The organism is Mycobacteroides salmoniphilum (assembly GCF_004924335.1).
Taxonomy (GTDB): Bacteria; Actinomycetota; Actinomycetes; order Mycobacteriales; family Mycobacteriaceae; genus Mycobacterium; species Mycobacterium salmoniphilum.
The window spans coordinates 1,420,387-1,477,577 of the sequence record NZ_CP024633.1; the positions used below are offsets into that span (position 1 = coordinate 1,420,387).

The window sequence follows — 57,191 nt, forward strand, 5'->3', positions numbered from 1 at the left end:
AGCGACAAGTAGCGGAGCATTGTGGGCGTGGAGCTACCCCGACAGCGTCGCCCTCGTTATTCTCGCGGTGCCACCGGCATTGCTGGTGTTCGCGGGCTGGCGTGTGTGGCTGTTGTCGAATCGACCGGTGCGCTGGCATACGGTCGCCATACCCATCCTGGCGGTGGTGACCGTGGTGTTGATGTGCTTTCAGGTGCCAGTGAAGGTACGGTTCGCGGATTCCCGCAGCAACTTTGAGGCTGCGGTCCGCGAGATCGAGGCAGGAACTCCGCTCGAGAAGTACTCCGGTATAAACGTCGGCACTTACGAGGTATCGGGCGTGGATCGCAGGGGTGCCAACATCTATTTCTCGATCGTGGACAGCGGCTTTGTCGACCACAACTATTTCGCCTATATGCCGGAAGGCCCTACGGAGGCCGCGTATCACCTGGCTGGGCTCTGGTATGTCGACTGACCTGGACACGTGCAGCGTGGCGGACCGGCGACTCCTGTGCCAGTCCCCGTGCACGATTAACGCCCGAAGCCCGCGTTACGCAACGCGTCCGCCATCGAGCCCGTCGCCCGGCTTTCCTGCTGGCGCCCGGAATTCTTGCTGCGGTTCTGGTTTGGCCGTCCCTGATTCTTGTCGTCACGTCGGGGAGCGCCGGCGTTGGCTCGCTCGGGGCGCTTGCCTTGCTGCGGCTCGTCATTGAGGCGCAGGGTCAGTCCGATGCGCTGACGCGGGATGTCCACATCGGCGACCTTGACCCGCACCACCTGGCCGGACTTGACCACCTCATGGGGGTCGGACACGTACCGATCAGCCATCGCCGAGACGTGCACGAGGCCATCCTGATGCACGCCGATATCAACAAACGCACCGAAGGCGGCCACGTTGGTCACCACACCCTCGAGCACCATGCCGACCTTCAGATCCGACACCTTTTCGACGCCCGCCGCGAAGGTGGCCGTGGTGAACGCGGGCCGCGGGTCACGTCCCGGCTTCTCCAGCTCGCCGAGAATGTCTGTCACGGTGGGAATTCCGAACCGATCATCGGCGAAGTCCGCGGGCTTGAGCGAGCGCAGCGAACGCTCGTTGCCGATCAGCTCGGCGAGGGTGACGCCCGACCGGTCCAGAATCTTGCGCACCACCGGGTAGGACTCGGGATGTACCCCGGACGCGTCAAGCGGGTCATCGCCTTCACGGATGCGTAGAAATCCGGCGCACTGCTCAAAGGCCTTGGGGCCCAATCGGGGAACTTCCAGCAGTCCCTTGCGGCTACGGAAGGCGCCCACCTTTTCGCGGTGCGCGACGATGGACTCGGCCAGGGATTCTGTCACCCCGGATACCCGTGCGAGCAGCGGCACCGAGGCTGTATTCAAGTCGACACCGACCGCGTTCACGGCGTCCTCGACCACCACATTGAGACTGCGCGCGAGCGTGCCGGGAGTGACGTCGTGCTGGTACTGCCCGACGCCGATCGACTTGGGTTCGATCTTCACCAACTCGGCCAACGGATCCTGCAGGCGGCGCGCGATCGACACTGCACCGCGCAGCGTCACGTCGAGGTCAGGAAGCTCGTGTGCGGCGTAGGCGGAGGCCGAATAGACCGACGCGCCCGCCTCGCTGACCATCGCCTTTGTCGGGGCCTTGGCGCCGGCGGCCTTGATATCGGCGATGAGCTCGGCCGCCAGCGCATCGGTTTCGCGCGACGCGGTTCCGTTGCCGACGGCGATCAGCTCGACACTATGGCGGGCGACGAAGGCTGCGAGAGTGGCCTTGGCCTCATCCCACTTCTTCTGTGGCTGGTGTGGGTAGACCGCGCAGGTGTCGACCACCTTGCCGGTGCCGTCCACCACAGCCACCTTGACACCCGTCCGGAACCCGGGGTCCAGGCCCAACGTGGCGCGGGTACCGGCGGGGGCAGCGAGCAGCAGATCCTTGAGGTTGCGAGCGAAGACTCCGACGGCGTCTTCCTCGGCGCGTTGGCGCAGTTTCAGTCGGGCATCGACGGAGGCCGAGAACATGAGCTTGGCGCGCCAGGCCACCCGGACGGTTCCGGCAAGCCACGGGGTCGCCGGGGTCTTCGCGGTCAGATTGACTCCGAGTGATTGCGCGACCATGGCCTCATACGGCGCGTCCTCACCGCCGTCGAAGTTGAGGGCGAGCACCTGCTCCTTCTCGCCGCGCATGACGGCCAGCACCCGGTGCGAGGGCATGGTCTCCAGGGACTCCGAGAACTCGAAGTAGTCACGGTACTTCTGCGCGGCTTCGCTTTTCGCCGCGTCTTCCGACCACGGGGCGGTCCGTAGGGAGCCGTCGGCCCAGAACTTGGTGCGGGTGGCGCCGACGAGTTCGGCGTCCTCGGCGGCGCGCTCGATGAGGATGTGGCGCGCGCCGTCGAGTGCGGCGTTGGCGTCGGCGACATCCTCGGTGAGGAACTCGGCGGCCACCTCGTCGGGCACCAGATTCGGGTCTGAGAGCAGCCGGTCGGCCAGCGGTTCCAGCCCGGCCTCACGAGCGATCTGTGCCTTGGTGCGCCGCTTGGGCTTGTACGGCAGGTAGATGTCCTCGATACGTGCCTTGGTGTCGGCCGAGAGCAGTGCCGCCTTGAGGTCGTCGGTGAGCTTGCCCTGTTCCTCGATAGAGGACAGCACCGCGGCGCGACGGTCGTCGAGTTCCCGCAGGTACCGCAGCCGCTCTTCGAGAGTGCGAAGCTGGCCGTCGTCCAGGCTGCCGGTGACTTCCTTGCGGTATCGCGCGATGAATGGGACCGTCGCACCCTCGTCGAGCAGCCGAACCGCCGCTGTGACCTGGGCCTCAGCGACTTCCAGTTCCGCAGCGAGGCGAGCATTTACAGATTTCACGGTCACGCTCTGAGTCACGCCGAGGGACCCTACCCAATGCGGGGGGCAGAGTTGGGGAGCGGATCGCGTGAGTTGGGCAATTTATGGCAAAAGGGCTACGTCAGCTGCGCTGATGCTGTTCCAGCAAGGCGGCCGTGAAGCGATACAGGGACAACAGCGAGATGAATCCGAACATGAACAGGATGACGCTGCCGACTGACTCGTTCACGGGATTGAGGAACAACCCGAAGGCGTATGCCCCGATGACCACGATGGGTGCGGCGTCGACCCAGCTGAGTGGACGCTGTTCTGATCGCGCCAGCGCGTCCTTGCCGAGGAAGGGAAGGAGCACGAACGAGATGATGAGCGTGATGAGGAAGCCCCAGATCGCCCAACCGATGGGCAGGGCCGGATCGCCGAAGAACGAGTCCTCCGGGGCGAGCGCCCTGGACTTGCCGACCCATTCATAGATGCCGAACTTCGTGCAGAAACCGTTGGCCAAGAAGGCAATCCAGGCGTGCAGCATGCCATAGAGCACGCAATGCCAGACGACCTGCCATGGTCGTAAGGTGCGTGGGTTCACCACGATCTTCCCGTCGAGTATCACGTTGATGATCACGTAGATCGGCCACAGCAGCGCGACCATGCCGACGGGAACGAGCAGGGGAACGCTGCCGATGTGCGGTCCCATCATCGGAATGTCGCCGTAACGCAGATCGCCCCAGATGAATCCGCCGAAGCTGATGTTGGCCTGCTCGAATGCCCACTCCACGATGGAAGCGATGACGAAGTAGGCCGAGGCGAGTTTCACGCCGAGGTGTTTGAGCATGTGCCCAAATACCGCGATGACCAGCGCCAGCGAGGTGATGGTCTGGGCGGCTACGGGCAGGCCCGCTCCGCCGGTCGAGATGCCCGACCACAGCGTCATGACGACCCACACCACGCAGGCGACACCGAGGGCCACGTCGATGGGACGTGTCTTCCGCTCGTGGTGGTTCGTGCGGTTCTCGGTCTCCGTGCTCATGGGCACCAGTCCCTTCCATCGCTTAGATCGCTCTTAGAATGGAAAATTATTCTAGAACAATTCTCTAGTCAAGAGGCGGTTCAGTATTGTTCGGTGGTGCCCACTGCCTCGAACGCCGGCGTTGCCCGTCGGCGCGCCATCCTCGACGCAGCGCTCACGTCTTTTCTGAAGAGCGGGGTGGCCGGAGCCACTGTCGAGTCGCTGCACCGCGAATCCGGTGCCAGCGTGGGCAGCATCTATCACTTCTTTGGGAGCAAGGAAGGCGTCGCGGCCGAGCTCTACCTGGAAACGCTGCGCGATTACTATGATGCGTATCTTGCTGTGCTGCAGGCAAGTTCAAGTGTGCGCAGCGGGATCGAAGGCGCCGTTCGCTTTCATCTGGAGTGGGTGGCCGCCCATGAGATGCGAGCGCGGTTCCTGTTTCATTGCCGCGAGTTCGAGGTGATCGACGAGTCGCGCGCGACCATCGCCGCGCTAAACGAGGACTTTTATGGCAAGGCGAGCGCGTGGCTGCAACCGCACCTGGAGAAGCGGCGCATCAAACCGTTGCCGCCCAGGCTGTGTCAGGCCGTGTGGATGGGGCCGTGCGTCGAGTACGCCCGGCTGTGGCTGGCCCGGTCGGCCGAGTTCGACATGCTGGCCGCGGCGCCGGTTCTTGGGCGTGCGGCGTGGGATGCAGTGAAGGCGTGATCAGTACTGGCGTCTGAGCGGTTATGCCGGTCGGGGTGGTGCGAGGTTCAGCGCATTCGGGCATAGCTCGCTCTGCAGAATGTCGAGGTACACGTTGGGGGCCGGAGCGGGAGCGACGCCGGAGCCCACGGGGAACTGCGATCCCACCTCTTCGGGCGGGACGCCGTTGCGCAGATCGCGGCATGCTTGATGTCCCGCCTGGATCACGTACGGCTCGGCATCCTTGTGGATGAAGACCCCGGCGTTGCGCAGACTGTCCAGGAACGTGTGGTCGTTCGCGTGGGCGATGCCGGCGCCGAACGGGCCAGCCACTGACATACCGGCGGCAGCGATCCCGATGACGATCCTGGTGCGGAGCTTGTCCATCGTTGTTTCCTTCCAGACACCAGCATTATTGCCAGGGGAACGGGCCCGGCACGGGCGAATTGCGAAGAGGGCGGGTATGCGGAGGCTTTAGTTCAGGCCGCCGCCGATGACCAGGATCTCTCCGGTGATCCACGAAGCGCGGTCCGAGGCCAGGAATGTCACCGCGGGTGCGATGTCCTCGGGTATACCGATCCGGCCAAGGGGAGTCAGGTTCTCGATCTCGGTGCGGAACTCGCGGCTTGAGAAGGCACTGGACTGCATGCCGTCGGTCACGGTCAACCCGGGATTGACCGAGTTCACCCGGATGCCCCGTGGGCCCAGCTCCTTGGAGAGCGTGCCAGTGATCGTGTCCACGGCCCCCTTCGATGCGGTGTACACCAGCGAGTTGGCTGGCGTGAAGCTGGTGACACTTGACCCGATGTTGACGATGCTCGAGCCGCGGTCAAGGACGCCGAGTGCTTCGGTGATCGTGATCGCCAGGCCGAAGACGTTGAGGCTGAACTGGCGTTGAAGTTCGTCCGCGGTCAACGATTCAATCGGGCCCATCTCGTACACCCCGGCGTTGTTGATAAGGATGTCGAGCGTGTCGATCCGAGTGCTGAGCTCGGTGAACAGTCCTTTGACGCTGGCCGGGTCGGAGATGTCAGCCTGGATGGCGAAGGCCCGGCCTCCGGCGTCATGAATCGACTTCACGACGTGGTCGGCGCCACGCTTGCTTGACGAGTAGTGGACTGCCACGTGCGCTCCCGCTGACGCCAGGTCGCGTGCGATGGCCGCGCCGATTCCCTTCGATGCGCCCGTAACAAGCGCCGTCTTGCCTGCCAAAATGCCCATCAAGTGGCCTCTTTCCTTTTCCTGCAACATGTTTCGTGTATGTCTCGTTGCTTCTTCAGCGTAGATTCGCACGTGCTGCTCTGGAAGGGTGCGCTACTCCTACCCGGGCATCCTTGCGGCTGAAGCGATGTGCCTATGGGTGGGTGTATTACACCCTGGTTGGGGTGGGCTGCCGTGAGTATGTTGAGGACATGGATCGGCGAAATGAGTTGGGCGACTTTCTGAAGGCGCGCCGTGCTCTGGTGTCGCCGCGGCAGGTAGGACTGCCGGAAGATGAGCCGCGCCGGGTCTTGGGCTTGCGCCGACAAGAGGTTGCCGCTTTGGCCGGGGTGAGTGCCGACTACTACACCAGGCTTGAACAGGGGCGTGAGCGCCATCCCTCAGATCAGGTGCTGCGGGCGATTTCCCGTGCACTGCAGCTGGATACGCATGCGGCCGAGCACCTGGCAGGCCTTGTCCGGCCGCCTGGGGCGGCACCCGCTGCAGCCGGCCTGTGCGATGCCAGCGAGGGGACCATGAGGATCGTCAACAATGTGGTGCACGCCCCGGCGTTGGTCATCGGCCCGGCGCTGGACATTCTGGCCATGAACGCCCACGCACAGGTCCTTTACGATGACTTCTCACGAGCCGACAACCTGGCTTACATGGTGTTTCTTGATCCCGTTGCCAGCGAGTTCTATGCCGAATGGGACGAGATTGCGCGGGATACCGCCCGAAATCTGCGCGCGATGTCGGTGTCGTTTCGCGACGACCCACGCATCGCAGAAGTTGTGGGTGAGTTGACGATTCAGAGCGATGTATTCACGTTCGTGTGGATGCAGCATGACGTTCGGCCCCGAACAAGCGGGACCAAACGATTCCGCCACAGCCGGGTCGGCGAGATCAACCTTCAGTACGACAGTTTCGCGGTCGGTGGGGCACCCGGACAGCAGCTGCTCATCTACTCGGCTGACCCTGGCAGTGCCGATGCCGATGGGCTTGAGCTGTTGGCCCGGCTTGCGCTGGACCAGCAGCCCGAATAGTAGGAACCATATCCAAATCCATATGAGGCGAACAATTTTCGTCGCCTCTTGAGTTCAGATTGCGCAGGATCGAATCGTGACATCAACACGGCCCATTGGAGCAGGAACGCTTACTCTCGGCGGCGACATCACCGTCAATCGGATCGGCTACGGCACGATGCAGTTGACCGGCCCGGGCGTGTGGGGCCCACCGCGGGATCCGGCATCGGCGGTGCGGCTGCTCAAACGCGTGGTTGAGCTGGGAGTGAATTTCCTGGATACCGCGGATGCATACGGCCCGCAGACCGTCGACGACTTGATCGCCGAGGCGCTGCACCCGTATTCCCGTGATCTCGTGATCGCCACAAAAGTAGGCATCGCGCGTACCGGTCCGGCGGAGTGGGGCTGGATTCCGCTGGGGCGTCCCGAATACTTGCGCCAGCAGACGGAAATGAGCCTGCGGCGCCTGAAGTTGGAGCGCATCGATCTGCTCCAGCTGCATCGAGTCGATCCCGCTGTTCCTTTCGAAGACCAGATCGGTGAACTCAAGCTGCTGCGAGACGAAGGCAAGATCAGGCACATCGGGCTCTCGGAGGTCTCGGTGGACCAGCTGCACGCGGCACGGCAGATCGTGTCCGTCGCATCAGTGCAGAACCTGTTCAACCTCGCCGATCGGTCGGCAGCTGACGTGGTGGACTACGCCACGGCCCACGGCATCGCCTTCATCCCGTACTTCCCATTGGCTACCGGAGGCCTGGAAGGCGTCGGCGGTCCTTTGGATGTCATCGCGCATGCGCACGGCAGCACCCCGGCGCAGATTGCCGTCGCATGGCTACTTCGTCGCTCTCCGATTGTGCTGCCGATCCCGGGAACATCGTCGGAAGCGCACCTCGCGCAGAACGTTGCCGCCGGGGACATCGTGCTCAGTGATGCCGAGCTCGAGGCGCTTTCCGCGGCGGTGCCGCTGCCCGATCACCACAGCGTATAGCGGGGAAACTTGAATGCGGATTGGCATTTTCACTGCGCTCACCGACGAAGGTCTGGAGCCCGGCGAGCTAGCGGTCGAGATCGAGATGCGCGGGTTCGAATCCCTGTTCGTGCCGGAGCACACGCACATCCCGGTGACGATCGAAGCCATCCATGCCGGATGGGATGAGATACCCCGCGACTACTGCCGAAGCCTCGATCCGTTCGTAGCGCTGTCCTTCGCGGCAGCTGCGACGAGGGACCTTCGTATCGGTACCGGCGTGGCGCTGCTGGTCCAGCGAGATCCGATCACGTTCGCCAAAGAAGCTGCGACCCTGGACAGGGCGTCGGGCGGGCGGCTAGAGCTAGGGATCGGCGTCGGATGGCTGCGCGAGGAGATACGAAATCACGGCACCGACCCGCGCACACGGGTGGCATTGCAGAGCGAACGTATCCAAGCGGTCAAGAAGATCTGGACAGAAGAGCAGGCCGAATTCCACGGCAAGTACGTGGCGTTCGACCCGATCCGTTCCTGGCCCAAGCCTGTTCAAAAACCGCATCCGCCGGTGTGGCTAGGGGGCTGGGGCCCGTCCACCCACGAACGGGTGCTCGACCACGCCGACGGTTGGATGGCGCCGACAATGCTTGGGGTGGAAGAGCTTCAGAAGGGGATCGGCGAACTCAATCTGCTGGCAGCGCACAAAGGCAAGTCGCCGGTTCCCGTGATCGCGACCATCCTGGAGCCGCAGCCTGGAGATATCGAACGCCATGCGGACCTCGGGGTGCATCGTGTGCTGTTAGGCCTGCTGCCGGTGGAGTCCCGCGACACTACGTTGCGCAAGCTGGACCGCTTGGCCGCATTGGTGGCGTGAGAACGTCACGTAGGCCGGCTCGCATGTGGTTCCGTCAATAGCCTGATCGGGCGTGACAGTGATGACTACCATGCGAACGGACTCAGCTTTTCGAGCTAGGGCGGTGCACATCGTGGGTGTCGACGCCGCCGATCTCGCAGAGTTGGAGTTCTTCGGAGGCAATCCGGTCAGTGCGCTTGCTCCGCTTGCCGAGCTGCTCTCGCCCCTTGAGGCGGCTCCCGGGCAGGTGCTGATGCGTCAGCGCGAGCCCGCCGACTGGTTCCTGCTCCTCGGCTCGGGTGGCGGCGAGATCCTTCATGCCGGCGAGAACGGGGATTCGGTGGTCGCGCACCTTGTGCCCGGAATGGTCGTCGGTGAGATCGCACTCCTGCGCGGGACCGCCCGGACAGCGACCGTCGTGGCGACCGAACCGCTTCGAGGCTGGGCCGGCGGCAGCGATGCGTTCACCGCGATGCTTGAAATCCCTGGCGTGTCAGAGGCATTGGTGTGGACCGCGCGTCAGCGGCTAGCCACATTCGTTACCCCGATTCCGGTGCGGCTGCTCGACGGTGCCGAGTTCTACCTGCGGCCCATCCTGCCCGGTGACAGGCGGCGGTTGGCGAGGATGTCACGGCGCACGGTGTACCGCCGCTTTCTGGGAGTCCCCAGTAAGCGGATGATCACGTACCTCTTTGAAGTGGACTACCTCGACCATTTCGCGTGGGCCCTCACCGATGAGCCCGACGGCCTTGAGGGTCTCGTCGTGGCCGATGCTCGATTCATCCGGCACCTCGACGAACCAGACAGTGCCGAGCTGGCCTTCACGGTCGGTGACGACTACCAGGGGTGCGGGATCGGAACACTGCTGATGGAGGCGCTATCGGTGTCGGCGCATGCCGACGGTATACGCCGATTCACGGCCTCGGTGCTCTCAGAGAACTACGCGATGCGCACCATTCTGAACCGGTTAGGTGCGCGCTGGGAATCGGATGGGCCGGGCGTGGTCACTACGGTCATCGATGTTCCCCATGTGCGGGAACTCAGTCTTTCTTCGCAGGTATCCCGGCAGATCCACGTCGCGACACGACAGGTGATCCAAACGTTGTGTTGATGATCGGTAAGCGCCCCCGGCAGGAATCGAACCTGCATGGTTCGCTCCATGCCTGGGTGTGATCAGGGCAGTAGCGGGTGAAGCGGATCAGGTTGGGGCATCCAGACTCTGGGCATGGTCGCGGAGCTCGGGGCATCGAATACTCCTGGAACTTCCTTGCTGTCCAATAGTCGTTGCCGCAGTAGCTGGGATAAATGTGTTTCGGTGCCGGAGCTGAGCAGCGACTCGTCGACATACCGGGCGCAGTACTCGACTAGGTCTTCACGTTTGAGGGGCAAGCGGCCATGAAGCCAAGCCAGCGTCGCGCCACGTGCGCCTGCTACCAGGACCTCGGACTGCACAGCCAAGAACTTGGGATCGCAGTGACCAGCATTGCCACTTTGCTGCTCACGCAGCAGGAAAGCAATGTCGCCGGTCAGCTTTGTGCGCCGAGGCGCTAAGCGCGAGCCGCCAATCGCCGGATCAAGAATGAATCGAGCCCAACGAGTGTCGGCCGTCAGCGCATCCATCACGCCGATGACAGCGGCCTTGATGGGAGAATGTAGACCAGTTCCCGATGTTTCGATCGCGGCGACAGCGGCTAGAGCGCATTCTTCGACGATCCAATCGAAGATCCCTATGAGTAAGCGATCCAATCCGTCGAAACACTCATAGAAGTAGCGGGAGCTGAGCCCTGAGGTAGCAATTATCGCAGCAAGCGTTGCTGTTCCACCTGATCTGGTCATCGCATCCAGGCCAGCCTGCAAAAAACGTTGCTGACGATGGAAGTGCCGCTGTTGAGCAGTCTGTCCTCCGTAGGTGCGGGAGAGGTACTTAGCCGTCATCAGACCCGCCTTATGTCTCGAAAACCTGTTCCGGGGAGAATTGCGAATCGTTTCGCTACGTGAGCACAGATGACCTTGTTAGGACGAGAGTTAAATCGATGAATCTCGATGACTGCCAGAGTCATTGGTCACCAAAATCCGGGACATCAGTCCCTTTTGTCGGATTCATGGTTAGTGCTTGGGTTCGACACCGTGCCGCCGCGGTTAATGGGGTTTCCAGCGCGATGATGCGTTGCTCCAGCGTGTAAACGGCATCGAGTGCTGCACGCATGGAGAACGTTGCGAGCGATGAGTAACGATGGATTGCTTCTGTTACACCCAACAGAAATACCATCTGAGCTGCGCCCCCGGCAGGAATCGAACCTGCGACCTAGGGATTAGAAGGCCCTTGCTCTATCCGACTGAGCTACGGAGGCATGTGGCGCTAGCCGGATGGGAGTCTATCGAACCGGTGGCGGTGTGGATCGCATCTCGCCATACCCTTGACTGGTGACGACCACCCCCACCGCCAGGAAGACCGATTCGCCGATCTGGACGATCGTCGTCGGCCTCGCGGTACTGGCGGGCCTGATAGCGGCCACCATCGGCGCACTGTCACTCACGGAGGCCCTGCTCGCGACCGGTCTGCCCAACCCCGGCCCCGTCACCTCCTATGGTCTGCCGTTCGTGCGCGCGGCCGCCGAAATCGCTGCCGTCGTCGCCGTCGGCGCATTCCTGCTCGCGGCCTTTTTCGTCCCACCGCAGTCCAGCGGCGTGCTCGATGTGGACGGTTACCGCTCGCTGCGCCTCGGCACGGCGGCATCGGTCGCACTCGCAGTGCTCTCGGCGGTCATGGTGCCACTGTCGATATCCGACGTCGCTGGTCAGCCGGTGAGTGATTTCGGGCCCGGGGAGCTGTGGACACTCGCAGGTGAGATCGAAACCGTGAATGCCTGGCGCTGGATGGCCTTCATCGCCGCCGGCGTCGCGATCGCCAGCCGGGTGGTGCTGCGCTGGTCGTGGACACCGCTGCTGGTGCTCGGATCCATCGCAACACTGATGCCGCTGGCCCTGGTCGGGCATTCAGCCACCGGCGGCGCACATGACCTGGGCACCAACAGCCTCATCATCCATCTGGTATCCGCGGCACTGTGGGCCGGCGGTCTGGTCGCACTACTGATCCACGCGCTGCGCGGCGGCGGCTATCTCGATGTGGCCGCACGCCGGTTCTCCACGCTGGCGCTGTGGTGCTACGTCGCGATCGGGCTCAGCGGGATCATCAACGCTCTTATCCGTGTGCAGCTTTCAGACTTGTTCACCACCCGCTACGGCTGGCTGCTGGTGGGCAAGGCCACCGCGCTGCTGGTCCTCGGTGTCCTGGGGTATCTGCAACGCCGTTCGGCGATAACGGCATTGGCTGAGGAACCGCAGAACCGTCGGCCGCTGATCCGGCTTGCCGGGGTGGAGGCCGTCATCTTCGCGGTCACCTTCGGTATTGCCGTCGGCCTGGGACGCACCCCGCCACCGCCACCGATCAACCTCAACCCCTCGCCGGTCGAGGTCGCCATCGGGTACACACTCGACGGTCCGCCGACCCCGCAGCGACTGATGTTCGACTGGCGCTTCGACCTCATCTTCGGAACTGCCGCCCTCGTTTTCGCGGTCGCCTACCTGGTGGGTGTCCGTCGACTCAAAGCCCGCGGCGACGCCTGGCCGGTGGGGCGCACCATCGCCTGGCTGTCCGGCTGCGCCTTCCTGCTCATCGCCACATCGTCGGGCGTCGGCAGGTACATGCCCGCCATGTTCAGCATGCACATGGTGGCGCACATGACGCTCTCGATGCTGGTACCTGTACTGCTGGTCCTCGGTGGTCCCATTACGCTGCTGCTACGAGTGCTACCCGCCGCGGGCAAGGATGATCCACCGGGGTTGCGTGAATGGGTACAGATGTTGTTGCACAGCACCTTCTCCCGCTTCCTGACGCATCCGCTGGTGGCGACCTCCTTGTTTATCGGTGGGTTCTATGGCTTGTATCTGAGCGGGCTCTACGACGCTGCCGTCGACGTGCATGCCGCGCATCTGGCGATGAATCTGCACTTCCTGCTCAGTGGATATCTATTCTATTGGGTGGTCATCGGTATCGACCCGTCGCCGCGGCGCCTGCCGCCGGTCGCCAAGCTGGGCATCGTGCTGGTGTCATTGCCCCTGCACGCCTTCTTCGGCGTCATTCTGATGGGCACGAAATCGATTCTGGGCGAAAAGTTCTATAGCAATCTGGCCCTGCCGTGGCGGATCGACCTGGCCGCCGACCAACACATGGGCGGCGCGATCACCTGGGCGACGGGGGAGCTGCCGCTGCTGGTGGTCATGATCGCCCTGGTCATCCAGTGGTCGCGTTCGGATGAGCGGCTCGCCCGCCGACAGGACCGCGCCGCCGATCGTGACGACGACGCCGACCTGGCCGCCTACAACGCCATGCTCGCCAAAATGGCTCAGCTGGACGAGAACTCGCGCTAGTTCGTGGATGGGCCGCTCGCGCGAAGACCGTTCTAAATCGCACCCGCGGCAATGGCGGCAGGCCAGCTGCCGTGTTCGCTGATGTCGATACCGGCCTGTGCGGCGGCACCGTCGCAGCCAAACCCAGTACGCCACACACCGTCATCGCATTGGACCTTGCCCAGCAGCATCGGCTCGGGCAGCTGCGCGAGGAAGGTGCCCAGTGCGGCTGGGGACAGGCGCCAGATTTCGCCGCCGATGCTCACCCCATCCTCTTCGGAACGAGTCAGGCCGGGTTTGGGGGGTGTGGTGAGCAGCGCCGACATCCGGTACTTCGGCGCGGTGCGCACCGGACCGACCCAGCGCGCGCCCAGATCGGTGAGCTGAAACTCCAGCGGGCCACCCTTGAGATGCGCGCCGAACACTGCGAGCTCATGAGACAAGGTGATCGCGGCGGGCCAAACATTTTGTTCTGCAGCATCTCCGGTGACCAGTGCGGCGATATCGAACGCCACCGCGTCATCGAATGCGCGGGCCAGCACCGTCACCCCGAACTGGGCCCCACCGGCGATTCCCGCGGGCACCGCTACCGCGCACATATCGAACAGGTTGCAGAAGTTGGTGTAGGTCCCCATCGTCGCGTTGACGCCAACCGGGTCGGCCTGCACCTGCTCGATCGTCGGATGCAACGGTGCGGTGGGCACCAACAGTGCGTCCGCACCGGCCAGGGCGGCCATGGCCTCCTCGCGCAGACGTTGCACCTCGGCACGGTCGCGCACCAGACGATGTGCAGGGATATCGCGTGCACCCGAAACGATCTGCGCGACAGTAGGATCAAGCGCGGCCTCGGGGTTGGAGTCGATGAACTCGCCGACGGCCGCATAGCGTTCGCTGACCAGCGCACCCTCGTACAGCAGTTTCGCGGCGGCAAGGAACGGCGTCAGATCGACCTCGACGATGGTCGCTCCCGTTGCGCGAAGATGCTCTACGGCCGCGTGAAAGGTGTTGCGCCACAACTCGTCGAGCGCGGGCAGTTCACGCGGCACGGCGATAGTGGGCTGTGGGGGAGCTGCCAGTCGGGTGTTGGCGGGCCATGGGCGGGGTCCTGCCGCGGCACCCATGGCGGCCATCGCCAGATTGGCGGTGGCCAGTGTGCGGGCAAAAATGGTGACACAGTCATAGGATTCGCAGGCAGGGACCACGCCCTGGGTGGAGACCACGCCGACTGTCGGTTTGATCCCAACGATGCCCTGCAGTCCGGCGGGCACCCGCCCGGATCCGGCGGTGTCGGTGCCGATCGCGATATCGGCCTCGCCGGTTGCGACGGCCACCGCGGATCCCGAACTGGAACCGCCGCTGATGTATTCGGGGCGGCGCGAGTCCGATACCGCGCCATACGGGGAGCGCGTGCCCACGAGCCCGGTCGCGAATTGATCGAGGTTGGTCTTGCCCACCACGGTGGCGCCCGCCGCGCGCAAGGCCGCGACCGCCGGTGCGTCGTGGTCGGGAATGTATGCGAACTCCGGGCAGGCAGCGGTGGTGGGCACGCCACCCACGTCCACGTTGTCCTTGACCGCGAGTCGAACTCCGGCCAACGGCCCTGATGAGCCCTGTAATTCGGTGGAGATTTCGTCCTCGGGGCGGTGCGTGATCCAAACCGTCATGTCAAGCAAGGTACGGGTGGTCGGACTCATCGGCCAGTTGTCCCCAATCCGTCATTCATCCACAGCCACCGCTCGAACCCGCCCACATGTCGGGAGCGGTGTCGGTGCCTACCGGGTTACTGGAGCCACCAAGGGCACCGGATCGGCGGTGCTGAGAACAGATACAGAGATAGGAAAGGCACGGACCATGTTTGAAACTCCAGTGACTGTGATCGGATCCGTCGTCGGGGACCTCAAGCGACGCCAGGTCGGCTCCGACGAGATGATCAAGTTCCGCGTCGCCAGTAATGCCCGCCGCAGGCGTGACGACGGTAGTTGGGTGAATTCGAACTCCCTCTTTATCAATGTCACCTGCTGGGGCCGGCTGGTCACCGGGGTGGGCGCCGCGTTAGGGAAGGGTGCGCCGGTGATCGTGCACGGTCATCTGCACACCAGTGAGTTCGAGGACAAGGACGGCAACCGCCGTCAGGTCACGGAGATGAAGGCGATCGCCGTCGGGCCGGATCTGTCGCGGACCATTGCCCGGATTGAGAAGGCCGGGTACACCGGCAAGCCGGAGGATGCTGGTGCAGCAGAGCAACCAGATCCGGGTGCCGAGGAGTCCACAGCCGAGCTCCAGGAAACGAACGAGAGCAGCGAGGAGTCGGGAAACCTGCGCTTGAGTGCGTGATCCCGAGCTGACACCGGCGACCGCGCGGTCGCCTCTCACCTAGGATGGTTCGGGCAGCTCACAAGAATGGTCGTGAGCTGCGGCTAAAGAACTTATGAGGAGAGGCGACAGCGCGGCAATGGCTGAGTACATCTACACGATGATGAAAGTCCGCAAGGCGCATGGCGACAAGGTCATCCTCGATGATGTCACCCTGAATTTCCTGCCCGGCGCCAAGATTGGTGTGGTCGGTCCGAACGGTGCCGGTAAATCCAGCGTCCTGAAGATCATGGCCGGGCTCGACAAGCCGAACAACGGCGAGGCCTTCCTGGCCAATGGAGCCAGCGTCGGCATCCTGATGCAGGAGCCGCAGCTGGACGAGACCAAGACGGTGCGCGAGAACGTCGAGGCCGGCGTGGCCCTTAAGGGCAAGCTCAATCGGTACAACGAGGTCGCCGAGTTGATGGCTACCGACTACTCCGACGAGCTCATGGAAGAGATGGGCAAGCTCCAGGAAGAGCTGGATGCCGCCGATGCCTGGGATATCGACTCGCAGCTGGAGCAGGCCATGGATGCGCTGCGCTGTCCGCCCCCGGAGGAGCCGGTGACGCATCTCTCCGGTGGTGAGCGCCGACGCGTCGCGTTGTGCAAGCTGCTGCTTTCCAAGCCGGATCTGCTGCTGCTCGACGAGCCCACCAACCACCTGGACGCCGAGAGCGTGCTGTGGCTGGAGCAGCACCTGGCCAACTACCCGGGTGCCATCCTGGCCGTGACCCACGACCGGTACTTCCTGGACAACGTGGCCGAGTGGATTCTCGAACTGGACCGCGGCCGCGCCTACCCCTACGAGGGCAACTACTCCACGTACCTGGAGAAGAAGGCCGATCGCATCGCCGTGCAGGGGCGTAAGGACGCCAAGCTGCACAAGCGCTTGCAGGAAGAGCTCGCGTGGGTGCGTTCGGGCGCCAAGGCCCGGCAGGCCAAGAACAAGGCACGGCTCGGGCGCTACGAGGAGATGGCCGCCGAGGCGGAGAAGACTCGGAAGCTGGACTTCGAGGAGATTCAGATCCCCACTGGTCCGCGGCTGGGCAATGTGGTGGTCGAGGTGAGCCATCTCGACAAGGGGTTCGAGGAACGAGCCCTCATCAAGGATCTGTCGTTCACGCTGCCCCGTAACGGCATCGTCGGCGTCATCGGCCCCAACGGCGTTGGTAAGACCACCCTGTTCAAGACCATCGTCGGGTTGGAAAACCCCGACGGTGGCGAGGTCAAGGTGGGCGAGACCGTCAAACTGAGCTATGTCGACCAGAGCCGCGCCGGCATCGACCCCAAGAAGAATGTCTGGGAGGTCGTTTCCGACGGGCTCGACCACATTGTGGTCGGTCAGAATGAAATGCCCTCGCGGGCTTATGTTTCCGCCTTCGGATTCAAGGGTCCGGATCAGCAGAAGCCGGCAGGCGTCCTGTCCGGTGGTGAGCGCAACCGTCTCAACCTGGCGCTCACTCTCAAACAGGGCGGCAACCTGATCCTGCTCGACGAGCCCACCAACGACCTCGACGTCGAAACCCTCAGCTCACTGGAGAATGCTCTCGAGCTTTTCCCCGGCTGTGCGGTGGTCATTTCGCACGACCGGTGGTTCCTGGACCGCACCTGCACGCACATCCTGGCGTGGGAGGGGTCCGACGATAACCCCGCTTCATGGTTCTGGTTTGAAGGCAACTTCCAGGCGTACGAAGACAACAAAGTTGAACGTTTGGGTATCGATGCGGCCAGACCTCACAGAGTTACCCACCGCCGCCTGACTCGCGACTAGGGTGAGATTGCGTGCCGAAACCCGGCATGCAAACTCGGCCAGGAGCGTTCTGCGTGACTGTTAAGACAGGGACCACAACTCCCGAAAACACGCCATCTACCAATGGATCTGGCGTGCCGACCATTGAGGCACTGGAGGCTGCGTTCAGTCATTCCCGATTCCTGGGTGACCAGGAATGGGACGAAGCGCTGGACGCTGACGGCCACGCCTCACCGCCGGCGCCGCCCGTGCGCGAGGCACTCATGCGGGCGCTGCTGCGGCTGGCGGCACAACGCCCGCCACACACGATTTCGATGGCGGTCTACCACAACGGAGACGATGCGGGGCTCGGAACCGCTTTGCAGTTGGTCACCGACTACACGCCGTTGCTCACCGACTCCGTCACCGTGCTGCTGCGACGTTTGGGCGTCGCGATCGTGGATCTGATGGACCCGGTTTTCACGGTCGAACGTTCTGCCGATGGCACTCTGCTGTCGGCGGTACCGGTCGACAACCCGCACAGCGATACCGCCATTGGTGCCGAGTGCTGGATCCACCTGCAGCTGCCGCCGTCCATCGACGCCGAGCGGCTGGCCTTCATCGAGACGCAGCTGCCGCACACGCTCGAAGACGGCAGCCACGTCGCCGCGGACACCGACGCCATGCGTGACGCGGTCATCGAGCTGGCTTCCGACCTGGACGCTTCCGCGGGCACAGCACGGTTCTCGTCCTCTGAACTGACCGAGGTGGCGAACCTGCTGCGCTGGCTTGTGGAAGGCAACTTCACGGTGCTCGGATATCAGCGGTGCACCGTCGCGGACGGGCGGGCCACCGTCGACGAATCGAGTCGGCTCGGCCTGCTCAAGCGGCGCGAAGAGGTACTTCCGCAGCTCACCCACAACGACGAGCTGCTGGTTCTGGCGCAGGCCACCGTGCCGACCTATCTGCGCTATGCGATCTATCCGAACATTGTGGTGATTCGGCAGGACGACGGCAGCGGTCCCGCCATCGAGCATCGCCTTGTTGGCGTGTTCACCGTGGCAGCCATGAACGCCGACGTTCTGGACATCCCGGTGATCTCCGATCGGGTGCACCAGGTGCTTGCGCGCTCGGATGCCAACCAGGACTCGTTGGCCGGGCACATGCTCATCGACATCATGCAGAACCTGCCCCGCGCGGAGCTGTTCGCGGTGGGCGTGGACCAGCTGCAAAACATCGTCACCGCCGTGAGGAACATCGGTGCGCACCCGGGTTCGCTGCTGTTTCTGCGATCCGACGAGCTCGGCAACTTCGTGACCGCCCTGGTGTACCTGCCCCGTGATCGGTACACCACGACCGTTCGACTGGCCATGCAGGACACCCTGGTGCGTGAGCTCGGCGGTACGGGAATCGACTACACCGCACGCGTCAGCGAATCACCCTGGGCATTGGTCCATTTCACGATCCGTATGCCTGAGGACAATCTCTCCACGAGTGTCGATACCTCCGAGGCCAACCGGATTCGTTTGCAGGGACTGCTCACTCAGACCAGCCGCACCTGGAGTGACCGCCTGGTGAGCGCGGTGCGACCAGACTCGCCGATCGATCGCGCCTGCGCCGAGCGTTACTCGGTCATCCTGCCCGAGGTCTTCAAGACGAACGTCGCCCCCGTAGACGCCATCGATGATATCGCGAGAATCGAAGGACTACAAGATAATTCGCTAGACCTTGCCTACGACGCCGCCGAAGAGCCGGCCACCGGTGTGCTCAGCATGTACCTGGGCGGACGCTCGGCATCGCTGAGTCAGGTGCTGCCGGTCTTGCACAGCATGGGTGTGGACGTGATGGAGGAACGTCCCTATCACTTCACCCGTCCCGACGGGCTTGCCGTCTCGCTGTACGCATTCCGCATCGTGGTGCATTCGGCGATCGCGCGCACCTTCGATGCCGAGGGTGTGCAGCACCGCGCGCAGCTCTTCACCGACGCGATCGCCGATGTGTGGAACGGCCGCGTCGAGACCGACCGATTCAACGAGCTGGTGCTACGCGCCGGGCTCACCGCCGGTCAGGTCACCATCCTGCGCGGATATGCCAAATACCTGCGGCAGGCCGGCTTCCCCTACAGCCAGGCACATATCGAGACCGTGCTTGCCGACAATTCCGCCACCGCGCGCGATTTCGTCGAACTGTTCGAGGCTCGTTTCGATCCGGCCATGAGCGACAACACGTTGGCCGACAACAAGGCGGAGCAGGTTCTTGCGGAGATCGATAAGGTCGTCAGCCTCGATACCGACCGCGTGCTGCGTGCCTTCTTCGCACTGATCCAGGCCACCCTGCGCACCAACTACTTTGTGACGGACGAGAACTCGGCCCGGGCCAAGGGGGTGCTCGCCTTCAAGCTCAATCCGCGTGAGATCGAGGAGCTGCCCGAGCCCAGGCCGCGGTTCGAGATCTTCGTGTACTCCCCGCGCGTTGAAGGTGTGCACCTGCGCTTCGGGCCCGTGGCCCGCGGCGGGCTGCGTTGGTCGGATCGCCGCGAGGACTTCCGGACCGAGATCCTGGGGTTGGTCAAGGCGCAGGCCGTGAAGAACGCCGTCATCGTCCCCGTCGGGGCCAAGGGCGGATTCGTCGTCAAGCAGCCGCCGGCGACGACCGGCGATGCCGCCGTCGACCGGGATGCGTTCCGTGCCGAGGGCGTGGAATGCTATCGGCGATTCATCGGCGGTCTGCTTGACCTCACCGACAACTTGGACACTGCCACCAACGCCGTCATCCCGCCGCAGGGGGTGCGCCGCCGTGACGGCGATGACACCTATCTGGTGGTGGCAGCGGACAAGGGCACCGCGACGTTCTCCGATATCGCCAACGATGTCGCCAAGTCCTACGGATTCTGGCTGGGTGACGCGTTCGCCTCCGGCGGCTCCGTCGGGTACGACCACAAAGCCATGGGAATCACTGCCCGCGGTGCCTGGGAGAGCGTCAAACGTCACTTCCTGGAAATGGGGATCGACACCCAGACAGAGGATTTCACCGTCGCCGGGGTCGGCGATATGAGCGGGGACGTGTTCGGCAATGGCATGCTGCTCTCGCAGCACATCAAGCTGGTGGCCGCCTTCGACCACCGGGACATCTTCCTGGACCCCAACCCCGACCCGGCATCGTCGTGGGCAGAGCGCAAGCGGATGTTCGCACTGGAGCGCTCCAGCTGGGCCGACTACAACCCGGCGCTCATCAGCGCCGGGGGCGGCGTGTACAGCAAGGAACAGAAGTCGGTGCCAATCAGCCCCGAGGTGCGTGAGGCTCTCGGTATCGACAGCGATGTCACCGAGATGACACCGCCGCAGCTCATCCGGGCCATCCTGCTGGCCCCGGTCGACCTGTTCTTCAACGGCGGTATCGGCACCTACGTCAAGGCCGAGAGCGAATCGCAGGCCGAGGTGGGGGACAAGGCCAACGACTCGGTCCGCGTCAACGGAAACCAGATGCGCGCCAAGGTGATCGGCGAGGGCGGTAACCTGGGCCTGACCTCGCGTGGGCGCATCGAATTCGAGCTCAACGGTGGCCGGGTCAATACCGACGCACTGGACAACTCCGCCGGGGTGGACTGCTCTGACCACGAGGTCAACATCAAGATTCTGGTCGACTCGCTGGTCAGTGCCGGCAAGGTCGAGGCCTCCGAGCGCACCGCGCTGCTGGAGTCCATGACCGACGATGTTGCCGCACTTGTACTGGCCGACAACGAGTCCCAGAACAATCTCATGGGAACGAGCCGGGCCAACGCGGCCTCACTGCTCAGCGTGCACGCGCGGCAGATCGCCCATCTGGTGGCCGATCGCGGTCTGGACCGGGAGCTGGAGGCATTGCCCTCCGAGAAGGAGATCGAGCGCCGCGCCGCACTCGGGATCGGCTTGACGTCACCGGAGTTGTCGACACTGATGGCGCACGTGAAGCTGGCGCTCAAGGCGGATCTGCTGGCCAGTGATGCCCCCGAGCAAGAGGTCACCCAGCGACGGATGGTGCACTACTTCCCGAATGAGCTGCGTGAGCGCTTCGACGCCGAGATCCGCAAGCATCCGCTGCGTAAAGAGATCTACGCGACCATGCTGGTGAACGCGGTCGTCGACTGCGGCGGAATCACCTATGTGTACCGGCTTTTCGAAGACGCCGGGACGGGTTCGGTGGACGGGCTCAAGACCTATGTGGCGGTGGAGGCCATCTTTGGGCTGCGGTCGCTGTGGGACCGAATCCGGCATGCCGATGTGCCGGTGTCGGTTTCGGACCGACTGACCCTGGACATGCGCCGTCTGCTGGATCGGGCATCGCGGTGGCTGATCAGCTACCGGCCGCAGCCTCTGGCGGTCGGTGCTGAGATCAACCGATTCGGGCAAGGAATCGCCGAGCTGACCCCGAAGCTCACCACCTGGCTGCGCGGTCACGACCTGGAGATCGTCACCAAGCAGACCGAAGACTTGATGGCGCTGGGCGTTCCGGCCGATCTCGCCGGGGACGTCGCCGGCTGCCTGTACGGCTTCAGTCTGCTGGACGTCATCGACATCGCCGACATCGCCGACCGTGACGGCGCGGAGGTCGCGGATCTGTACTTCACCCTGATGGACGACCTGAGGGTGGACGATCTGCTGACCGCCGTCTCTCAGCTGGAACGCAACGACCGCTGGCATTCCCTGGCTCGGTTGGCGATCCGCGATGACATCTACTCCTCGCTGCGGGCGCTCACCATGGATGTGCTTTCCGTCGGCGAGCCGGATGAGACGGGTGAGCAGAAGATCACCGAGTGGGAGTTCACCAATGCTGCCCGTCTGGAGCGGGCTCGTGGCACGCTCGCGGAGATCTTCGCGACGGGCGAACCGGACCTGGCGACGTTGTCGGTGGCAGCGCGCCAGATCAGAGGGATGATCAGGAGCAGCATCACCGGTCCTGCATGATGGTGCGATGAGCGTTAGCGAGAAGCCCGGCTATGTCGCGGCGGTGCCGGTCCGTTGGTCCGATATCGACATGTACCAGCATGTGAACCACGCGACGATGGTGACAATCTTGGAAGAGGCGCGAGTGCCCTTCCTGCGCGACGTTTTTGGCGCAGAGATCACCACGACGGGCCTGCTCATCGCAGATGTCCACGTGAAGTACAAGGGGCAGGTGCGGCTCGCGGACTCACCGCTCCAGGTGACCATGTGGGTGTCGAAGATCAGGGCAGTGGACTTCACGATCAACTACGAGGTGCGCTCGGTCGACGCGGCACCGGACTCCAAGCCCGCGGTGATCGCGGACACACAGTTGGTGACGTTTCATCTTGACAGTCAGACCCTGCTGCGCCTCACCGATGCTCACCGTGAGTACCTGCAGCGGTGGTCGCGACAGTGAGTGAGGCTGCGCTACGGGTGCCCGACGCCTCCGACCGCAAGGACCTGGCGACCTTTCTCACCCGTGTTTCCCGCCTGGACGAGTCGGCGGTGGTGCGGCTGCGCGTCCGAGGCGATGGTCGGGTAGTTGTCTGGACCGCAACGCAATTCGATGTATTGGCCTGCCGCGCGGTGCGCGGTGAGCTGAGGACGCCCGATATCTCCGCGGCCGTCGATGAAGTCCTGCGTGGTCTGCAGGTCCCGGATGCGGAGGGCTACGTGCACACGGGGTTCCCCATGGACTCGGTGTGGCGGGGTGCGCTGCCCTCCGATAGCGGCTTCGAGTATCTCGACGATATCCCGGCCCGGACGGTGCTCGATCTGGCCCAGCGCGGGGGAGAGCTGGCACGCGAACACGGCAGTGCCCACGGTCCGCCCGTGTCACTGCTGGATCAGTCCGTCGTCACCGTCGATGGATCAGACGGCCGGCCGGTCGACGTGCCGATGCGATGCGTATTTGCCTTGACCGCACTGGGATTTGTTCCCACGAGCCCGACCGAGGATGAACCGGTGCGAGTGCGGGCCGTACCGGCGTGGTTGCGGCTCGACGCCCGCTTCGGATCGGTGTATCGCCGCCGGAACGATCTGTCGCTACGGGTCCGTTAGACGATCCAGGCCGCGGTGTTGCGCGGTAGCTTGCCGTTGACGAGGGGCCCGCTGGCCAGGATGACTTCGCCTTCAGGCAAATCCACCAGGTCACTGCTGACGTTCAGGGCGCACGTCAGGCCGCCGCCCTTGACGCGGAAGGCCAGCGCCCCCGGCGGGCTGCCGTACCACTCCAAGCTGGTGCCGTTGAATTCCATTCGGTTCTTGCGTAATTCGATGGCACGCCGATACAGAGACAGCGTGGAGTCGGTGCGTTCCAGCTGACGTTCGACCGTGAAATCGGCCCAGCCATGCGGCATAGGCAGCCAGGTCTGATCGTTGGTGGAGAAGCCATAGGGCGGATCCGTGCCCTCCCAGGGGATGGGCACCCGGCAGCCGTCGCGTCCCCGCTCGGTGTGGCCGGAGCGTTCCCACACCGGATCCTGCAGAGCCTCGTCGGGCAATTGCACATTTGGCAGCCCCAGTTCGGAGCCGTTGTAGATGAACACAGTTCCCGGCAGCGCGAGCATCACCAGGGCCATGGCACGGGCTCGCCACTGGCCGATCGGACCATCGCCGTAGCGCGTCACCTCACGCTCCACGTCGTGGTTGGACAACGTCCAGGTAGGCATCGCTCCTACGGAATTCACGGCGGTGAGCGAGTTTTCGATGGCGGTGCGGATCTTGTCCGCGTCGAACTCGGCCTCTACCAGTTTGAAGTTGAATCCGAGATGCAACTCGTCTGGCCTGACGTATTCGGCGAAGCGGGTGTTGTCGTTCACCCAGATCTCGCCGACGGCAACCACATCGCGGTACTGGTCGAGCACCTTGCGGATCTTGCGGTGGTACTCGTGCACGCCCTCGTTGTTGAAACGCGGGTCCTCATCGTCGATATGCAGCATCGAGGTGTCGGTGTCCTCGAGATCGGGGAGGCCTGGGCGCTTGGCCATGCCATGGGCCACGTCGAGGCGGAATCCGTCGATGCCCCGGTCGAGCCAGAAGCGCAGGGTCTCTGCGAAGTCGTCGAACACTTCCGGGTTGTCCCAGTTGACATCGGGCTGCTCGGGGGCGAACAAATGCAGGTACCACTGGCCGGGGGTGCCGTCGGGTTCGGTTACCCGCGTCCAGGCCGGACCGCCGAACACCGAGGGCCAATTGTTGGGTGGCAGTTCGCCATTGGTGCCCTTGCCGTCGCGGAAGATGTAGCGCGACCGGGCGTCGCTGCCTGGCGCTGCGGCCAGCGCCTCGATAAACCAGGGGTGCTCGGAGCTGGTGTGGTTGGGGACCAGGTCCATGATGACCTTGATGTTGTGCCGGTGAGCAGAGGCGATGAGCCTGTGCATCGCGGTCAACCCGCCGAACAACGGATCGATATCTCGCGGATTCGATACGTCATAGCCGTGGTCGGCCATCGGAGATCTGGTAACAGGATTTAGCCAGATTCCTTGGATACCAAGCAGGTCAAGGTAGCCAAGTTTTGCTGAAATACCGTCGAGGTCGCCGACGCCATCACCGTCGCTGTCGCCGAACGACCGCGGGTAGATCTGATAGAAGACGGCCTGCGACCACCAAGGGTCGTCATGTTGGCCCAAGTCGGCGGCGGTCACGGTTGATCATTCTGCACCACGGCGGCTCCGGTCCCGAATCGCGACCGACTGTCAGAAGGGCGAGTTGATCATCGACTGCGCCGCCATCTCCAGGTAGCTCCACAGCTGGGTGCGATGGTCGTCGTCAAGGGTGTTCCGGTCGATGGAATCGACGGCGGTCCGCATGCAGCGCAGCCACGCATCCCGTTCGATGGGACCGATCCGAAACGGTGCGTGACGCATCCGCAGCCGGGGATGTCCGCGCTGGTCCGAGTAGGTGCGCGGCCCGCCCCAATACTGCTCGAGGAACATCCGGAGGCGGTCCTCGGCGCCGGTGAGGTCTTCCTCGGGATACAGGGGCCGCAGCACCTCGTCCTCGGCGACAAGCTCGTAGAAGCGGGCCACGATCGCGTGGAAAGTGGCGGCGCCACCGACGGCGTCGTAGAAGTTTTCAGGGGTAGGGGCTGCCACGTACGCCATTGTGCCGGTACACGCTTCGGCAGATCAGCCGGGTTGGTTACGGGATGTTCATTGGATTGACCTGCGAACACGGCATAAATTGTCGTGCGAAGACCGCGGAATCGTGGTGCACTGGTTGTGATGGTGCAACACAAGAAGGGCCGCGGGCACCGGCATAACAGTGCCAGCGCTGGGCCGACCCAGAACGGGTCGGCCCGAATACTGCACAGTGTCTCAGGGACAAGGGTCCCTGGGGCCATTCCCCCACAGCACTCCAACGACGCCGGTTCCCTCTGGGGCCGGCGTCGCGTGTTATTGCTGAACTCCACATATGAGCCGCTCACAGCGCTGCCGATGCGTCGCGCCGTGATCATGCTGCTGTGCGGTAAGGCCGATGTGGTGCACGACGACCCGGGTGCTCCCATCATTCATTCCGCCACGACGTCGGTGGCGGTCCCATCGGTGATCAGGCTCAGGGCCTTCGTGCGGGTGCCATACCGGGCACGGGTCCCGATGACGCGCGCCGCGCTGATGCATCGAGACCGGTTCCGCTGTGCGTACTGCGGTGGACGCGCCGACACCATTGACCATGTCATCCCGCGCAGCAAGGGCGGCACGCACTCCTGGGAGAACTGCGTGGCCTGCTGTTCCTCGTGTAATCACCGCAAGGCGGACCGGATGCTGGCGGAGCTGGGCTGGTCGCTTCACACCACACCGATGCCGCCCAAGGGGCAACACTGGCGCCTGCTGTCGTCGGTCAAGGAACTCGACCCGGCATGGGTGCGATATCTAGGGGAGGGCGCGGCGTGAGTTCCCGGCGCGGTCGGCTACGGTTTGCATCGTGAGCTTTCTCAACAGCCCCACATACATCGGGATGCCGGTCTGGGTAGCCCTGATCACGCCGGTCTTCTTCGTACTCGTCGGATTGTGGACGATGCGTAAGAAGGGTCCGCACCCCGCGACCTTCAACATGAATGACGGCTGGACGCACGCGCCGATCCTGTGGGCCGCCGTCGACGAAAACGTTGGCGATGCCCATGGGCATGGCCACGGTCATGGGCATGCCGGCACCGAGGCGATTGGAGGGTCCGCACGTGGCAAGTGGTGAAGTGACCAAGACCGCTCCTGCCGATCTTCCTCGCGGCTGGGCCGAGACCATCAGCGGACGCATCTCGGGTGTTACCGAGCCCGGCGCCCTGTCGGTTGAATACCCGTTCCCCAACTACGAGCTGGCGACCCTCGACGACGCCCTGACCTACGGGTCTCGTCAGTCGAAGGCCCGGTTCTCGGTGTACATCGGCGATCTGGGATCCGATACCGCTACCGGAGCGCGGGACGTGTTCCTCAAGGTGCCGACGCCGGATGAGGCTGTGCTGATCGCTGTGTCGCCCAACCAGCATGTTGTTGAGGTCGTCTACGGCGAGGGGCTCAAGGGGCGCGGCGTCGAGTCGGCCGCCGACCTCGGTGTCGCTGCCGCCGTGGCGTCGTTCAAAGAGGGCAACCTGCTCGACGGGATCATCAGTGCGGTGCGCGTAATAAGCGCCGCCATCGCGCGCCCCTGATCGTTCGTTCTCCTCGCGCGGTTCTCCGCGTATTGCCTTGTGTCGAGTGCATACCTGGTGCAGGTCAACTGGGCTGAATCTCATGCACCTGGTATGCGTTCGGTGAGTTGTCAGACGTGTGTTGCATCCTTCCGTGATGGGGAGCGGGGCTTTTCTCGGAAGTCAAGCGCTTCGTGCAGGTCTACTGACCCGGCACGCACTGATCACCAACTATGTGGCTTGGCATAAGGATGTCTACGTTCCGCGAGGCATCGTGATAACACCGACGATCCGTGCGGAGGCCGCCTGGCTTCGCTCGCGTCGTCGTGGTGTGCTCGCCGGGTTCTTGGCGGCAGCGCTGCTCGGTGCGCAATGGATCGATCCCTCTCGGCCAGCGGAGATTGTTGACGACCACAACCGACGCCGTGAACCGGGTGTAGTCACGCTTCGATCCGTTCTTCCCGCCGACGAGGTGTGCATTGTTCGCGGTATGTGCGTCACGACTCCAGCTCGCACTGCACTCGATCTGGCGGGTCGGTACCCGGACGCTTATGTGGTGCCCGCTGTCGATGCGTTGTGCCGGGCAACCGGGCTTACGACCGCTGAGGTACTAAGCCTCGCAGAGCGCTACAGGGGTCGGCGCGGAATACGCAAGGCAAGGGCGGCGCTCGATTTGGTGGATCCCGGTGCGCAGTCGCCGAAGGAGACCTGGCTCCGATTGCTACTGATTCGGGCTGGACTGCCACGCCCTACCACGCAGATCCTGGTGCACAACGGCGATTTCGTTCCACTCGCATACGTCGACATGGGCTGGGAGGACGTCATGGTCGGCGTCGAATACGACGGAGATCACCACCGCAGTAACCGCCGACAGTACGTGAAGGACATCCAGCGGCCGGAGATGCTCGAAGGTCTGGGCTGGCTGATTGTCAGAGTGGTCGCCGAGGACCACCCCGACGACATCATTCGACGAGTGCGGGAAGCCCTCGCTCGCCGAGTGCATACCGTGCGCAGACGAATCGCGTGAAGGCCTGCGCCTGGTATGCACTCGACGCGAAGGGTGGCCGCGAGCGAAGGATTAACGCGAGGGGGAGGCGCTATTGGGCGTCGAACTCGCGGGCCTTCAATGACCTGACGATCCCGGCGCGTCCCTCGGAAACCAGACGGCGCAGCGCCGACGGGATCTCCTTGGTCAAGAAGCCGTCCGCCGACTCGACGGCGCGCTGCGAGATGTCCCATGAGGGGTACAGGCCGATCACCACGGTCTGGGCCACTTCGCTGGAACGCCGCGCCCACACATTTTCGATGACATCGAAGTAGCGACCCGCGAACGGCGCCAGCAGCTCGGCCTGCCCGGGCTGCACGATTCCCGCGATTACCGAACGCGCGGTGATGTTCGGCAGCGCGTCATCCTCGATGACCTGCTTCCACGCGGCTTCTTTCACCTCGGAGACCGGACGGGCCGCCCGAGCCTGGGCTGCCTGACGCTTACCCGCCGCGGTCGGGTCGCGCTCCAGCTCCGCATCGATGAACACCGAAGCGTCCGGCTCCAGAGCCCCAGAGGCCGCCAGCGCGTTCACGATTCGCCACCGCAGGTCGGTGTCCACCGTCAGGCCCGGCAGGTCCAGCGACGCCGGATCGGAGTCCAGCAGCGCCTGTAACACCACGGTATGTCCTGCCGACAACACCGAGGTGGTGAAGGCGTTCACGAAAGCCAGCTGATGATCTGAGCCCGGTCCGGCAGCACGCGCCAGCTCCAGCAGCCGGTCGGCGAAGGCCGGCCAGCCGTGCTCGCGCGTCCATCCGGGTTCCACGTATGAGCTCAGCGCCGTCTGTGCCTGTAGCAGCAGGCGTTGCGCCACACCGACTTCGGACTCGGCGTGCACGCCGGAGGACACCAGTGCCACGAAATCGCGCGCTCGCAGCTCCGCCTCGCGCGTCATCTCCCAGGCCGCCGACCACGCCAGCGTGCGCGGCAACGGGTCGGCGATATCGGCCACCCGTGACAGCACGGTTTCCAGTGACTCGTCATCGAGCCGCAGAGAGCAGTACGTGAGGTCGTCGTCGTTGACCAGGATCAGCTTGCCGCGGGAGACGCCCTGCAATGAAGGAACATCTGTCGACGGCCCTTCAACGTCCAACTCTTCGCGGTGTACGCGGACCAGCTTGCCGTCTACGTCGTCATAGATCCCGACGGCGAGGCGGTGCACTCGCGTCTCCCCGGCACCCGGGGCCGCGCCGGACTGCTTGACGGCGAAACGTGTGAATTTCCCGTCGCTGTCCACCTCGAAGTCAGGTGACAACGTATTGAGCCCGGTGGTCTTGAGCCACTGTGTGCCCCAGTCCGACAGGTCGCGTCCCGAGGCCTCCTCCAGGGCGCCCAGCAGATCGTCGAACGTCGCGTTGCCGAACGCGTGCGCCGTGAAGTACGCGCGCAGGCCCGACAGGAAGTTCTCCAAACCGACATACGCCACAAGCTGTTTGAGCACGCTGGCGCCCTTGGCGTAGGTGATGCCGTCAAAGTTCACCTCGACCGCCGCCAGGTCCGGGATATCTGCGGCGACCGGGTGGGTCGACGGCAGCTGGTCCTGGCGATACGCCCATGACTTCTCGACATTGGCGAAGGTGGTCCACGCCTCGGTGTACTCGGTGGCCTCCGCCTGGCAGAGCACCGAGGCGAACGTCGCAAAGGACTCGTTGAGCCACAAGTCATCCCACCAGCGCATGGTGACCAGGTCGCCGAACCACATGTGCGCCATCTCGTGCAGCACGGTCTCGGCGCGGCGCTCGTAGGAGTACTTGGTGACCTTGCTCCGAAAGACGTAATCCTCCAGGAACGTCACCGCTCCGGCGTTCTCCATGGCACCCGCGTTGAATTCGGGGACGAACAGCTGATCATATTTTCCGAAGGCGTACGGCGTACCAAAGTTCTTGTGGTAGAAGCCGAATCCCTGTTTTGTCTCGGTGAACAGCCGATCGGCATCCATGAACTCCGACAGCGAGGCGCGGCAGTAGATGCCCAGATCGATGGTGCCGTGGTCATCGGAGTACACGTCGTTCCACCGCGCGTAGGGTCCGGCGATCAGTGCCACCAGGTAGGTGCTCATCTTCGGGGTGGTCGCGAAGGTGTGCACACCGTCGGCCACCGACAGCGGTGCTCCGTTGGAGATCACCTGCCAATGGGCCGGGGCGGTCACCGTGACGTCGAAGGCGGCCTTGAGGTCGGGCTGGTCGAAGCTGGCGAACATCCGCTTGGCATCGGCGGTCTCGAACTGGGAGTAGAGGTACACCTCGTCATCGACCGGATCCACGAAGCGGTGCAAACCCTCACCGGTGTGCGAGTACTCGAAATCGGCCTCCACCACCACGGTGTTGGTGGCAGCCAGCTCCGGCAGCGTGACGCCGTTCTCCTCGTCGTACCCGCTGACGTCGATCTGGACGCCGTTGAGCTCGACGCGCCGCACCGTGCGGGCGGCGATATCGATGACCGTCGTGGCCCCCGGCTGCGCCGTGAAGGTGACGGTGGTCGAGGAGTGGAAGGTTTCTTCGCTGGGACCGCCTTGACCATCGGTGAGGTCGAGGGTGATCGCGTAGTGCTGGACGTCGATCGCTGCGGCTCGGGCCGCGGCCTGGTCACGGGTGAGGTTGGGAAGTGCCACGTACCCAACGTAGCCGGTAGACGGTCATTCGTGCGTGATGGGAACACGGGGGTGGGATCGTGAGTTGGGTTAGACGTCCCCCTTTAGGCCGGCCACATCACATTCGAAAGGCGCGTTATGTCTGCAGACAAGAAGGACCTCGCCGAGTTCTGGTTCGACCCGCTGTGTCCGTGGTGCTGGATCACCTCGTGGTGGATTCTGGAGGTCCAGAAGGTTCGCGATATCGACGTGAAGTTCCGGGTGATGAGCCTGGCCGTCCTCAACGAGGGACGCGAGGACCTGCCGGAGCGCTACCAGGAACTCATGAAGACGGCCTGGGGACCGGTGCGGGTGGCCATCGCCGCCGAGCAGGCCAAGGGTCCGGAGATCCTGGAGCCGCTGTACACCGCGCTGGGTACCCGGATCCACAACCAGGACAACAAGGATCTTCCGGCGGTCATCGCCGAGTCGCTGGCCGAGGTGGGCCTGCCGGCCGAGCTGGCCGACGCCGCCGAGTCCACCGACTACGACGAGGCACTGCGCGTCAGCCACCACGCCGGGATGGACAAGGTGGGCCCGGATGTCGGCACCCCGACGATCCACGTCAACGGTGTGGCGTTCTTCGGCCCGGTGATCTCCAAGATCCCGCGCGGTGAAGAGGCAGGGAAGCTGTGGGATGCGTCGGTGATCTTTGCCTCGTACCCGTACTTCTTCGAGCTCAAGCGCACGCGCACCGAGCCGCCGACGTTCGACTAGTAACGCGGCGGCGGATTACCGAACGTGTACGCCTGATGAGGCGGCAGGTAGCCGTGCGGAATCGGCGGCGGTGCGGGCGGTAGGAGCGGCGGCACCGGAGGGATGGGAGTCGGCGGCAGCAGCTTGGGCCGGAAGAACAACGACCCGGCCTGCTGCCGATTCCGCAACGCGGCTGCGCGCCAGGTGTGCACGGGGTGGCTGGACAGCATGTTGACGAGCCAGACGAAGAAGCCCGTTTCCAGGGTGGCGCGGTTGGCCAGGGTGTCGAACTCGACCCGCTTGAGCAGATACTTGCCGGCCGCCATGACGCCGATGGCCCCCTGAATTCCGGTGGGGCGCATGGCATATCCGTGGTTGTCGGCCGTGTATTCCATGGAGCGCGACAGCGAGGTGCCCAGGAACGGGACGAAATTCATCGCGGTCTGGGCGAACTGCCGCCAATAGGACGCGTGCCCGGCGGCGATGTGACCGACCTCGTGACCGATGATGAAGGCCAGTGCCTCCGGATCGCGCGCCTCGCCGCCGATCTCGAACAAGTCGCTGTAGACGACGACGAACCGGCGGAAGCCGTGGCCGCTCGCGAAGGCGTTGATCTGGCCGTTGCCCAGCACGACGTAGGCGTCGGGCAGCTCCTGCAGGCCGAAGCGCTGTGCTGCCTCGACGACCATCGCGTAGCCCTCGGGGAACTGAGTGGGCGACATCTTGACGCCGTTCACCCGCTGCTGCCCGTAGAGGATGCCTCGACCGAGGAACAAGGTCAGCGGAGTGGCGGCCAGCGCGACGATGATGATGTTCAGCTGGACGTGCTCGGGGTCGGCGAGATATCCGATGATGCCGAAAATCGCGCCGATGTAGAGCAGCACTGTGAACAGGATCACGACGACGAGCAACCCGATCTCCCAGGGATGTCGACGTGGGGGATAGGTGTACTGGGGCAGTCCGACCGGGTACATGCGCGCCACGGTAACCGACCACGGGGCAACCTGGCACAACACGACTGTCACAATTGGGGCATGCGCGTCTATGTGGGAGCCGATCACGCCGGATACGAGTTGAAGCAGAAGATCATCGAGCACCTTCGTGGTCGCGGCCACGAGCCGGTGGATTGCGGTGCCTTTGAGCTGGACCCGCAGGACGACTACCCGGCGTTCTGCATCGACGCGGCGCGCCGCACCGTCGCCGATCCGGGCAGCCTCGGCATCGTGCTGGGCGGTTCGGGTAACGGTGAGCAGATCGCTGCCAACAAGGTCCCGGGTGCCCGCTGTGCTCTGGCGTGGAGCCTGGAGACCGCGGTACTGGCCCGCGAGCACAACAACGCACAGCTGATCGGCATCGGTGGACGCATGCACACCGTGCCCGAGGCGCTCGCCATCGTGGACGCGTTCCTGGCGGCCACCTGGTCGGAGGAGCCGCGGCACCAGCGCCGCATCGACATCCTGGCAGAGTACGAGACCACCCACGTTGCGCCGCCGGTACCGGGCGCCGACGCGTAAACGTCTGTGCCGGAAGGGCATACCCTGCACCGGCTGGCCCGGTTGCACCAGCGCCGGTTTGCCGGATCGCCGGTGTCCGTCAGTAGTCCGCAGGGACGGTTCACCGAAGGCGCGGCCGCGGTCAACGGGCGCATCTTCGTGAAGGCGCATGCCTGGGGTAAGCACCTGTTCCACGATTACGGTCCCGCCGGCGTGGTGCATGTTCACCTGGGGTTGTACGGCACCTTCACCGAACTGCCGGTCCCGATGGGTGTGCCCGTCGGTCAGGTGCGGATGCGTATCGAAGGAGCGCAGTTCGGCACCGACCTGCGCGGCGCGACGGCGTGTGAGCTCATCGACGCCCCGCAGGTGGACGCGATCCTGGCTCGCCTGGGCCCTGATCCACTGCGCCCCCGATCCGACCCGGCGTCCGCATTCGAGCGGATCGCTAAGTCGCACAGGCCAATCGGAGCACTGCTGATGGACCAGAAGATCATCGCCGGCGTGGGCAATGTCTATCGCAGCGAGGTGCTGTTCCGTCAGCGGATCGATCCCTACCGGGAGGGCGCCCGGCTGGATCCGGACGAGCTCACCGCGCTGTGGGGTGACCTGGTGGGCAGAATGCGCGTCGGACTGAGGGTCGGAAAGATCGTCACCGTCGATCCCGAATTCGACCACGGTGACCCGTCGTACGCTGCGGACCGCCCACGCACCTACGTGTATCGCCGGGCGGGTGCGCCGTGTCGGGTGTGCGGCACGCCGATCCTCACTGCACAGATGGACGCACGAAATCTGTTCTGGTGTCCCTCATGTCAAATAGGCTGATGACAACCGCGGTGACGTGTGAGGTTGTTAAGCTTGTCTGAATGGGACGGTGAGTACCGATAACCCGAGAGGTGGGTTCATGACGCGACCTGGCGCGCCATTGGGAAAGCTCTTCGCGCGCGCTGTTCGTGGACTTGGTTCGCACCCGGAACCGGACGATATCGAAACCCGATTGCTGGATGCCGCCATCGAGGTTCTGGCAGAGCGGGGCACCCAGACCGCCACCATTGACGAAGTGGCGCGGCGGGCGAAAGTGGGCCGTGCCACGGTGTTTCGACGCTTTGCGAGTAAGGACCAGTTGTTCGAGAGGGCACTTGCCCAAGAAATGCGAAAATTCCTGGACGAGCTACAGGAGCGTGCGGGCGGTTTTGACGACATTGGCGAACGGGTCGCCGAGGGGTTCGCTGTCTGTATCGAGGTAGTGAATCATCCTCTGCTGCGCGGGGATTCGCTCGTGGCGAGGATGACCACGATAGAAGCAATCACGCAGGGAGATCCGGCGCCGATCGAACTGGCGCGACACTATCTCACCTCTCAGATCGACCAGATGCGGGAGGAAGGGCGCATCCCGCCGGGCGATTCGCAACGGCAGGTCGACGTCTTGATCCACTTGGTGCTGGGCTATCTCGCCGCGCCCACGACAACCATCGACCTTGGCAACACCGAAGAGGTACGTGCGCTGGCGCGCGAGACTTTTGCGCCCATCTTGCTTACGCCCAATGTGCCGCTCAATGCACCGTAGGTGTCCTTAGAAGTCTCCGAAGTCGCCACCGAAGTCGCCACCGCCGCCGCCACTGTCCCAGCCACCGCCGTCCCAGCCGCTACCGCCGCCCTGGTCCCAACCGGAGCCGCCCTGATCCCAGCCCCCACCTTGGTCGGCCCCGCCGGAACCTTGATCCCAGCCGGCTTGCTCCGCTCCGCCGTCGTTCCCGGCATTCACCCCGGCGTCATATCCGTCCGAATAGCCTTGGCCAAAACCGCTTTCGAAGCCGGAGGCGCCGTATCCGACGCCGTGCATGCCGGAGAATAGCGAGTTGAACAGCAGTGCCGAGCCCACACCCCACGCGCCGGCCACGAGCGCGGGCTTCCACCACGGCTCGGAGTACCAGCCGGCGGGAACCGGTCGGCCGGCGACCGTGCCGCCGGGGTAGTAGTTGGGTGTGCGGCCCGACGGATCCGGGGAGGCCTCGATCTCGCGTCCCTCGTAGTTGATGCGTCGGTCCTCACTGACGGAGCCGGCCTTGCTTTGTCCGGTGGTGGCGGGGAGTTCGGGTCCGGGGTCCATGCCCATGGCGAGACGAGCCGCCCGGACGTAGTAGAGCCCCTCGATGGCGCTTTCCTTGGCCAGCGTTGCCTGTGCCGGAGTCCGGGCCTGCTCGATGGCCGAAGATGCGGCCGTGAAACGCTCGGAGGCGTCGGCGAGCGCCTGGCGGGAAGCATCGTCGTTCCCGGTCAGGCCCAGTACCTGTCCGCCGAGGCGTTCGGTGAGGCGACGGGCGTCTGCCTTGGCATCCTCGAGTTGGTCGCCACGACGGCGACTCGATCCCTGTGTGTAGATGATCGCGCCACCGACGATCACGCCGAGGAGAAGCAGGCCCAGGATGATTTCCATGGCACCCACGGTACTGATGTGTGGAGCGGGTGACGGGAATCGAACCCGCGTAGCTAGTTTGGAAGACTAGGGCTCTACCATTGAGCTACACCCGCATGCGTGCGAGGTTGTCCCGCACGCGCTGACGAATGTACAGCGCCGGGGCGGATCAAATCCAATTCATACCGTGGCATGTTGAGGCCGTAAGATCGCTTCGTCTTGCCGGAAGTGTGGACGCAGGTCCGACGGGGTGTAGCGCAGCTTGGTAGCGCATCCGCTTTGGGAGCGGAGGGTCGCAGGTTCAAATCCTGTCACCCCGACAGCACGACAGCACGAAGAACTGCAGGTCAGGACGATCTGCCGCGAACTATGAAGGAGCACTGCACGTGAAGAGCACCGTCGAAAAGCTGAGCCCGACCCGGGTTCGCATCAACGTCGAGGTTCCCTTCGCAGAGCTCGAACCAGATTTCTCCAAGGCGTACAAGGAGCTGGCACAGCAGGTACGCCTGCCCGGCTTCCGTCCCGGCAAGGCCCCCGCCAAGCTGCTCGAGGCGCGCGTCGGCCGGGCCGCCGTGCTGGAGCAGGTCGTCAACTCGGCGCTTCCGGGCCGGTACAGCGAGGCCGTCACCGCTTCCGACGTCAAGCCGCTCGGGCAGCCGGAGATCGAGGTCACCAAGATCGAGGACGGCCAGGAGCTGACCTTCACCGCCGAGGTGGATGTGCGCCCCGAAATCGAGCTGCCCGACCTGAGCACGGTCGCTGTCACTGTCGAGCCCGTCACTGTTGAGGACTCCGAGGTCGACGCCGAGCTGGACGCGCTGCGTGCGCGGTTCGGGACCCTCAAGGGTGTCGAGCGTGCCGCCGAGGACGGCGACTTCGTGTCAATCGATCTGTCGGCCACCGTGGACGGCAAGGAGGTCGAGGAAGCCGCGACCACCGGGCTGTCCCACGAGATCGGCTCCGGGCAGCTGATCGACGGCCTGGACGAGGCCATCATCGGCCTGAAGGCCGGCGAGGAGAAGGTGTTCAACACCACGCTGGCCGCCGGTGAGTTCGCCGGACAGGACGCCGAGGTCACCGTCAAGGTCGGGTCGATCAAGGAGCGCGAGCTTCCCGCCGCCGACGACGACTTCGCCCAGCTGGCAAGCGAGTTCGACACCATCGGCGAGCTCAAGGACAGCCTCACCGAGCAGGTGAAGGGGCGCAAGCGCATCGCTCAGGCCGACGAGATCCGTGATGAGACCATCACTGCGCTGCTCGCCGCGGTCGAGATCCCGGTGCCCGAGAAGATCCTCGAGGAGCAGATCGGCAACAGCCTGCACGAGGCCGTTCACGGTCTGGACCACAACGAGGAGAAGCTCAACGAACTGCTCGAGGAGCAGGGCACCTCGCGTGAAGAGTTCGACAAGGACCTGCGTGACTCCGCGACCAAGTCCATCAAGACCGAGCTGCTGCTCGATGTGATCGCCGACAAGTTCGACATCAACGTCGACCAGCAGGACCTCACCGAGCGTCTGGTCCTCATGTCGCGTCAGTACGGCATCGAGCCGCAGCAGCTGGTGCAGTACCTGACCCAGCAGCAGCAGCTGCCCGGCCTGTACGTCGACGTGCGCCGCGGTAAGGCCATCGCCGAGGTCATCCGTCAGGCGAAGGTGACCGACTCCACCGGTGCCGATGTAGACGTCGACGCCGTGCTGGGGCCGCGTCGTGGCGGGGCCGACGAGGCCGGCGCCGAGCTCGAAGCGGCCGACGACAGCGCCGACAAGGGTAAGAAGAAGAGCAAGGACAAGGACGAGGACAAGTCCGAAAAGTCCGAGAAGAAAGCCAAGAAGAAGAGCAAGGACGAAGCCGGGGAAGCCGCCGACGCCTAGTTGACGCCGTGATGAGCCATTGAGGCGAGGAACATCACGCTCTGAGCGAACTCGCCCGTTGTGGGGAGTGCGCAGCCGCCGATGTTGGTTAATGTCGGCAGTACACGGAATTGGTTCTCAAGCGATATCCCGAAGTGCTAGACGAAGGCAGGTTGCACAGTGACTGAAATGCGTTCGGCGACAGCCGGGCTCAACCTCATCGACTCGGTGTATGAGCGCCTGCTCTCCGAGCGCATCATTTTCCTGGGCCAGCAGGTGGACGACGACATCGCCAACCGGCTATGCGCGCAGATCTTGCTGCTGACCGCGGAGGACCCCACCAAGGACATCCACCTCTACATCAACTCGCCGGGTGGCTCGATCAGCGCCGGCATGGCGATCTTCGACACCATGCAGCTCTCGGAGTGCGATATCGCCACCTACGCGATGGGCATGGCGGCCTCCATGGGCGAGTTCCTGCTGGCAGCTGGCACCAAGGGCAAGCGGCATGCCCTGCAGCACGCCCGCATCCTCATGCACCAGCCGCTGGGTGGTGTGACCGGTAGTGCGTCCGATATCGCCATCCAGGCCGAGCAGTTCCAGGTCATCAAGAAGGAAATGTTCCGCCTCAACGCCGAGTTCACCGGCAAGACGGTCGAACAGATCGAGACCGATTCGGACCGTGACCGCTGGTTCACCGCGCCGGAGGCCCTGGAGTACGGCTTCGTCGACCAGATCATCACCCGCGCAAACCTGAACGGCAGCAAGGGAGCCGCAAAGTGATCAGCAAGCACCTCAACCCCGAATTGGCGCCGCAAGCCCGGTACATCCTGCCCTCGTTCATCGAGCACTCAAGCTTCGGTGTCAAGGAATCCAACCCGTACAACAAGCTGTTCGAGGAGCGCATCATCTTCCTCGGCGTGCAGGTGGACGACGCCTCAGCCAACGACATCATGGCCCAGCTGTTGGTGCTGGAGTCGCTGGATCCCGATCGTGAGATCACCATGTACATCAACTCCCCAGGTGGCTCGTTCACCTCGTTGATGGCGATCTACGACACCATGCAGTACGTCCGCTCCGATATCCGCACGGTGGTACTGGGCCAGGCCGCATCGGCCGCCGCGGTGCTGCTTGCCGCGGGAACCCCCGGCAAGCGGATGGCACTGCCCAACGCCCGCGTGCTCATCCACCAGCCGTCTCTGTCGGGAGTTATCCAGGGTCAGTTCACCGACCTGGAGATCCAGGCCAAGGAGATCGAGCGCATGCGGGTGCTGCAGGAGACGACCTTGTCCCGGCACACCGGTAAGACCGAAGAGGTCATCCGCAAGGACACCGACCGCGACAAGATCTTCACAGCCGAAGAGGCCAAGGAGTACGGGATCATCGACGTCGTCCTGGAGTACCGGAAGCTTTCGGCGACCAGCGCCGCTTCGTAACGGTTGCGACACACCGGTGTCGGTCGCGCGTCATCGGGTGCCGCAGTCGGTGTGAGGCGATATGTTCTCCAGCACGGCGGCGTAAATGCCGTCGGTGCTATTCGGTTTATCGGTCGCGGGGTGTCCGGTATAGCGGGTAGCGTCGGGACGAACAGGTCAGAGGACGTGTTGACACCACGATCCACCACCGCGTGACAGGAAGTAGGACTGGCCACCATGGCACGTATTGGAGACGGCGGCGACCTGCTGAAATGCTCATTCTGCGGAAAGAGCCAGAAGCAGGTCAAGAAGCTCATTGCCGGCCCCGGCGTGTACATCTGCGATGAATGCATCGACCTCTGCAACGAGATCATCGAAGAGGAACTGGCCGACGCCGACGACGTCAAGCTTGATGAGCTGCCCAAGCCCGTCGAGATCCGCGAGTTCCTGGAGAACTACGTCATCGGCCAGGACAACGCGAAGAAGACGCTGGCCGTCGCCGTCTACAACCACTACAAGCGCATCCAGGCCGGAGACAAGGCCCGTGACGCCCGCGGCGAGACCGTTGAGCTGGCCAAATCGAATATCTTGATGCTGGGCCCCACCGGCTGCGGCAAGACCTACCTGGCGCAGACGCTGGCCAAGATGCTGAATGTGCCTTTCGCTATCGCCGATGCCACCGCCCTGACCGAGGCCGGATACGTGGGCGAGGATGTCGAGAACATTCTCCTCAAGCTGATTCAGGCGGCCGACTACGACGTGAAGCGCGCCGAGACCGGCATCATCTACATCGACGAGGTCGACAAGATCGCTCGCAAGAGCGAGAACCCGTCGATCACGCGTGATGTGTCCGGCGAGGGCGTGCAGCAGGCGCTGCTGAAGATCCTGGAAGGCACCCAGGCCTCGGTACCCCCGCAGGGCGGCCGCAAGCACCCGCACCAGGAGTTCATCCAAATCGACACCACGAACGTGCTGTTCATCGTGGCTGGTGCCTTCGCGGGCCTGGAGAAGATCGTGTCGGATCGTGTCGGCAAGCGCGGCCTGGGCTTCGGTGCCGAGGTCAAGTCGAAGGCCGATATCGACACCACCGACCACTTCGCCGAGGTGATGCCGGAGGACCTGATCAAGTTCGGACTCATCCCCGAGTTCATCGGCCGTCTGCCGATCGTGGCCTCGGTCACCAACCTGGACCGCGAATCGCTCATCACGATCCTGTCCGAGCCGAAGAATGCGTTGGTCAAGCAGTACACCCGACTCTTCGAGATGGACGGCGTCGAGCTTGAATTCGAGCAGGACGCGCTTGAGGCCATTGCTGATCAGGCCATCCACCGGGGCACCGGGGCCCGTGGGCTGCGCGCCATCATGGAGGAAGTGCTGCAGCCGGTGATGTACGACATCCCGAGCCGCGACGATGTCGCCAAGGTCGTGGTGACCGGGGAGACCGTCATCGACAACGTGTTGCCGACGATTGTGCCGCGCAAGCCCCCGCGTGCCGAACGGCGCGATAAGAGCGCCTAGTTCGTCGTGATGAGCGCCATGGAGTTGGCGCGGGCTGAGCGCATTGATCTCGCCAATCTGCTGGCCGGGCTTACGCCGGAGCAGTGGGATGCGCCATCCCTGTGCAGTAAATGGCGCGTGCGTGATGTCGTTGCGCACATGATCGGGTACGAAGACCTCAGCCGCGGCGAGTTCTACTCGTGCATCGCCAAGGCCGGCTTCAACCCGAATCGGGCCAACGCCAATCGCGTCGCCGAACTGGCCGACCGTACCCCCGAACAGCTGCTGGAGATGGTCCGTGCCGCGGAAACGCCGGGCGTGCTCACCTCGGGTTTCGGCGGCCGGATCGCACTGCTGGACGGCATAGTCCATCAACAGGACATCCGTCGCCCACTCGGGATCCCGCGCGAGATTCCGGGGGAACGTATGCGCGTCGCCATGGATTTCGCGCGCTGGGCGCCACCGATACGGGGTGCGCTGCGCGCCCGCGGTGTGCGGCTGGTGGCTACCGATCTCGACTGGTCACACGGTCGCGGGCCGAAGGTCACCGGACCCGCCGAGGCGCTGCTGATGGCGATGGCGGCACGGCCGTGCGCTCTGGCGCAGCTCGATGGCTCCGGTAAATCGACCCTGGCGCAACATATTTCGTAACCCCTCGTAAACTGGGTGGATGGCCACCGAGTTCATGAGCCAGCCCACGCTGGAGGGCCCTACGCTGACGTTGCGTCCGTTGGAAGACGACGACATTGAGCCGCTGTACCGTGCCGCCAGTGATCCGCTCATCTGGGAGCAACACCCGAGCTCGGACCGCTACGAGCGGGCGGTCTTCGAGCGGTGGTTCGCGGAAGCTCTTGCCGCGAAATCGCTTGTCATCGTCGACCACTCGACGGGGGAGATGATCGGCTCCTCCCGCTTCTATGAGTGGGACCCAGAAAAGCGCGAGGTCGCGATCGGATACACGTTCATCACTCGCGAATACTGGGGAGGCACGGTGAACGCCGAGCTCAAGACGCTCATGCTGGATTACGCGTTCATCAACGCGGACCTGGTGTGGTTCCACGTGGGCGCGACCAACCTGCGGTCGCAGCGTGCGCTCGCCAAGATCGGCGCTCATGAGCATCACCGTCAGAAGCGCGAGATCAACGGCGCGCTGGAGGACTACGTCTACTTCACCATCACTGCCGCCGACTGGCGGGAGGCCTCCGACTGAGCGCCACGCTCTCCGTGAGCAGAACGTGGCGCCCAGTCGGCGACCGATCAGCGTGTAGTCGGATCCTCGTCGACGGCGGACCGAGCGCTGTCCTGCTCGGCGCGCTGGGCCGCTTCGCGCATCTCGAAGGCGTCCGTAGCGATCTCGCCGAGCTGCCGGGTGACGTCCACCACCGCGTTGGTGATGATCTTGGCGATCTCACCCACATGCTCAGCGGTCGACGACACGACCTCCTGGGCCAGGTCCTTATTGCGTTCGAACTTGCTCACCACGACACCTAACCTACGCGTCTACCAGCTCGCCGCGCTCGTCGACGATAATTACCTCGGCCGGCTTACTTGCGTTCTTCTCCCTGTCGATGTGCACGACGAGCTCGGGCTCACTGCGGAACCAGCCGTTGGGCAGGGACAACCGAGCGATCTTCTTCCAGGTGGACGAGAGCTGGGCGAAGAGGCCGCCCGAGTTGTAGGGCAGGCCGTACTTCTGGCACAGCTCGCGCACCTCGGTGGCCATCTCCGGGTAGCGGTTGGCGGGCAGGTCCGGGAACAGGTGGTGCTCGATCTGGTGGGACAGGTTGCCGCTCATAATGTGAAACAGCCTGCTGCCCTCGATGTTCGCCGAGCCCAGCAGCTGCCGGACGTACCATTCGCCACGCGTCTCGTTGGCGGTCTCCTCCTTGGAGAAGGTCTGGGTGCCGGACGGGAAGTGTCCGCAGAAGATAATCGAGAAGGTCCACACGTTGCGCACGAAGTTGGCTGACATATTGCCCAGGAAGGTGATCGGAAACAGCGGGCCGGTCAGCGCCGGGAAGATCACGTAGTCCTTGAGGACCTGCTTACTGGCCTTACGCCACATGCCCTTGATCAACGGCTTGAGGTCGTACCATCTGCGCTTGCCCTTCACGATGTTCTCGGCCTCAAGCTCGTGCACCATGACGCCCCACTCGAAGAACACCATCAGGGCGGTCGCCCATGCCAGGTTGCCCAGGTAGTAAGGGTTCCACTTCTGTTCGGGTGCCATGCGCAGGATGCCGTAACCCACGTCGCGGTCCATGTCGACGATGTTGGTGTAGGTGTGGTGCATGTAGTTGTGCGAGTGCCGCCACTGGTCGGCGGGGCACACGGTGTCCCATTCGAAGTCGCGTGAGTTGAGGCCCTTTTCGCGCATCCAGTCGTACTGGCCGTGCATGACGTTGTGGCCGATCTCCATGTTGTCGAGGATCTTGGACACGGACAGCGCACCCACCGCGGCGAGCCACACCGGCGGGATGAACCCCAGGTACATCAGGGCACGTCCGGCGGCCTCACAGCCGCGTTGTGTCTTGATGATCGAGTAGATGTACTCGCGATCACGCTCGCCCAGATCGGCGACAACGCGCTCGCGCAATTCATCGAGATCCTTACCCAGCGCCTCGATATCCGATGCACTGATGGTGATTTCGTTGCTGGTCATCGTCTGGTCTCCTTGCTGCTGGGAGGCTGGATTAAAGGTCGATCGAGACATCACCGACGGGTGCGGTGATGCAGAGCTGGACGTGCTGGTCGGGGTCGTCGTTCTCATCGCCGGTGCGCAGGTTCCGGGTGCATCCGGATGTCTTCACCGCTGTGCAGGCGAAGCAGATTCCCATCCGGCAGCCGAATTCGGGTTGCAGTCCGGCGGTCTCGGCCTGTTCGAGGATGGGGCGACCGTCGTTCTCGGCGGTGATGCCGGACGTGGCGAATCGCAGTACGCCCCCGGCCTCACCGGTGGTGCCCGATGTGGTGAGGGTGAACTCCTCGGTGTGCAGACGGTCGGAGCGTCCGCGCTCGGCGTACAGCGTGCGCACCGCCTCGTGCAGCGAGGGGGGTCCACACACGAACGTCTGCGCGTCCGCACTCCAGGGCGCGATCGCATCGAGCTGCTCGGCACTGAAGTGCCGGCCGCCGTCGCGGGTGTACTCCGTGTGCACCGTTACCGAGGGCACCTCGCCCAGAGCGGTGAGCTCGCGTGCGTACGCGTTGTCCGCGGCCGTCGGCGCGTAGTACAGCACGGCGAGCTGGCCCGGGTACCCATTGCCGATGAGTGTTCTCGCCATTGAGAGCACAGGTGTAATCCCACTACCGGCCGCGATCAGAATGGTCCGAATGGGACGCGGCGAGGGGAGGACGAACGTGCCTGCGGCCGGGGTGATGCTGTACACGTCGCCGACCGCGGCGTGCTTGTACAGGTGGTTCGACACCAGCCCTTCGGGCCGGCGGGCGATGGTCAGCTCGATGATGTCGCGGGCGTCGTCGGCGCAGGACGGTGAGAAGCAGCGGACATGCCGCACGCCGTCGATCACGACGCCCAGCTGGACGAACTGACCTGCGCGAAAGCCCTTGAACTGGTGGGTTGTGCGCAAGGTCAAGGTCACCGATCGGGTGGTGCGGCGCTGCACGCGAACGACGCGGGCGCGAGCTTCTTCCCAGGTGATCATCGGGTCGACGAGTTCGAGATACCGGTCGACCGCGTGCGGGGTGAGGGCGGCTGTCAGCAGTCGGCCCAGGGACGACTCGGGGGTGAGGATGCGGCGGGTGGCTTTAGTTAGAAATGTCATTCGAACTCCCTCCGTTAGGTTAACGACTGTATACTGAAATTGTGAACCAACCTGCCCCCTCTCAGTCAAGCCGTAATCACCGTGTCGGTCATCACAGCGATACAGTGACCGCTATGACCAGTCGTCGTGAGCGGGGACCGCATTCGGGTGTCTCCACGCGGCGTGAATCGGTTCGGGGAGAGCAGAAACTGCGCACCCGTACCTCGCTGATCGAGGCGGCTCTCGAACTCTCGCGAACGCAGGCCTTCTCCGGACTCAGCCTGCGCGATGTGGCCCGTGGTGCGGGCATCTCGCCGACGGCCTTCTATCGCCACTTCTCGTCGCTCGATGACCTCGGCGTCGCGTTGGCGGAGGAAGGGATGCGCATCGCGCGGGGCATCGCGCGGGAAATCCGGCGACGTGAACCGGCGTCCTTGGCGGAGTCCATGCGGGTCCTTGCCGAGCAGGTGCAGGAAAACCCTGACCAGCTGCGGTTTGTTGTCACCGAGCGGTACACCGCACCCACCGAGGTGCGTCGGGCAGTGAATATCGAGATGCGGCTGCTCGCGGGGGAGCTGGCGATCGATCTGGCACGCCGCGATCAGATGCGCCTGTGGGATTCTGCCGACCTCACGACGGCGGCCAACCTGATTTTGTCGATCGCCGCCAATGCGGTGGCCGAGCTGGTGCAGCCCGATGCCGAGACCGACGACGTGGTCGAGAGCGCCACCAGCGCGCTGACGATGGCCTTTGTCGGCCTGCAGAACTGGCGCTCCCAGTAGTTGGGAGCGCCCTAGTCGCGACGCTCCGCTTCGCCGAGTCGCTGATGCAGCCGGTCGCGGATCTCGTCCTCCGTGTACGCCTCGCGTTTGCGTTGATCGCGAACGACGAGCACGCCCCCCGCTGCCACCCCGACGGCCCCGGCGAGCCCGAGCCACTTCCACATGTTGGCCATCGGTCCAGGCTACGGTGCGGGGATGAGCCGCTTGCGCGAAGACGATCGAGCCGTATCGATCGATGAGGCGCTCGATGCGACGCGCACCGGTGACATCTGGGTGTTCCGCGGCCACTCGCGCCCCGATCGGCTCATCCAGACGTTGTCGAACAGCCCGGTCAACCACGTCGGCATGACGGTGGCGATCGATGATCTGCCGCCGCTCATGTGGCACGCCGAACTCGGCAACAAACTCACCGACGTGTGGACCGGCGACAACCATCGGGGAGTGCAGCTGCACGATGCGCGCGCGGCGATCGAACGATGGGCGCACGTCTATGGACAGCGGTGTTGGCTGCGGCAGCTGAGCCCGCGGGTGACCCGTGAGCAGGAAAATGCCGCCCTACGCGTCGTGGCCAGGATGGACGGGACGCCGTTCCCGGCCACGGCACGACTGACCGGTCGCTGGATGCGGGGAAGGCTTCCCACGGTCAGTGACCTCACCCGAGGACTTCCCTTCGTGCACAAGAAGGTTCGTGAGGTGGCCGAGCGGGACATCACGAAGCAACGGCAGGCCGGGTTGGAGACGGCGTTCTGCGCCGAGACGGTGGCGATCACCCTTGAGGAGATGGGGCTGCTCATCACCGAGAAGCGTTCGAACTACTTCGACCCGGGATCGTTCTGGAGTGGCGATGGCTTGCCGTTGGCACCGGGGTACTCACTGGGCAGGGAGATCGTGGTCGAGGTGCCGGAGGGTTAGATGACCCGATCCATCCGGGTGTAGACGTTCATGCTGTCCTCGCGCAGAAAGGCGACGAGCGTCATCCCCGACTGTGCCGCCAGGTCCACGGCCAACGAGGACGGTGCCGACACCGCGGCCAGGATGGGAATGCCCGCCATGGTTGCCTTCTGGGCGAGCTCGAAGGAGGCCCGCCCACTGACCAGCAGCACGGTTGCGGTGAGTGGCACACGGTCGTTTTCCAGAGCCCACCCGATGACCTTGTCCACCGCGTTATGCCGGCCAATGTCCTCGCGCACCACCAGCATGGTCCCGTCCACGGTGAACAGTGCCGCGGCATGAAGCCCGCCGGTCGTCGCGAAAACCTTTTGGGCCGAACGAAGTTTGTCGGGCAGCCCCACCAGTGTGCGCGAGTCGACGGTGGACGGGTCGTCGCCGGGGGAGAAGCGGCTGATGGTGCGTACCGCCTCCAGTGAGCCCTTACCGCAGACACCGCAGGAGGAGGTGGTGTAGAAGTTTCTGGTCACCGCCGGGTCGGGTGCGGGCACCCCGGGAGCCAGGGTGACATCCAGAACGTTGTAGGTGTTCAGGCCGTCGGGTCCGTTGCCCTGGCAGTAGCGCACGGTCAGCAGGTCGTCGCGGCGGGAGATGACACCCTCGGTGAGTAGGAACCCTTGGGTGAGTTCGACATCCGAGCCGGGGGTGCGCATGGTGACGGCCACCGCGCGCCCATTCACCCGAATTTCCAGGGGCTCCTCGACGACGAGCGTCTCACTGCGGTCGCCTCGTCCGACACCCTCGATACGCCGGATCTTGCGGTTATCGGTGACCCTACCCACGGGCCACCAATCGAATCACGATTGCCTTCGACACCGGAGTATTGGACCGTTCCGCGACATGGTCAAGGGGGACAAGCGGGTTGGTCTCCGGGTAGTAGGCGGCGGCGTTGCCTCGCGGGGTGGAGTACGGCACCAGGAGAAAGTCCTCGGCTCGGCGCTCCTCAAGTTCCCCGTCGGCGCCCGGGTACTCAGACACCAGATCAACCCGTGCCCCCGCACCCAACCCAAATGCGGCAAGGTCTTCCGGGTTGACGAAAACCACCCGGCGCCCGCCCTTGACGCCTCGGTAACGGTCGTCCAGGCCGTAGATGGTGGTGTTGTACTGGTCGTGGCTGCGCAGCGTCTGCAGCACCAGCCGGCCCGGGGGCACCGGTACCCACTCCAACGGTGCCACCGAGAAGTTGGCCTTGCCTGTGTGGGTAGGGAACTGGCGCTCGTCGCGTGGCGGGTGCGGCAGTGCGAACCCATCCGGCCGGCGGACCTTGGTGTTGTAATCGGCGCATCCGGGTACCACCCGTGAGATGGCGTCGCGGATGGTGTCGTAGTCGTCGACAAACCGCCCCCACGGCACCGGGTGTCCGGGCCCCAGGATGGCGCGTGCCAGTTGGCAGACGATGGCGACCTCACTGCGCAGCACCGTGCTCGGTGGATGCAGGCTGCCGCGTGACAGATGCACCATGGACATTGAATCCTCCACGGAAACAAGCTGTTTGCCCGATTCTTGGATGTCCCTGTCGGTGCGTCCGAGGGTGGGCAGGATGAGTGCGGTGCGCCCGTTCACGAGGTGACTGCGGTTGAGCTTGGTGGAGATCTGCACGGTCAGTGCGCAATTGCGCAGTGCGGCCTCGGTGACGGCGGTGTCGGGAGTGGCGGAGGCGAAATTGCCACCCATGCCGATGAAGACCGATACCTTGCCGTCTCGCATGGCCCGGATCGCGTCCACCGTGTCGAACCCGTGCTTGCGGGGTGTGGTGATACCGAACTCGGAATCCAATGCGGCCAGGAAGGTTTCGGGCATCTGTTCCCAGATGCCCATGGTGCGGTCGCCCTGGACGTTCGAGTGGCCGCGCACGGGGCACACTCCCGCGCCCGGCTTGCCGATCATGCCGCGCATCAGCAGCAGATTCGTCGCCTCGCCGATGGTGGCAACCGCATGCCGGTGCTGGGTGAGTCCCATGGCCCAACAGAAGATGGTGCGCTTCGATTCGGCTAAGAGGGTGGCAACCGTCGTCAGCTGCGACATGTCGATACCCGTTGCCTGCGTGACGGTCTCCCAGTCGACAGTCCGCGTCCGCGCGGCCCATTCCTCATAGCCGGCGCAATGCTCGTCGATGAACTGCCGATCGACGATGCTTCCGGGGTTGGCGTCTTCGGCCTCCAGCAGCAGCCGGCCCAGCCCTGCGAAGAGTGCCATGTCGCCACCGAGACGGATCTGTACGAACTCGTCGGCGATCGCCACGCCGTGGCCGATCACGCCGTTGACCTTCTGGGGGTCTTTGAAGCGGAGCAGCCCGGCCTCGGGGAGTGGGTTGACGGCAATGATCTTGGCGCCGTTGGCTTTCGCCTTCTCCAACACCGACAGCATGCGGGGATGGTTGGTGCCGGGATTCTGGCCGGCGATCAGAATGACGTCGGCGTGCTCGATGTCGGGTACCGACACCGAGCCCTTACCGATTCCGATCGAGTCCGTCAGCGCGGTACCCGATGACTCGTGGCACATGTTGGAACAGTCGGGGAGGTTGTTGGTGCCCAGGCTGCGGACCAGCAGTTGGTAGCAGAATGCGGCCTCGTTACTGGTGCGCCCCGAGGTGTAGAAAACCAGGCGGTCCGGGTCGGCGGCGGCCCTGATCTCGTTGGCGATGAGCTCGTACGCGTCGTCCCAATCAATCGGCCGGTAATGGGACTCGCCCGGGCGCAGCACCATCGGGTGGGTCAGGCGACCTTGCTGGCTGAGCCAGTACTCGGGCAGCTCGCGGAGTTCCTCCACGGAGTGCTGGGCAAAAAATGCCGGGGTGACCGTGCGCTTAGTTGCCTCTTCCGCAACCGCTTTGGCCCCGTTCTCGCAGAACTCGGCGAGTTTGCGGTGACCAGGGGTTTCGGGCCACGCACAGCCGGGGCAGTCAAAACCGTGGCGTTGATTCAGCTTGGCCAGCATCGCGGCGGTGCGCAATGGTCCCATCTGTTCGAAACCGCGTTGCAGGGAAACGCCGACAGCGGTCATGCCCGCGGCAACATCCTTGGCTCCGGTGATGTCGACGTGGGGTTCGCCGTCCTCGCCCGGTTCGTGTTCTGCGCCTTGAACAACCGTCGGTATCCGGTGCCCCGTCATGGTTCTCATTGTGGCCCTGTCGCGGGCGTCCGGGTGGCACAACCCCCGAATGCTGGACCCCGGGTGGCGGTGCGGAGAGGCAACCAAGCAGACGCTTGGCCTGTCCTTGTGATTTGCCTCACGTCTACTGGCGGGTAGTGAGGTAACGGCACAGGCCAGACCGCAGGTGGTGACTCGACAGGTGTCAAGTTTCGTGCCTGCGGGTATGCCCTCGTCAAGGTCAGCGGTGCGAAAGTGCAATAATCGGTACCGAGAGTGACAGAAAACTCTGCTGAATGGTGGCGTACGTACCGCCACCGCCAGAGTTCGTCGTGAAAGGTAGGTCACCGGTGGGCGACGGAGCCGTATCGGAGAAGCTGGAAAAGGTCGTCATCCGGTTTGCTGGAGACTCTGGCGACGGTATGCAGCTCACCGGAGACCGATTCACTTCAGAGGCTGCCGTCTTCGGCAATGACCTCGCAACCCAGCCGAACTACCCCGCCGAGATCCGGGCCCCTCAGGGCACGCTGCCCGGTGTTTCGTCCTTCCAGATCCAGATTGCCGACTACGACATCCTCACCGCGGGCGACCGGCCCGATGTGCTGGTGGCGATGAACCCGGCCGCGCTCAAGGCCAACATTGGCGATCTGCCGCGCGGCGGCATGGTGATCGCCAACTCGGACGAGTTCACCAAGCGCAATCTGGCCAAGGTCGGCTACCAGTCCGATCCGCTGGAGCACGACGACATGTCGGACTATGTGGTTTATCAGGTTCCGATGACCACGTTGGCGCTCGGCGCCGTCGAGCCCGCCGGAGTCTCTAAGAAGGACGGCGCACGCACCAAGAACATGTTCGCCTTGGGGCTGCTGTCCTGGATGTACCACCGCCCACTCGAGGGCACCGAGCAGTTCCTGCGCGAGAAGTTCGCGAAGAAGCCCGACGTGGCCGAGGCCAACATCCTGGCGTTCCGGGCGGGCTGGAACTACGGCGAAACCACTGAGGCCTTCGGAACCACTTACGAGGTGGCCAAGGCATCGCTGCCTGCCGGCGAGTACCGGCAGGTCTCGGGTAACACGGCGCTGGCCTATGGCGTGGTCGCCGCGGGCCAGCTTGCAAAGACCCAGGTGGTGCTCGGCACCTACCCGATCACCCCGGCATCCGACATCCTGCATGAGCTGAGCAAGCTCAAGAACTTCGGTGTGCTGACCTTCCAGGCCGAGGACGAGATCGCCGGAATCGGTGCGGCCCTGGGTGCTTCGTTCGGTGGTGCGCTCGGCGTCACCAGCACCTCCGGCCCCGGTGTGGCTCTCAAGAGCGAGGCGGTGGGTCTGGCGGTGATGACGGAACTGCCGCTGCTGGTGATCGACGTGCAGCGCGGCGGACCGTCGACAGGTCTGCCGACCAAGACCGAGCAGGCGGACTTGCTGCAGGCGCTATACGGCCGTAACGGCGAGTCACCCATCGCGGTGCTGGCCCCGCGTTCGCCCTCGGACTGCTTCGACGTCGCCGTCGAGGCGGTGCGCATCGCGCTTACCTATCGCACCCCGGTGATGATCCTGTCCGATGGAGCGATCGCCAACGGTTCTGAGCCGTGGGCCATCCCGGATATCGCGAGCTACCCGGCGATCGAGCACACCTTCGCCACACCCGACCAGGACTTCGCGCCGTACAACCGCGATCCGGAGACACTGGCCCGGCAGTTCGCCGTTCCGGGTACCCCAGGTTTGGAGCATCGCATCGGTGGTCTGGAGAAGGCCAACGGCTCGGGCAACATCTCGTACGACCCGGCCAACCACGACCTGATGGTGCGGTTGCGCCAGCTCAAGATTGACGGAATCACGGTGCCGGACTTGGAGGTCGACGATCCGACCGGCGACGCGCAGCTGCTGATGATCGGATGGGGCAGCTCCTACGGCCCCATCGGTGAGGCATGCCGTCGTGCCCGCCGTAAGGGACTCAAGGTGGCCCACGCGCACCTGCGCCATCTCAACCCGTTCCCGACGAACCTGGGTGAGGTGCTGCGCAAGTACCCGAAGGTCGTTGCGCCAGAAATGAACCTCGGACAGCTGTCACTGTTGCTGCGCGGCAAGTTCCTGGTGGATGTGCAGTCGGTGACGAAGGTGCAGGGCATGGCCTTCCTCGCCGACGAGGTCGAAGAAATCATCGATGCGGCCCTGGACGGGTCGCTGGCCGAGAAGGAAAATCAGAAGGCTGTTCTCGCGCGTGAATCCGCGGTGGCCGTAGGGGATCGAGCATGACCGACGTACTCAATGGAACTGGCAGCCTCAACGGTTTGGAGCTTGGCCTGACCGCCAATGCTCTGGTACCGACCACCGATGTGGAGCAGAAGTCCAAGGACTTCACCTCCGATCAGGAGGTGCGCTGGTGCCCAGGTTGCGGTGACTACGTCATCCTCAACACCATCCGCGGCTTCCTGCCGGAGCTTGGCCTCAAGCGCGAGAACATCGTGTTCATCAGCGGTATCGGCTGCTCCAGCCGGTTCCCGTACTACCTGGACACCTATGGCATGCACTCGATCCATGGGCGCGCACCGGCCATCGCGACCGGCCTGGCGCTGGCTCGCGAGGACCTTTCGGTGTGGGTAGTGACCGGTGACGGTGACGCGCTGTCCATCGGCGGTAATCACCTGATCCATACGCTGCGCCGCAACGTGAACCTGACAATCCTGTTGTTCAACAACCGGATTTACGGCCTCACCAAGGGGCAGTACTCGCCGACCTCGGAGACCGGCAAGGTCACCAAGTCGACGCCCATGGGGTCGCTGGACTATCCCTTCAACCCGGTGTCGCTGGCGCTGGGCGCTGAGGCCACGTTCGTGGGACGGGCCCTGGACTCGGACAAGAAGGGCCTCTCGGAGGTACTCCGCGCCGCAGCCGCTCACCGTGGTTCGGCGTTGGTGGAGATCTTGCAGGACTGCCCTATCTTCAACGACGGGTCTTTCGACCTGTTGCGCAAGGAAGGTTTCGAACAGCGCGTCATCAATGTGAGCCACGGCCAGCCGATCACCTTCGGCGCCGAGGGCGAACTCTGCGTCATCCGTTCGGGTTTCAGTCTTGAAGTGGCCAAGACCGCGGACGTGAAGGCCGAGGACATCGTGGTGCACGATGCGTATTCGGATGATCCGGCCTACGCCTTCGCGCTGTCGCGGTTGTCCGAGCAGGATCTTGAGTACACCGTGATGGGCGTGTTCCGCAGCGTGCAGCGCGCGACCTACGACGATCTGGCCCGTCAGCAGCTGACCGCCGCCGCGGCCGCTAAGCCGAGTGACACCGCTGCATTGCAGGCGCTGCTGACCGGCCGGGACACCTGGACCGTCAGCTAGGTGCGGGCCGACTGCCGAGGAAATGGCGTCGGCAGCACGCGTTTTGGCTTCTTTGTCGTCCGGACATTCGGCTGCTTCGACGTCTCCTCGCGCGCAATGTGCGGTTGCTCTCGTAGGATGCAGAGACGTTGATGTTCCGGGCAGCCGGTGTGGAACGCAACCTTCGTACCCTAGATGCGAGGTGAGCAGGCCGTGAGGCAGTCGCTGATTGCGATAGCAGCAGTAGTGGCGATGATCGGTGTCTCGTTGGGGGGCGCAGACACGGCGGCAGCCGATCCTTCGGGTGGCAACGCCAACGATGTCATCAACGAGCTCAAGGCCAATGGGTACCGGGTAATCATCACCAGGAGCGGGGGCGGCGACATGAGCAAGTGCACGGTCACCTCGGTGGAGAAGCAGTCCCCGGTGACGGATGTGGGCGCGGGGCGCGATGCACAGAACTATCCGACCACCGTCCCGGTAACCTCGCGCAAGATCGCGGTAGTCGCGCTTCGCTGCTGACCTGATATCACCGAAAAGACTTCTGCCACAAGTGGTTCTGCGCTGCGACCGGAAAGTATAGTCACTGCCGCCCTCGTATCGCGTATGGCACTCGCGCACTGGGTCTTTCGTATCGGAGCGGCGAATTGTTCTGTATGCCAGCGTATTTCGCTCAAGTAGGCAAAGGCGGCATGGGATGGTCGCATATTTTCCCGGTAATGGTGTGGCGCGATTGGTAAATGGCAAATAGTGTTGCAATTGATATCAGAGTGAATATAGTGAACTTGTCAATTCGCCACGCTGCATGTTGTTGAAGTTCCTATTGTTACTTGAGTGATTTGCCGCAATCGTGGTGCGGCTCACAAATTCAGCGTGATCTGACTCACTTATCGCAGGTAGGGCCGACCCTGAGGGAACCTGAGAATTTCCTAAGCGACCTGGGGTTAGTCGCTGAAGATTGGCCCTGTAATCGTTTCGTTATTGGTTTGGGATGTGCGTGTCGCGAGGTGACTTTCGCTGAATCGTTCCGTACGGTCCGACACGTCAACAAATCGGAGCAAAACTCCGAACCGTGAACCCTGTGTGCAAATGGGGCCAGGAACGCTGCGAGGCGGTCTGGCCGCCGGCCACTACGAGCCGGTGAGGCCGCAGCCGCCTCCCTTGTCGCGCCCGACCGAGACGGCGCGATCCGACGAAGATGTCCACCTCGCCTGGAGGTGTGCCTGAACCCGTTGCGGTATCCGCAAGCGGGTGGTGTTCGGTGCTTGCCCGGCGAGAGGAACGACATGAATTACATCCGCAAAACGCTCACCACAGCGGCCATCACCGGCGCGCTTGTCGCGGCTCCGATGGCACTGGCTGGAACAGCGAGTGCGGATCCGGTCAACTGGGATGCCATCGCTAAGTGCGAGTCCGGTGGCAACTGGGGAATCAACACCGGAAACGGCTACTACGGCGGTCTGCAGTTCAACATAGGCACTTGGCGTGCCAACGGCGGCTCCGGCTCACCGCACCTTGCCTCGCGCGAGGAGCAGATCCGGATTGCCGAGAACGTGCTGTCCCGTCAGGGCATCGGCGCATGGCCCGTCTGCGGACGGCGCGGCTAGACCCGCGAACCACGGCTCTACCTCACACAAGCCACCAGGGGTGATGACCTTCCCCTTGGTGGCTTGTTCGGTATCTGTGCGTACCTTTCTTCCATGAACCAACTCGCGGCGGTGGTGCTCACCGGCGGCGCGTCGCGACGCATGGGGCGCGATAAGGCGGCCATCCGCTGGTGTGGGCAGACGCTGGCACAACGCATCATGCGGACGGTGAGCGCACGCTGTGCACCGGTGATCGTCGTGCGCGCACCCGGTCAGGACATCGCGGACCTGCAAGCGGTCATCATCGATGACCGTGAGCCCGGCCAGGGGCCACTGGTGGCGCTCGGGCAGGGTCTGCGGGCCGCCGGGGAAAGGGGTGCGGGCAGAGCCTTCGTCTGCGCCGTCGACATGCCGCTGGTTTGTGTGGCGCTCATCGACGAGCTCGCGACCGGTAGCGGTCGCATCGTCCTGGCCACCGCCGGCGGCCGGGAGCACTACCTCGCCGCCATCTATGACGTAGGCCTATGCGACACCGTTGATGAGTTGACCTCCGCGGGGGAACGCCGACTGGGCGCACTCTTTGAGCGTGTTGGTGCGCAACGAATTTCGATATCCGACCCGACCTGGGTCGTGAACGTGAACACAGAGGCGGATCTGGACGCGTTGCCACCTCTACCCTGACAGGCGTGTCGCATTCTCATAGTCATTCCCACGCGATGCCGACGGGTCCGGCACCTCTGGGATCCAACGCCGCCCGGATTGTGGTGGGCTTGCTCGCCGCGATGGGGGTCGCGGTCCTGATCGGGCTGGTGACGTTGTGGCCCGAGCACCGCACCGTGGACATTCCGCTGCCGTATCAAAACGCCCACGGTGGCGCGGTGACCACGGAGTCGGGCACGGTGCTGTCGACGCGCCTCGGCGAATGCGGCAGCCCGTCCACCGGGCAGGTGCTCACCGCCGATCCCGCGGCGGGGCAGACACCCGAATCGGCCTGTGCGCTTGACCTCATCGCCATCACCTCCGGCCCGAACTCGGGTGCCAAGACTCAGCTGGAGTTCACCTCCGGTGGCGGGCAACCGACTCTCGCTGCCGGAGAACATATCCGGATCACCAGGCAGGTCGACGCGCAGGGCGCCACCACCTACAGCTTCTACGACTACGAACGCACCTGGCCGTTGATCGCTGTCGCCGCGGCGTTCGCGATAGTCATCTGTCTGGTGGCACGCTGGCGTGGACTGCGGGCGCTGGTAGGCATTCTGGTGGCGTTCCTGGTGCTGGCCGTCTTCCTGCTTCCTGCGCTGCGTGACGGCGGGCCCGCGTTACCGCTGGCACTGATCGCGTCGGCCACGATCCTGTTTGTCGTCATCTACCTCGCCCACGGTGTCAGCATGCGCACCAGTGCCGCGCTGCTGGGCACGCTCACGGCGATGCTGTTCGCGGCCGGACTGTCCTGGGCCGTCATCGAGGTGACGCACCTGACCGGCCTGTCCGACGAGCAGAACAATGAAGTCGCCGCATACATGGGGACAGTGTCGATATCCGGATTGCTGCTGGCCGGTTTCATCATCGGATCGCTCGGTGTTCTCAACGATGTGACCGTCACCCAGGCCTCAACGGTGTTCGAACTGGCCGAGCTGGGTGATGGTTCCACGCGTAAGGACGTGTTCCTGGGCGCCATGCGGGTGGGGCGCGATCACATCGCCAGCACGGTCTACACGCTCGTGCTGGCATACGCGGGGAACTCGTTACCGCTCATGCTGTTGTTCAGCGTCGCGAACCGCTCGCTGGGTGACGTGCTGACAAGCGAAGGTGTGGCGATCGAGATCGCCCGATCCGCGGTGGGCGGTATCGCACTGGTGCTCTCGGTTCCCCTGACGACAGCGATCGCTGCGGCCCTGGCGACCCCCGCCAAGCGCGTTTAGCCGAAGGCGGGCGGCCTAACCGAAGGCGCAGAACTCGTTTCCATCCGGGTCGGTCAACACGGTCCAACGGATGTCGGTGTCGGGGCCGCGGAGCGCGCGCGCACCGCCGTGCACCAATTCGGCTGCGTCGGCGCGCACATCCCAGTGCCAGCGGTTCTTCACCACGCGCTGGTCCGCAACCCGAACGAACTTCCAGATCAGCTCTCCCCATCCGGCGCCACCGCGCAGCCACCGCAGGGTGCCGTCGGAGCCGGGTGTCAGTGTGCCGCCGACGAGGCCATGCCACCACCGGGCGATTTCGACCGGTCTGTCGCTGTCGGTGCACACCGCGAAGAGGCGTGCGGGCGTGTCACTTTCGAGGTGGGGATCGAGGAAGGCGCAAAACTCGTTACCCTCAACGTCGGCCATCACGACCCATTCCGGTTCGGCTGTGAGTACCGTCGCGCCCAGCGTGATGAGGTCCTCCGTGGTGCGCGCGTAGACATCGAAGTGCACACGGTTCTTCACGGACTTGGCCTCCGGGACGCGATTGATCCAGATGTCGACATCCTTGCCGCGCCGGATCAGGGCCTCGCCGCCCTCGTCGATATCGATTTCGCCGCCGATGGCCGCGGCCCAGAACTTGGCGACGGGCACAGGCATGAGCGCGTCGATACAGAGGTCCTTGAGACTGGCGCTGGGCGCGGGCTCGGGTTGCGACACAGGCAAATCCTAGGGGTGAACCGTGATGTCGCACGCGTCATATCCGGCAATGCCATGGAGCTGCCTCCAGAACAAGGAGGCGGGAAGCCGTCCCGAAGCCCGCACCAGCAACCCGCCCAATGCCGCGGGTCGCGCAAAGGTCGCGTGCCCGATCTGGCGGCTTCGATTGACCACCACCCGGGTGCGGGACCGTCGCCGGCGCGCATACTCTCGGAATGCGCTTGGCAGAGAAGAGCGTTCGGATATCGCAGCGCCAAGTACCGCGGCATCCTCGAGTGACTGGCATCCGCCCTGGCCCAGGTGTGGGCGCATCGGGTGTGCGGCGTCACCCACCAGGACCACCCGTCCGCCGGTGATCCGGCGCAGACGTCCGCGGTCATAGATATCGCCGCGCAGTACCGATGACTCGTCGCTCTGGCTCAACAAGTCGGGTATGGGTTCTGCCCACTCGCTGAACTTCCTTGCCAAATAGTCGATTTCACCGTTGGATGCGCGTTGCGCCTCGTGGGATCGCTCGCCGGCGAACCAGTAGGTGCGGCCGCCAGGCATGGGCAGGTGGCCGAATTCGATCCCCGGCCCCATGGTCACCCCGGCCAGCTCATCCGGAATCGCAACGTTGGATATCCCGCGCCAGGCGGTATATCCGGAGTATCGGAACGAGAGCGGTCCATTGAGATATTGGGCGGCCAGAGATCCGATGCCGTCCGCTCCGATCACCGCGGCGGCGGTGAGCGACAGGCCGTCGGACAGCTCGACGGAGGTCCCGTGCAGCCCATCTCGAACGTTGCTCACCCGGGCGCCGTAGCGCACGGTTCCCGGCGCGAGCCGGGCCGCCAGAATCGCCAGGAGTTGATTGCGTTCGGTGACTGCGACGGGTTCGCCCACTGCCTTGGTGAGCTGTCCGTTCGGCGGTTCTCGAAGTATTCGTCCGTCGTGCCACCGCACCATGCCTGCTTCCACGCGTGCGCTCACATCACGCACGTCGTCACCGACACCGAGGGCATCGCATGCCGCTAATGCATTGGGCCACAAGGTAATCGCATATCCAGTGGAAGCGCCATCCCGGTCGTCGAGGACGACGGCATCACGCCCGGACTGTTGTAACGCGACTGCGGTGGCCAGGCCGGCGATGCCGGCACCAACCACGACGATGTGGCCGCTCATAGCTTGACGTTATGGGTGGACCCCACAGGGGTAAAGGGTCTGAGGTTGTGATGTTCGGCATTCGTTCACTCGGGGCTGATCTGCTTGGCTAAGGTTTACCAAACCCCAGTTATCTAGGAGGAGACCCATGGCCACACTCGACGAGCTGCTCAACGAGATTCCCACCGACCAGATCGCAGCGAAGCTTGGGGTCGATAGCGAGACCGCCGACAAGGCGATCAAGTCCG

Annotated in this window: 55 protein-coding genes and 3 tRNA genes (2 of these 58 only partly in view); 36 read left to right on the plus strand and 22 right to left on the minus strand. The window is 64.1% G+C overall.

Annotation, left to right across the window (positions count from 1 at the left end):
* Window positions 1-454, plus strand: the 3' portion of a protein-coding gene (locus DSM43276_RS07060; RefSeq protein ID WP_136629001.1) for a hypothetical protein. Its footprint begins 17 nt before the window's first position; 454 of the gene's 471 nt are visible here — the last part of the coding sequence; its start codon lies beyond the left edge, outside the window; it ends in the stop codon at window positions 452-454.
* A gap of 56 nt (window positions 455-510) precedes the next feature.
* Here the strand turns inward: DSM43276_RS07060 and DSM43276_RS07065 are convergent, their stop codons facing one another.
* Window positions 511-2,865 carry a Tex family protein gene (locus tag DSM43276_RS07065; protein WP_078328895.1) on the minus strand — a complete coding sequence of 785 codons (2,355 nt, stop codon included), beginning with the start codon at window positions 2,863-2,865 and terminating at the stop codon, window positions 511-513.
* Between the two features lie 82 nt (window positions 2,866-2,947).
* Complete coding sequence (locus tag DSM43276_RS07070; RefSeq protein WP_078328896.1) at window positions 2,948-3,850, minus strand: hypothetical protein; 903 nt, start codon at window positions 3,848-3,850, stop codon at window positions 2,948-2,950.
* Between the two features lie 96 nt (window positions 3,851-3,946).
* On the opposite strand from DSM43276_RS07070, the gene DSM43276_RS07075 reads away from it, so the two are divergent.
* Complete coding sequence (locus DSM43276_RS07075) at window positions 3,947-4,540, plus strand: TetR/AcrR family transcriptional regulator (protein WP_078328957.1); 594 nt, start codon at window positions 3,947-3,949, stop codon at window positions 4,538-4,540.
* Window positions 4,541-4,561: 21 nt separating this feature from the next.
* On the opposite strand, the gene DSM43276_RS07080 is transcribed toward DSM43276_RS07075, so the two are convergent.
* Both DSM43276_RS07080 and DSM43276_RS07085 read right to left on the minus strand, forming a co-directional pair.
* Complete coding sequence (locus DSM43276_RS07080; protein ID WP_078328897.1) at window positions 4,562-4,906, minus strand: DUF732 domain-containing protein; 345 nt, start codon at window positions 4,904-4,906, stop codon at window positions 4,562-4,564.
* An 87-nt stretch (window positions 4,907-4,993) separates the two neighbouring features.
* Entirely contained in the window at window positions 4,994-5,740 is a 747-nt protein-coding gene (locus tag DSM43276_RS07085) for an SDR family NAD(P)-dependent oxidoreductase (protein ID WP_078328898.1), read from the minus strand.
* Window positions 5,741-5,931: 191 nt separating this feature from the next.
* Between DSM43276_RS07085 and DSM43276_RS07090 the strand changes: the two genes are divergently transcribed.
* The 4 genes from DSM43276_RS07090 to DSM43276_RS07105 all read left to right on the plus strand — a co-directional run bounded on the left by DSM43276_RS07090 (window position 5,932) and on the right by DSM43276_RS07105 (window position 9,669).
* A complete protein-coding gene (locus DSM43276_RS07090) occupies window positions 5,932-6,762 on the plus strand; it encodes a helix-turn-helix domain-containing protein (protein ID WP_078328958.1) in 831 nt (276 codons plus the stop codon).
* 76 nt (window positions 6,763-6,838) lie between these two features.
* The gene (locus tag DSM43276_RS07095) at window positions 6,839-7,729 is read left to right on the plus strand and encodes an aldo/keto reductase (protein ID WP_268807856.1); all 891 of its coding nucleotides are present in this window, start codon (window positions 6,839-6,841) and stop codon (window positions 7,727-7,729) included.
* A gap of 13 nt (window positions 7,730-7,742) precedes the next feature.
* On the plus strand, window positions 7,743-8,579 hold the full coding sequence (locus DSM43276_RS07100; RefSeq protein ID WP_078328900.1) for an LLM class F420-dependent oxidoreductase: 837 nt from the start codon (window positions 7,743-7,745) through the stop codon (window positions 8,577-8,579).
* A gap of 70 nt (window positions 8,580-8,649) precedes the next feature.
* Window positions 8,650-9,669 (plus strand): GNAT family N-acetyltransferase, encoded by a 1,020-nt coding sequence (locus DSM43276_RS07105; RefSeq protein ID WP_078328901.1) that lies wholly within the window; start codon window positions 8,650-8,652, stop codon window positions 9,667-9,669.
* 62 nt (window positions 9,670-9,731) lie between these two features.
* On the opposite strand, the gene DSM43276_RS23535 is transcribed toward DSM43276_RS07105, so the two are convergent.
* The 3 genes from DSM43276_RS23535 to DSM43276_RS07120 all read right to left on the minus strand — a co-directional run bounded on the left by DSM43276_RS23535 (window position 9,732) and on the right by DSM43276_RS07120 (window position 10,909).
* Window positions 9,732-10,493 (minus strand): TetR/AcrR family transcriptional regulator, encoded by a 762-nt coding sequence (locus tag DSM43276_RS23535; RefSeq protein ID WP_078328902.1) that lies wholly within the window; start codon window positions 10,491-10,493, stop codon window positions 9,732-9,734.
* Window positions 10,494-10,614: 121 nt separating this feature from the next.
* Window positions 10,615-10,827 (minus strand): hypothetical protein, encoded by a 213-nt coding sequence (locus DSM43276_RS07115; RefSeq protein WP_136629002.1) that lies wholly within the window; start codon window positions 10,825-10,827, stop codon window positions 10,615-10,617.
* An 8-nt stretch (window positions 10,828-10,835) separates the two neighbouring features.
* Window positions 10,836-10,909: transfer RNA gene (locus tag DSM43276_RS07120), tRNA-Arg, on the minus strand.
* Window positions 10,910-10,982: 73 nt separating this feature from the next.
* Between DSM43276_RS07120 and DSM43276_RS07125 the strand changes: the two genes are divergently transcribed.
* The gene (locus tag DSM43276_RS07125; protein ID WP_078328903.1) at window positions 10,983-12,989 is read left to right on the plus strand and encodes a bifunctional copper resistance protein CopD/cytochrome c oxidase assembly protein; all 2,007 of its coding nucleotides are present in this window, start codon (window positions 10,983-10,985) and stop codon (window positions 12,987-12,989) included.
* A gap of 32 nt (window positions 12,990-13,021) precedes the next feature.
* Here the strand turns inward: DSM43276_RS07125 and atzF are convergent, their stop codons facing one another.
* The gene (gene atzF, locus DSM43276_RS07130; protein WP_078328904.1) at window positions 13,022-14,632 is read right to left on the minus strand and encodes an allophanate hydrolase; all 1,611 of its coding nucleotides are present in this window, start codon (window positions 14,630-14,632) and stop codon (window positions 13,022-13,024) included.
* Between the two features lie 187 nt (window positions 14,633-14,819).
* Between atzF and ssb the strand changes: the two genes are divergently transcribed.
* The 5 genes from ssb to DSM43276_RS07155 all read left to right on the plus strand — a co-directional run bounded on the left by ssb (window position 14,820) and on the right by DSM43276_RS07155 (window position 23,075).
* A complete protein-coding gene (gene ssb / locus DSM43276_RS07135) occupies window positions 14,820-15,302 on the plus strand; it encodes a single-stranded DNA-binding protein (protein ID WP_078328959.1) in 483 nt (160 codons plus the stop codon).
* 118 nt (window positions 15,303-15,420) lie between these two features.
* Complete coding sequence (ettA, locus tag DSM43276_RS07140) at window positions 15,421-17,094, plus strand: energy-dependent translational throttle protein EttA (RefSeq protein WP_078325416.1); 1,674 nt, start codon at window positions 15,421-15,423, stop codon at window positions 17,092-17,094.
* A 227-nt stretch (window positions 17,095-17,321) separates the two neighbouring features.
* Window positions 17,322-21,995, plus strand: a complete 4,674-nt coding sequence (locus DSM43276_RS07145; protein ID WP_078328960.1) for an NAD-glutamate dehydrogenase — start codon at window positions 17,322-17,324, stop codon at window positions 21,993-21,995.
* A gap of 7 nt (window positions 21,996-22,002) precedes the next feature.
* Window positions 22,003-22,431: an acyl-CoA thioesterase gene (locus tag DSM43276_RS07150; RefSeq protein ID WP_078328905.1), complete on the plus strand. Its 429-nt coding sequence runs from the start codon at window positions 22,003-22,005 to the stop codon at window positions 22,429-22,431.
* The gene (locus DSM43276_RS07155; RefSeq protein WP_078328961.1) at window positions 22,428-23,075 is read left to right on the plus strand and encodes a DUF8185 domain-containing protein; all 648 of its coding nucleotides are present in this window, start codon (window positions 22,428-22,430) and stop codon (window positions 23,073-23,075) included. The genes DSM43276_RS07150 and DSM43276_RS07155 overlap by 4 nt, the downstream gene beginning before the upstream one ends.
* On the opposite strand, the gene DSM43276_RS07160 is transcribed toward DSM43276_RS07155, so the two are convergent.
* A complete protein-coding gene (locus DSM43276_RS07160) occupies window positions 23,072-24,661 on the minus strand; it encodes a glycoside hydrolase family 13 protein (protein WP_078328906.1) in 1,590 nt (529 codons plus the stop codon). The genes DSM43276_RS07155 and DSM43276_RS07160 overlap by 4 nt on opposite strands.
* A 51-nt stretch (window positions 24,662-24,712) precedes the next feature.
* Entirely contained in the window at window positions 24,713-25,120 is a 408-nt protein-coding gene (locus DSM43276_RS07165) for a globin (RefSeq protein ID WP_078325418.1), read from the minus strand.
* Between the two features lie 237 nt (window positions 25,121-25,357).
* On the opposite strand from DSM43276_RS07165, the gene DSM43276_RS07170 reads away from it, so the two are divergent.
* From DSM43276_RS07170 to DSM43276_RS07185, 4 genes are all read left to right on the plus strand, one after another.
* Window positions 25,358-25,909, plus strand: a complete 552-nt coding sequence (locus DSM43276_RS07170) for an HNH endonuclease (RefSeq protein ID WP_109555999.1) — start codon at window positions 25,358-25,360, stop codon at window positions 25,907-25,909.
* A 31-nt stretch (window positions 25,910-25,940) separates the two neighbouring features.
* Complete coding sequence (gene ctaJ / locus DSM43276_RS07175) at window positions 25,941-26,207, plus strand: aa3-type cytochrome oxidase subunit CtaJ (RefSeq protein ID WP_078328907.1); 267 nt, start codon at window positions 25,941-25,943, stop codon at window positions 26,205-26,207.
* On the plus strand, window positions 26,194-26,661 hold the full coding sequence (locus tag DSM43276_RS07180) for a DUF5130 domain-containing protein (RefSeq protein ID WP_078328908.1): 468 nt from the start codon (window positions 26,194-26,196) through the stop codon (window positions 26,659-26,661). Before ctaJ ends, DSM43276_RS07180 begins: the two co-directional genes overlap by 14 nt.
* 136 nt (window positions 26,662-26,797) lie before the next feature.
* Window positions 26,798-27,667 (plus strand): endonuclease domain-containing protein, encoded by an 870-nt coding sequence (locus DSM43276_RS07185; protein ID WP_078328909.1) that lies wholly within the window; start codon window positions 26,798-26,800, stop codon window positions 27,665-27,667.
* Window positions 27,668-27,737: 70 nt separating this feature from the next.
* Here DSM43276_RS07185 and pepN read toward each other — a convergent pair whose 3' ends face one another.
* On the minus strand, window positions 27,738-30,299 hold the full coding sequence (gene pepN, locus DSM43276_RS07190) for an aminopeptidase N (protein ID WP_078328910.1): 2,562 nt from the start codon (window positions 30,297-30,299) through the stop codon (window positions 27,738-27,740).
* A gap of 117 nt (window positions 30,300-30,416) precedes the next feature.
* On the opposite strand from pepN, the gene DSM43276_RS07195 reads away from it, so the two are divergent.
* Window positions 30,417-31,034, plus strand: coding sequence for a mycothiol-dependent nitroreductase Rv2466c family protein (locus DSM43276_RS07195; protein ID WP_078328911.1), 618 nt, complete (start codon window positions 30,417-30,419; stop codon window positions 31,032-31,034).
* On the opposite strand, the gene DSM43276_RS07200 is transcribed toward DSM43276_RS07195, so the two are convergent.
* Window positions 31,031-31,987, minus strand: a complete 957-nt coding sequence (locus tag DSM43276_RS07200; RefSeq protein WP_078328963.1) for a M48 family metallopeptidase — start codon at window positions 31,985-31,987, stop codon at window positions 31,031-31,033. The two genes, DSM43276_RS07195 and DSM43276_RS07200, sit on opposite strands and share 4 nt — an antisense overlap.
* 60 nt (window positions 31,988-32,047) lie before the next feature.
* On the opposite strand from DSM43276_RS07200, the gene DSM43276_RS07205 reads away from it, so the two are divergent.
* From DSM43276_RS07205 to DSM43276_RS07215, 3 genes are all read left to right on the plus strand, one after another.
* Window positions 32,048-32,527 carry a ribose-5-phosphate isomerase gene (locus DSM43276_RS07205; protein ID WP_078328912.1) on the plus strand — a complete coding sequence of 160 codons (480 nt, stop codon included), beginning with the start codon at window positions 32,048-32,050 and terminating at the stop codon, window positions 32,525-32,527.
* Between the two features lie 6 nt (window positions 32,528-32,533).
* Entirely contained in the window at window positions 32,534-33,331 is a 798-nt protein-coding gene (locus DSM43276_RS07210) for an Fpg/Nei family DNA glycosylase (protein ID WP_078328913.1), read from the plus strand.
* 79 nt (window positions 33,332-33,410) lie between these two features.
* On the plus strand, window positions 33,411-34,073 hold the full coding sequence (locus DSM43276_RS07215) for a TetR/AcrR family transcriptional regulator (RefSeq protein WP_078328914.1): 663 nt from the start codon (window positions 33,411-33,413) through the stop codon (window positions 34,071-34,073).
* 6 nt (window positions 34,074-34,079) lie between these two features.
* On the opposite strand, the gene DSM43276_RS07220 is transcribed toward DSM43276_RS07215, so the two are convergent.
* Complete coding sequence (locus DSM43276_RS07220; RefSeq protein ID WP_078328964.1) at window positions 34,080-34,943, minus strand: hypothetical protein; 864 nt, start codon at window positions 34,941-34,943, stop codon at window positions 34,080-34,082.
* Between the two features lie 21 nt (window positions 34,944-34,964).
* Window positions 34,965-35,038: transfer RNA gene (locus tag DSM43276_RS07225), tRNA-Gly, on the minus strand.
* A 130-nt stretch (window positions 35,039-35,168) separates the two neighbouring features.
* Here DSM43276_RS07225 and DSM43276_RS07230 point away from each other — a divergent pair.
* From DSM43276_RS07230 to DSM43276_RS07260, 7 genes are all read left to right on the plus strand, one after another.
* Window positions 35,169-35,242: transfer RNA gene (locus DSM43276_RS07230), tRNA-Pro, on the plus strand.
* 66 nt (window positions 35,243-35,308) lie between these two features.
* Entirely contained in the window at window positions 35,309-36,793 is a 1,485-nt protein-coding gene (gene tig / locus DSM43276_RS07235; protein ID WP_078328915.1) for a trigger factor, read from the plus strand.
* Window positions 36,794-36,961: 168 nt separating this feature from the next.
* Window positions 36,962-37,555, plus strand: coding sequence for an ATP-dependent Clp protease proteolytic subunit (locus tag DSM43276_RS07240; RefSeq protein ID WP_109555990.1), 594 nt, complete (start codon window positions 36,962-36,964; stop codon window positions 37,553-37,555).
* Entirely contained in the window at window positions 37,552-38,208 is a 657-nt protein-coding gene (locus DSM43276_RS07245; protein ID WP_078325429.1) for an ATP-dependent Clp protease proteolytic subunit, read from the plus strand. Before DSM43276_RS07240 ends, DSM43276_RS07245 begins: the two co-directional genes overlap by 4 nt.
* A gap of 216 nt (window positions 38,209-38,424) precedes the next feature.
* The gene (clpX, locus tag DSM43276_RS07250) at window positions 38,425-39,705 is read left to right on the plus strand and encodes an ATP-dependent Clp protease ATP-binding subunit ClpX (RefSeq protein WP_078328916.1); all 1,281 of its coding nucleotides are present in this window, start codon (window positions 38,425-38,427) and stop codon (window positions 39,703-39,705) included.
* 6 nt (window positions 39,706-39,711) lie between these two features.
* Window positions 39,712-40,335: a maleylpyruvate isomerase family mycothiol-dependent enzyme gene (locus DSM43276_RS07255; protein ID WP_109555991.1), complete on the plus strand. Its 624-nt coding sequence runs from the start codon at window positions 39,712-39,714 to the stop codon at window positions 40,333-40,335.
* Between the two features lie 19 nt (window positions 40,336-40,354).
* A complete protein-coding gene (locus DSM43276_RS07260) occupies window positions 40,355-40,894 on the plus strand; it encodes a GNAT family N-acetyltransferase (RefSeq protein ID WP_078328917.1) in 540 nt (179 codons plus the stop codon).
* A 47-nt stretch (window positions 40,895-40,941) separates the two neighbouring features.
* Here the strand turns inward: DSM43276_RS07260 and DSM43276_RS07265 are convergent, their stop codons facing one another.
* Genes DSM43276_RS07265 through DSM43276_RS07275 form a run of 3 tightly spaced genes read right to left on the minus strand, consistent with a single transcriptional unit; the run spans window position 40,942 to window position 43,469 of the window.
* Window positions 40,942-41,166 carry a hypothetical protein gene (locus DSM43276_RS07265; RefSeq protein WP_078328918.1) on the minus strand — a complete coding sequence of 75 codons (225 nt, stop codon included), beginning with the start codon at window positions 41,164-41,166 and terminating at the stop codon, window positions 40,942-40,944.
* A 10-nt stretch (window positions 41,167-41,176) separates the two neighbouring features.
* Window positions 41,177-42,346, minus strand: a complete 1,170-nt coding sequence (locus tag DSM43276_RS07270) for a fatty acid desaturase family protein (protein ID WP_078328919.1) — start codon at window positions 42,344-42,346, stop codon at window positions 41,177-41,179.
* A 31-nt stretch (window positions 42,347-42,377) separates the two neighbouring features.
* Window positions 42,378-43,469 carry a ferredoxin reductase gene (locus DSM43276_RS07275; protein ID WP_078328920.1) on the minus strand — a complete coding sequence of 364 codons (1,092 nt, stop codon included), beginning with the start codon at window positions 43,467-43,469 and terminating at the stop codon, window positions 42,378-42,380.
* 104 nt (window positions 43,470-43,573) lie between these two features.
* Here DSM43276_RS07275 and DSM43276_RS07280 point away from each other — a divergent pair, with 104 nt between their 5' ends.
* Complete coding sequence (locus DSM43276_RS07280) at window positions 43,574-44,230, plus strand: TetR family transcriptional regulator (RefSeq protein ID WP_169053044.1); 657 nt, start codon at window positions 43,574-43,576, stop codon at window positions 44,228-44,230.
* 11 nt (window positions 44,231-44,241) lie between these two features.
* On the opposite strand, the gene DSM43276_RS07285 is transcribed toward DSM43276_RS07280, so the two are convergent.
* Complete coding sequence (locus DSM43276_RS07285) at window positions 44,242-44,403, minus strand: hypothetical protein (protein WP_099051581.1); 162 nt, start codon at window positions 44,401-44,403, stop codon at window positions 44,242-44,244.
* 22 nt (window positions 44,404-44,425) lie between these two features.
* Here DSM43276_RS07285 and DSM43276_RS07290 point away from each other — a divergent pair, with 22 nt between their 5' ends.
* Window positions 44,426-45,142 (plus strand): guanylate cyclase, encoded by a 717-nt coding sequence (locus tag DSM43276_RS07290; protein ID WP_078328922.1) that lies wholly within the window; start codon window positions 44,426-44,428, stop codon window positions 45,140-45,142.
* Here the strand turns inward: DSM43276_RS07290 and fdhD are convergent.
* Window positions 45,139-45,960 (minus strand): formate dehydrogenase accessory sulfurtransferase FdhD, encoded by an 822-nt coding sequence (gene fdhD / locus DSM43276_RS07295; RefSeq protein ID WP_078328923.1) that lies wholly within the window; start codon window positions 45,958-45,960, stop codon window positions 45,139-45,141. The genes DSM43276_RS07290 and fdhD overlap by 4 nt on opposite strands.
* Window positions 45,953-48,289: an FdhF/YdeP family oxidoreductase gene (locus tag DSM43276_RS07300; protein ID WP_078328924.1), complete on the minus strand. Its 2,337-nt coding sequence runs from the start codon at window positions 48,287-48,289 to the stop codon at window positions 45,953-45,955. The genes fdhD and DSM43276_RS07300 overlap by 8 nt, the downstream gene beginning before the upstream one ends.
* A 275-nt stretch (window positions 48,290-48,564) precedes the next feature.
* Between DSM43276_RS07300 and DSM43276_RS07305 the strand changes: the two genes are divergently transcribed.
* From DSM43276_RS07305 to DSM43276_RS07330, 6 genes are all read left to right on the plus strand, one after another.
* Window positions 48,565-50,526 carry a 2-oxoacid:acceptor oxidoreductase subunit alpha gene (locus DSM43276_RS07305; RefSeq protein WP_078328925.1) on the plus strand — a complete coding sequence of 654 codons (1,962 nt, stop codon included), beginning with the start codon at window positions 48,565-48,567 and terminating at the stop codon, window positions 50,524-50,526.
* Entirely contained in the window at window positions 50,523-51,611 is a 1,089-nt protein-coding gene (locus DSM43276_RS07310; RefSeq protein ID WP_078328926.1) for a 2-oxoacid:ferredoxin oxidoreductase subunit beta, read from the plus strand. Before DSM43276_RS07305 ends, DSM43276_RS07310 begins: the two co-directional genes overlap by 4 nt.
* A gap of 192 nt (window positions 51,612-51,803) precedes the next feature.
* Entirely contained in the window at window positions 51,804-52,112 is a 309-nt protein-coding gene (locus tag DSM43276_RS07315; RefSeq protein ID WP_078325607.1) for a hypothetical protein, read from the plus strand.
* A gap of 764 nt (window positions 52,113-52,876) precedes the next feature.
* A complete protein-coding gene (locus DSM43276_RS07320; protein ID WP_078328927.1) occupies window positions 52,877-53,197 on the plus strand; it encodes a transglycosylase family protein in 321 nt (106 codons plus the stop codon).
* Window positions 53,198-53,290: 93 nt separating this feature from the next.
* Window positions 53,291-53,857 carry a molybdenum cofactor guanylyltransferase gene (gene mobA, locus DSM43276_RS07325; protein WP_078328928.1) on the plus strand — a complete coding sequence of 189 codons (567 nt, stop codon included), beginning with the start codon at window positions 53,291-53,293 and terminating at the stop codon, window positions 53,855-53,857.
* A 5-nt stretch (window positions 53,858-53,862) separates the two neighbouring features.
* Entirely contained in the window at window positions 53,863-55,098 is a 1,236-nt protein-coding gene (locus tag DSM43276_RS07330; protein ID WP_169053045.1) for a YibE/F family protein, read from the plus strand.
* A 15-nt stretch (window positions 55,099-55,113) separates the two neighbouring features.
* Here the strand turns inward: DSM43276_RS07330 and DSM43276_RS07335 are convergent, their stop codons facing one another.
* Entirely contained in the window at window positions 55,114-55,800 is a 687-nt protein-coding gene (locus DSM43276_RS07335; protein WP_268807857.1) for a VOC family protein, read from the minus strand.
* Between the two features lie 9 nt (window positions 55,801-55,809).
* Complete coding sequence (locus DSM43276_RS07340; RefSeq protein ID WP_078328930.1) at window positions 55,810-56,964, minus strand: FAD-dependent monooxygenase; 1,155 nt, start codon at window positions 56,962-56,964, stop codon at window positions 55,810-55,812.
* A gap of 127 nt (window positions 56,965-57,091) precedes the next feature.
* Between DSM43276_RS07340 and DSM43276_RS07345 the strand changes: the two genes are divergently transcribed.
* Window positions 57,092-57,191, plus strand: partial view of a DUF937 domain-containing protein gene (locus DSM43276_RS07345; RefSeq protein WP_078325445.1) — the 5' portion only. 515 nt of this gene lie beyond the right edge of the window; only the first 100 of its 615 coding nucleotides appear in the window; the start codon lies at window positions 57,092-57,094; its stop codon lies off the right edge, out of view.

Bases quoted from the DNA above. Each gene is read 5' to 3' on its own strand.
- ettA (WP_078325416.1), top strand. From the start codon at position 15,421: ATGGCTGAGTACATCTACACGATGATGAAAGTCCGCAAGGCGCATGGC.
- clpX (WP_078328916.1), top strand. From the start codon at position 38,425: ATGGCACGTATTGGAGACGGCGGCGACCTGCTGAAATGCTCATTCTGC.
- DSM43276_RS07310 (WP_078328926.1), top strand. From the start codon at position 50,523: ATGACCGACGTACTCAATGGAACTGGCAGCCTCAACGGTTTGGAGCTT.
- DSM43276_RS07300 (WP_078328924.1), bottom strand. From the start codon at position 48,289: ATGACGGGGCACCGGATACCGACGGTTGTTCAAGGCGCAGAACACGAA.
- DSM43276_RS07340 (WP_078328930.1), bottom strand. From the start codon at position 56,964: ATGAGCGGCCACATCGTCGTGGTTGGTGCCGGCATCGCCGGCCTGGCC.
- DSM43276_RS07205 (WP_078328912.1), top strand. From the start codon at position 32,048: ATGCGCGTCTATGTGGGAGCCGATCACGCCGGATACGAGTTGAAGCAG.
- DSM43276_RS07115 (WP_136629002.1), bottom strand. From the start codon at position 10,827: ATGGTATTTCTGTTGGGTGTAACAGAAGCAATCCATCGTTACTCATCG.
- ssb (WP_078328959.1), top strand. From the start codon at position 14,820: ATGTTTGAAACTCCAGTGACTGTGATCGGATCCGTCGTCGGGGACCTC.
- DSM43276_RS07165 (WP_078325418.1), bottom strand. From the start codon at position 25,120: ATGGCGTACGTGGCAGCCCCTACCCCTGAAAACTTCTACGACGCCGTC.
- DSM43276_RS07080 (WP_078328897.1), bottom strand. From the start codon at position 4,906: ATGGACAAGCTCCGCACCAGGATCGTCATCGGGATCGCTGCCGCCGGT.
- DSM43276_RS07320 (WP_078328927.1), top strand. From the start codon at position 52,877: ATGAATTACATCCGCAAAACGCTCACCACAGCGGCCATCACCGGCGCG.
- DSM43276_RS07090 (WP_078328958.1), top strand. From the start codon at position 5,932: ATGGATCGGCGAAATGAGTTGGGCGACTTTCTGAAGGCGCGCCGTGCT.
- DSM43276_RS07260 (WP_078328917.1), top strand. From the start codon at position 40,355: ATGGCCACCGAGTTCATGAGCCAGCCCACGCTGGAGGGCCCTACGCTG.
- DSM43276_RS07270 (WP_078328919.1), bottom strand. From the start codon at position 42,346: ATGACCAGCAACGAAATCACCATCAGTGCATCGGATATCGAGGCGCTG.
- DSM43276_RS07150 (WP_078328905.1), top strand. From the start codon at position 22,003: ATGAGCGTTAGCGAGAAGCCCGGCTATGTCGCGGCGGTGCCGGTCCGT.
- mobA (WP_078328928.1), top strand. From the start codon at position 53,291: ATGAACCAACTCGCGGCGGTGGTGCTCACCGGCGGCGCGTCGCGACGC.
- DSM43276_RS07285 (WP_099051581.1), bottom strand. From the start codon at position 44,403: ATGGCCAACATGTGGAAGTGGCTCGGGCTCGCCGGGGCCGTCGGGGTG.
- DSM43276_RS07220 (WP_078328964.1), bottom strand. From the start codon at position 34,943: ATGGAAATCATCCTGGGCCTGCTTCTCCTCGGCGTGATCGTCGGTGGC.
- DSM43276_RS07240 (WP_109555990.1), top strand. From the start codon at position 36,962: ATGCGTTCGGCGACAGCCGGGCTCAACCTCATCGACTCGGTGTATGAG.
- DSM43276_RS07215 (WP_078328914.1), top strand. From the start codon at position 33,411: ATGACGCGACCTGGCGCGCCATTGGGAAAGCTCTTCGCGCGCGCTGTT.
- DSM43276_RS23535 (WP_078328902.1), bottom strand. From the start codon at position 10,493: ATGACGGCTAAGTACCTCTCCCGCACCTACGGAGGACAGACTGCTCAA.
- DSM43276_RS07305 (WP_078328925.1), top strand. From the start codon at position 48,565: ATGGTGGCGTACGTACCGCCACCGCCAGAGTTCGTCGTGAAAGGTAGG.
- DSM43276_RS07195 (WP_078328911.1), top strand. From the start codon at position 30,417: ATGTCTGCAGACAAGAAGGACCTCGCCGAGTTCTGGTTCGACCCGCTG.
- DSM43276_RS07085 (WP_078328898.1), bottom strand. From the start codon at position 5,740: ATGGGCATTTTGGCAGGCAAGACGGCGCTTGTTACGGGCGCATCGAAG.
- DSM43276_RS07105 (WP_078328901.1), top strand. From the start codon at position 8,650: ATGCGAACGGACTCAGCTTTTCGAGCTAGGGCGGTGCACATCGTGGGT.
- DSM43276_RS07200 (WP_078328963.1), bottom strand. From the start codon at position 31,987: ATGTACCCGGTCGGACTGCCCCAGTACACCTATCCCCCACGTCGACAT.
- atzF (WP_078328904.1), bottom strand. From the start codon at position 14,632: ATGACGGTTTGGATCACGCACCGCCCCGAGGACGAAATCTCCACCGAA.
- DSM43276_RS07100 (WP_078328900.1), top strand. From the start codon at position 7,743: ATGCGGATTGGCATTTTCACTGCGCTCACCGACGAAGGTCTGGAGCCC.
- DSM43276_RS07070 (WP_078328896.1), bottom strand. From the start codon at position 3,850: ATGAGCACGGAGACCGAGAACCGCACGAACCACCACGAGCGGAAGACA.
- DSM43276_RS07185 (WP_078328909.1), top strand. From the start codon at position 26,798: ATGGGGAGCGGGGCTTTTCTCGGAAGTCAAGCGCTTCGTGCAGGTCTA.
- DSM43276_RS07290 (WP_078328922.1), top strand. From the start codon at position 44,426: ATGAGCCGCTTGCGCGAAGACGATCGAGCCGTATCGATCGATGAGGCG.
- DSM43276_RS07275 (WP_078328920.1), bottom strand. From the start codon at position 43,469: ATGACATTTCTAACTAAAGCCACCCGCCGCATCCTCACCCCCGAGTCG.